This window comes from Rhizobium sp. FG113 (assembly GCF_057809895.1).
Genome location: NZ_JBMDKV010000008.1, coordinates 55,904 through 110,773, shown reverse-complemented (window position 1 = coordinate 110,773; position 54,870 = coordinate 55,904). Strand labels below are relative to the sequence as shown.

The 54,870-nt window shown below is 61.0% G+C and carries 57 protein-coding genes, 1 tRNA gene and 2 pseudogenes (2 of these 60 only partly in view); 38 read left to right on the top strand and 22 right to left on the bottom strand.

The features are described from left to right. Nucleotides 1-23, top strand: partial view of a DUF2322 family protein gene (locus tag ACODTZ_RS19415; RefSeq protein WP_489027324.1) — the 3' portion only. 307 nt of this gene lie to the left of the window's left edge; only the last 23 of its 330 coding nucleotides appear in the window; its start codon lies off the left edge, out of view; it ends in the stop codon at nucleotides 21-23. 231 nt (nucleotides 24-254) lie between these two features. On the opposite strand, the gene ACODTZ_RS19410 is transcribed toward ACODTZ_RS19415, so the two are convergent. After that, nucleotides 255-344, bottom strand: a tRNA-Ser gene (locus tag ACODTZ_RS19410). Between the two features lie 314 nt (nucleotides 345-658). On the opposite strand from ACODTZ_RS19410, the gene rplU reads away from it, so the two are divergent. From rplU to ACODTZ_RS19390, 4 genes are all read left to right on the top strand, one after another. Then, entirely contained in the window at nucleotides 659-976 is a 318-nt protein-coding gene (rplU, locus tag ACODTZ_RS19405; protein ID WP_018901071.1) for a 50S ribosomal protein L21, read from the top strand. 34 nt (nucleotides 977-1,010) lie between these two features. Next, nucleotides 1,011-1,280, top strand: coding sequence for a 50S ribosomal protein L27 (gene rpmA / locus ACODTZ_RS19400; protein ID WP_004127267.1), 270 nt, complete (start codon nucleotides 1,011-1,013; stop codon nucleotides 1,278-1,280). A gap of 129 nt (nucleotides 1,281-1,409) precedes the next feature. After that, nucleotides 1,410-2,042: a GNAT family N-acetyltransferase gene (locus ACODTZ_RS19395; RefSeq protein ID WP_209234519.1), complete on the top strand. Its 633-nt coding sequence runs from the start codon at nucleotides 1,410-1,412 to the stop codon at nucleotides 2,040-2,042. Further along, nucleotides 2,039-2,626, top strand: a complete 588-nt coding sequence (locus tag ACODTZ_RS19390) for a GNAT family N-acetyltransferase (protein ID WP_209234518.1) — start codon at nucleotides 2,039-2,041, stop codon at nucleotides 2,624-2,626. The genes ACODTZ_RS19395 and ACODTZ_RS19390 overlap by 4 nt, the downstream gene beginning before the upstream one ends. Before the next feature lie 39 nt (nucleotides 2,627-2,665). Here ACODTZ_RS19390 and ACODTZ_RS19385 read toward each other — a convergent pair whose 3' ends face one another. Then, complete coding sequence (locus ACODTZ_RS19385) at nucleotides 2,666-3,532, bottom strand: endonuclease/exonuclease/phosphatase family protein (RefSeq protein ID WP_209234596.1); 867 nt, start codon at nucleotides 3,530-3,532, stop codon at nucleotides 2,666-2,668. Between the two features lie 79 nt (nucleotides 3,533-3,611). Here ACODTZ_RS19385 and obgE point away from each other — a divergent pair, with 79 nt between their 5' ends. The 7 genes from obgE (at nucleotide 3,612) to modC (ending at nucleotide 10,863) form a co-directional block, all read left to right on the top strand. Next, entirely contained in the window at nucleotides 3,612-4,691 is a 1,080-nt protein-coding gene (gene obgE / locus ACODTZ_RS19380) for a GTPase ObgE (RefSeq protein ID WP_111562697.1), read from the top strand. After that, nucleotides 4,684-5,853, top strand: coding sequence for a glutamate 5-kinase (gene proB, locus ACODTZ_RS19375; RefSeq protein WP_489027320.1), 1,170 nt, complete (start codon nucleotides 4,684-4,686; stop codon nucleotides 5,851-5,853). Before obgE ends, proB begins: the two co-directional genes overlap by 8 nt. Then, nucleotides 5,846-7,129: a glutamate-5-semialdehyde dehydrogenase gene (locus ACODTZ_RS19370; protein WP_489027318.1), complete on the top strand. Its 1,284-nt coding sequence runs from the start codon at nucleotides 5,846-5,848 to the stop codon at nucleotides 7,127-7,129. Before proB ends, ACODTZ_RS19370 begins: the two co-directional genes overlap by 8 nt. Next, nucleotides 7,104-7,754: a nicotinate-nucleotide adenylyltransferase gene (locus ACODTZ_RS19365; protein ID WP_489027316.1), complete on the top strand. Its 651-nt coding sequence runs from the start codon at nucleotides 7,104-7,106 to the stop codon at nucleotides 7,752-7,754. The genes ACODTZ_RS19370 and ACODTZ_RS19365 overlap by 26 nt, the downstream gene beginning before the upstream one ends. Nucleotides 7,755-8,237: 483 nt before the next feature. After that, nucleotides 8,238-9,023, top strand: a complete 786-nt coding sequence (gene modA, locus ACODTZ_RS19360; RefSeq protein WP_111562693.1) for a molybdate ABC transporter substrate-binding protein — start codon at nucleotides 8,238-8,240, stop codon at nucleotides 9,021-9,023. Nucleotides 9,024-9,097: 74 nt separating this feature from the next. Next, entirely contained in the window at nucleotides 9,098-9,799 is a 702-nt protein-coding gene (modB, locus tag ACODTZ_RS19355; protein WP_047509033.1) for a molybdate ABC transporter permease subunit, read from the top strand. Beyond that, complete coding sequence (gene modC, locus ACODTZ_RS19350) at nucleotides 9,796-10,863, top strand: molybdenum ABC transporter ATP-binding protein (protein WP_489027313.1); 1,068 nt, start codon at nucleotides 9,796-9,798, stop codon at nucleotides 10,861-10,863. Before modB ends, modC begins: the two co-directional genes overlap by 4 nt. Here the strand turns inward: modC and ACODTZ_RS19345 are convergent. Then, on the bottom strand, nucleotides 10,860-11,240 hold the full coding sequence (locus tag ACODTZ_RS19345) for a winged helix-turn-helix domain-containing protein (protein WP_047509029.1): 381 nt from the start codon (nucleotides 11,238-11,240) through the stop codon (nucleotides 10,860-10,862). The genes modC and ACODTZ_RS19345 overlap by 4 nt on opposite strands. A gap of 206 nt (nucleotides 11,241-11,446) precedes the next feature. Between ACODTZ_RS19345 and rsfS the strand changes: the two genes are divergently transcribed. From rsfS to ACODTZ_RS19315, 6 genes are all read left to right on the top strand, one after another. After that, nucleotides 11,447-11,887, top strand: coding sequence for a ribosome silencing factor (rsfS, locus tag ACODTZ_RS19340; protein WP_037112036.1), 441 nt, complete (start codon nucleotides 11,447-11,449; stop codon nucleotides 11,885-11,887). Between the two features lie 131 nt (nucleotides 11,888-12,018). Then, on the top strand, nucleotides 12,019-12,501 hold the full coding sequence (gene rlmH / locus ACODTZ_RS19335) for a 23S rRNA (pseudouridine(1915)-N(3))-methyltransferase RlmH (RefSeq protein ID WP_489027310.1): 483 nt from the start codon (nucleotides 12,019-12,021) through the stop codon (nucleotides 12,499-12,501). Nucleotides 12,502-12,622: 121 nt separating this feature from the next. Next, complete coding sequence (locus ACODTZ_RS19330; RefSeq protein WP_489027308.1) at nucleotides 12,623-14,056, top strand: murein hydrolase activator EnvC family protein; 1,434 nt, start codon at nucleotides 12,623-12,625, stop codon at nucleotides 14,054-14,056. Then, nucleotides 14,046-15,368, top strand: coding sequence for a S41 family peptidase (locus ACODTZ_RS19325; RefSeq protein WP_047509025.1), 1,323 nt, complete (start codon nucleotides 14,046-14,048; stop codon nucleotides 15,366-15,368). The genes ACODTZ_RS19330 and ACODTZ_RS19325 overlap by 11 nt, the downstream gene beginning before the upstream one ends. A gap of 79 nt (nucleotides 15,369-15,447) precedes the next feature. Then, nucleotides 15,448-16,644, top strand: coding sequence for a divergent polysaccharide deacetylase family protein (locus tag ACODTZ_RS19320; protein WP_489027306.1), 1,197 nt, complete (start codon nucleotides 15,448-15,450; stop codon nucleotides 16,642-16,644). 12 nt (nucleotides 16,645-16,656) lie between these two features. Further along, a complete protein-coding gene (locus tag ACODTZ_RS19315; protein ID WP_489027304.1) occupies nucleotides 16,657-17,187 on the top strand; it encodes an RNA pyrophosphohydrolase in 531 nt (176 codons plus the stop codon). Nucleotides 17,188-17,243: 56 nt separating this feature from the next. Here ACODTZ_RS19315 and bfr read toward each other — a convergent pair whose 3' ends face one another. The 5 genes and pseudogenes from bfr to ACODTZ_RS19290 form a co-directional block, all read right to left on the bottom strand. Next, nucleotides 17,244-17,729, bottom strand: a complete 486-nt coding sequence (gene bfr / locus ACODTZ_RS19310) for a bacterioferritin (RefSeq protein WP_018901052.1) — start codon at nucleotides 17,727-17,729, stop codon at nucleotides 17,244-17,246. Continuing rightward, nucleotides 17,695-18,089, bottom strand: a pseudogene (locus tag ACODTZ_RS19305) ((2Fe-2S)-binding protein). The gene bfr and the pseudogene ACODTZ_RS19305 overlap by 35 nt, the downstream one beginning before the upstream one ends. Nucleotides 18,090-18,183: 94 nt before the next feature. Further along, nucleotides 18,184-21,633, bottom strand: a complete 3,450-nt coding sequence (locus tag ACODTZ_RS19300; RefSeq protein ID WP_489027302.1) for an error-prone DNA polymerase — start codon at nucleotides 21,631-21,633, stop codon at nucleotides 18,184-18,186. Next, entirely contained in the window at nucleotides 21,630-23,057 is a 1,428-nt protein-coding gene (locus ACODTZ_RS19295) for a Y-family DNA polymerase (RefSeq protein ID WP_489027444.1), read from the bottom strand. The genes ACODTZ_RS19300 and ACODTZ_RS19295 overlap by 4 nt, the downstream gene beginning before the upstream one ends. Before the next feature lie 40 nt (nucleotides 23,058-23,097). Beyond that, entirely contained in the window at nucleotides 23,098-24,048 is a 951-nt protein-coding gene (locus ACODTZ_RS19290) for an ImuA family protein (protein ID WP_489027300.1), read from the bottom strand. Between the two features lie 163 nt (nucleotides 24,049-24,211). On the opposite strand from ACODTZ_RS19290, the gene ACODTZ_RS19285 reads away from it, so the two are divergent. Beyond that, nucleotides 24,212-24,649: a metallopeptidase family protein gene (locus ACODTZ_RS19285; RefSeq protein ID WP_489027298.1), complete on the top strand. Its 438-nt coding sequence runs from the start codon at nucleotides 24,212-24,214 to the stop codon at nucleotides 24,647-24,649. A gap of 36 nt (nucleotides 24,650-24,685) precedes the next feature. Here the strand turns inward: ACODTZ_RS19285 and ACODTZ_RS19280 are convergent, their stop codons facing one another. Together ACODTZ_RS19280 and ACODTZ_RS19275 are read right to left on the bottom strand one after the other, a co-directional pair. Beyond that, on the bottom strand, nucleotides 24,686-24,892 hold the full coding sequence (locus ACODTZ_RS19280) for a DUF1737 domain-containing protein (protein ID WP_018901046.1): 207 nt from the start codon (nucleotides 24,890-24,892) through the stop codon (nucleotides 24,686-24,688). Between the two features lie 11 nt (nucleotides 24,893-24,903). Beyond that, nucleotides 24,904-25,827 carry an HpcH/HpaI aldolase/citrate lyase family protein gene (locus ACODTZ_RS19275; protein WP_489027296.1) on the bottom strand — a complete coding sequence of 308 codons (924 nt, stop codon included), beginning with the start codon at nucleotides 25,825-25,827 and terminating at the stop codon, nucleotides 24,904-24,906. A gap of 112 nt (nucleotides 25,828-25,939) precedes the next feature. Between ACODTZ_RS19275 and ACODTZ_RS19270 the strand changes: the two genes are divergently transcribed. The 5 genes from ACODTZ_RS19270 (at nucleotide 25,940) to ACODTZ_RS19250 (ending at nucleotide 28,241) form a co-directional block, all read left to right on the top strand. Further along, entirely contained in the window at nucleotides 25,940-26,182 is a 243-nt protein-coding gene (locus ACODTZ_RS19270; protein WP_018901044.1) for a hypothetical protein, read from the top strand. A 137-nt stretch (nucleotides 26,183-26,319) separates the two neighbouring features. Then, entirely contained in the window at nucleotides 26,320-26,748 is a 429-nt protein-coding gene (locus tag ACODTZ_RS19265; protein WP_489027294.1) for a VOC family protein, read from the top strand. A 127-nt stretch (nucleotides 26,749-26,875) separates the two neighbouring features. Then, nucleotides 26,876-27,484, top strand: coding sequence for a 3-isopropylmalate dehydratase small subunit (gene leuD / locus ACODTZ_RS19260; protein ID WP_018901042.1), 609 nt, complete (start codon nucleotides 26,876-26,878; stop codon nucleotides 27,482-27,484). 14 nt (nucleotides 27,485-27,498) lie between these two features. Next, nucleotides 27,499-27,906, top strand: coding sequence for a CopG family ribbon-helix-helix protein (locus ACODTZ_RS19255; RefSeq protein ID WP_489027292.1), 408 nt, complete (start codon nucleotides 27,499-27,501; stop codon nucleotides 27,904-27,906). After that, entirely contained in the window at nucleotides 27,906-28,241 is a 336-nt protein-coding gene (locus tag ACODTZ_RS19250) for a type II toxin-antitoxin system RelE/ParE family toxin (RefSeq protein WP_489027290.1), read from the top strand. Before ACODTZ_RS19255 ends, ACODTZ_RS19250 begins: the two co-directional genes overlap by 1 nt. Nucleotides 28,242-28,254: 13 nt before the next feature. On the opposite strand, the gene ACODTZ_RS19245 is transcribed toward ACODTZ_RS19250, so the two are convergent. Next, on the bottom strand, nucleotides 28,255-29,187 hold the full coding sequence (locus ACODTZ_RS19245) for a pyridoxal-phosphate dependent enzyme (RefSeq protein WP_489027288.1): 933 nt from the start codon (nucleotides 29,185-29,187) through the stop codon (nucleotides 28,255-28,257). Between the two features lie 170 nt (nucleotides 29,188-29,357). On the opposite strand from ACODTZ_RS19245, the gene leuB reads away from it, so the two are divergent. From leuB to ACODTZ_RS19230, 3 genes and pseudogenes are all read left to right on the top strand, one after another. Beyond that, entirely contained in the window at nucleotides 29,358-30,470 is a 1,113-nt protein-coding gene (gene leuB / locus ACODTZ_RS19240; RefSeq protein WP_112982854.1) for a 3-isopropylmalate dehydrogenase, read from the top strand. Between the two features lie 119 nt (nucleotides 30,471-30,589). Next, nucleotides 30,590-31,348, top strand: a complete 759-nt coding sequence (locus ACODTZ_RS19235) for a phosphatase PAP2 family protein (RefSeq protein WP_489027286.1) — start codon at nucleotides 30,590-30,592, stop codon at nucleotides 31,346-31,348. Between the two features lie 83 nt (nucleotides 31,349-31,431). Continuing rightward, nucleotides 31,432-32,160, top strand: a pseudogene (locus ACODTZ_RS19230) (phosphatase PAP2 family protein); the annotation flags it as partial. 52 nt (nucleotides 32,161-32,212) lie between these two features. Here the strand turns inward: ACODTZ_RS19230 and ACODTZ_RS19225 are convergent. Beyond that, nucleotides 32,213-34,099 (bottom strand): MFS transporter, encoded by a 1,887-nt coding sequence (locus ACODTZ_RS19225; protein WP_489027284.1) that lies wholly within the window; start codon nucleotides 34,097-34,099, stop codon nucleotides 32,213-32,215. 247 nt (nucleotides 34,100-34,346) lie between these two features. Beyond that, on the bottom strand, nucleotides 34,347-36,110 hold the full coding sequence (locus tag ACODTZ_RS19220) for a glucan ABC transporter ATP-binding protein/ permease (RefSeq protein ID WP_047509234.1): 1,764 nt from the start codon (nucleotides 36,108-36,110) through the stop codon (nucleotides 34,347-34,349). A gap of 328 nt (nucleotides 36,111-36,438) precedes the next feature. Here ACODTZ_RS19220 and ACODTZ_RS19215 point away from each other — a divergent pair, with 328 nt between their 5' ends. Next, the gene (locus tag ACODTZ_RS19215) at nucleotides 36,439-37,182 is read left to right on the top strand and encodes an autoinducer binding domain-containing protein (RefSeq protein ID WP_112982850.1); all 744 of its coding nucleotides are present in this window, start codon (nucleotides 36,439-36,441) and stop codon (nucleotides 37,180-37,182) included. A 119-nt stretch (nucleotides 37,183-37,301) separates the two neighbouring features. Then, nucleotides 37,302-40,766, top strand: coding sequence for a pyruvate carboxylase (gene pyc / locus ACODTZ_RS19210; protein WP_489027281.1), 3,465 nt, complete (start codon nucleotides 37,302-37,304; stop codon nucleotides 40,764-40,766). A gap of 387 nt (nucleotides 40,767-41,153) precedes the next feature. Here pyc and ACODTZ_RS19205 read toward each other — a convergent pair whose 3' ends face one another. The 3 genes from ACODTZ_RS19205 to ACODTZ_RS19195 all read right to left on the bottom strand — a co-directional run bounded on the left by ACODTZ_RS19205 (nucleotide 41,154) and on the right by ACODTZ_RS19195 (nucleotide 43,548). Next, nucleotides 41,154-41,915 (bottom strand): amino acid ABC transporter ATP-binding protein, encoded by a 762-nt coding sequence (locus ACODTZ_RS19205; RefSeq protein WP_489027279.1) that lies wholly within the window; start codon nucleotides 41,913-41,915, stop codon nucleotides 41,154-41,156. Further along, entirely contained in the window at nucleotides 41,912-42,592 is a 681-nt protein-coding gene (locus tag ACODTZ_RS19200) for an ABC transporter permease subunit (protein ID WP_113009335.1), read from the bottom strand. Before ACODTZ_RS19200 ends, ACODTZ_RS19205 begins: the two co-directional genes overlap by 4 nt. 182 nt (nucleotides 42,593-42,774) lie before the next feature. After that, nucleotides 42,775-43,548: an amino acid ABC transporter substrate-binding protein gene (locus ACODTZ_RS19195; protein ID WP_489027277.1), complete on the bottom strand. Its 774-nt coding sequence runs from the start codon at nucleotides 43,546-43,548 to the stop codon at nucleotides 42,775-42,777. Between the two features lie 240 nt (nucleotides 43,549-43,788). Between ACODTZ_RS19195 and ACODTZ_RS19190 the strand changes: the two genes are divergently transcribed. From ACODTZ_RS19190 to ispG, 3 genes are all read left to right on the top strand, one after another. After that, entirely contained in the window at nucleotides 43,789-44,571 is a 783-nt protein-coding gene (locus ACODTZ_RS19190; protein ID WP_489027275.1) for a DeoR/GlpR family DNA-binding transcription regulator, read from the top strand. A gap of 59 nt (nucleotides 44,572-44,630) precedes the next feature. Next, a complete protein-coding gene (locus ACODTZ_RS19185; protein ID WP_018901837.1) occupies nucleotides 44,631-45,824 on the top strand; it encodes an MFS transporter in 1,194 nt (397 codons plus the stop codon). 97 nt (nucleotides 45,825-45,921) lie between these two features. Beyond that, nucleotides 45,922-47,175, top strand: a complete 1,254-nt coding sequence (gene ispG, locus ACODTZ_RS19180; protein WP_489027272.1) for a flavodoxin-dependent (E)-4-hydroxy-3-methylbut-2-enyl-diphosphate synthase — start codon at nucleotides 45,922-45,924, stop codon at nucleotides 47,173-47,175. 28 nt (nucleotides 47,176-47,203) lie between these two features. Here ispG and ACODTZ_RS19175 read toward each other — a convergent pair whose 3' ends face one another. Both ACODTZ_RS19175 and ACODTZ_RS19170 read right to left on the bottom strand, forming a co-directional pair. Next, nucleotides 47,204-47,842: a LysE family translocator gene (locus tag ACODTZ_RS19175; protein WP_018901839.1), complete on the bottom strand. Its 639-nt coding sequence runs from the start codon at nucleotides 47,840-47,842 to the stop codon at nucleotides 47,204-47,206. 152 nt (nucleotides 47,843-47,994) lie between these two features. Further along, entirely contained in the window at nucleotides 47,995-48,906 is a 912-nt protein-coding gene (locus ACODTZ_RS19170; RefSeq protein ID WP_489027270.1) for a polyprenyl synthetase family protein, read from the bottom strand. Nucleotides 48,907-49,041: 135 nt separating this feature from the next. Between ACODTZ_RS19170 and mtgA the strand changes: the two genes are divergently transcribed. The 4 genes from mtgA to ACODTZ_RS19150 all read left to right on the top strand — a co-directional run bounded on the left by mtgA (nucleotide 49,042) and on the right by ACODTZ_RS19150 (nucleotide 51,438). Continuing rightward, entirely contained in the window at nucleotides 49,042-49,788 is a 747-nt protein-coding gene (mtgA, locus tag ACODTZ_RS19165) for a monofunctional biosynthetic peptidoglycan transglycosylase (RefSeq protein ID WP_489027268.1), read from the top strand. 106 nt (nucleotides 49,789-49,894) lie between these two features. Further along, a complete protein-coding gene (locus ACODTZ_RS19160) occupies nucleotides 49,895-50,542 on the top strand; it encodes a glutathione S-transferase family protein (protein WP_489027266.1) in 648 nt (215 codons plus the stop codon). A 156-nt stretch (nucleotides 50,543-50,698) separates the two neighbouring features. After that, nucleotides 50,699-50,884, top strand: a complete 186-nt coding sequence (gene rpmF / locus ACODTZ_RS19155; RefSeq protein WP_003543812.1) for a 50S ribosomal protein L32 — start codon at nucleotides 50,699-50,701, stop codon at nucleotides 50,882-50,884. A 146-nt stretch (nucleotides 50,885-51,030) separates the two neighbouring features. Further along, on the top strand, nucleotides 51,031-51,438 hold the full coding sequence (locus tag ACODTZ_RS19150; protein ID WP_047508975.1) for a hypothetical protein: 408 nt from the start codon (nucleotides 51,031-51,033) through the stop codon (nucleotides 51,436-51,438). Nucleotides 51,439-51,497: 59 nt separating this feature from the next. Here the strand turns inward: ACODTZ_RS19150 and phaR are convergent, their stop codons facing one another. Continuing rightward, nucleotides 51,498-52,076, bottom strand: a complete 579-nt coding sequence (phaR, locus tag ACODTZ_RS19145) for a polyhydroxyalkanoate synthesis repressor PhaR (RefSeq protein WP_018901844.1) — start codon at nucleotides 52,074-52,076, stop codon at nucleotides 51,498-51,500. 236 nt (nucleotides 52,077-52,312) lie between these two features. Here phaR and ACODTZ_RS19140 point away from each other — a divergent pair, with 236 nt between their 5' ends. Both ACODTZ_RS19140 and ACODTZ_RS19135 read left to right on the top strand, forming a co-directional pair. Further along, complete coding sequence (locus ACODTZ_RS19140) at nucleotides 52,313-53,494, top strand: acetyl-CoA C-acetyltransferase (RefSeq protein ID WP_209234490.1); 1,182 nt, start codon at nucleotides 52,313-52,315, stop codon at nucleotides 53,492-53,494. 69 nt (nucleotides 53,495-53,563) lie between these two features. Continuing rightward, nucleotides 53,564-54,289: a beta-ketoacyl-ACP reductase gene (locus ACODTZ_RS19135; protein WP_111562663.1), complete on the top strand. Its 726-nt coding sequence runs from the start codon at nucleotides 53,564-53,566 to the stop codon at nucleotides 54,287-54,289. A 27-nt stretch (nucleotides 54,290-54,316) separates the two neighbouring features. Here ACODTZ_RS19135 and ACODTZ_RS19130 read toward each other — a convergent pair whose 3' ends face one another. From ACODTZ_RS19130 to nagA, 3 genes are all read right to left on the bottom strand, one after another. Further along, complete coding sequence (locus tag ACODTZ_RS19130) at nucleotides 54,317-54,469, bottom strand: hypothetical protein (protein WP_197067329.1); 153 nt, start codon at nucleotides 54,467-54,469, stop codon at nucleotides 54,317-54,319. 85 nt (nucleotides 54,470-54,554) lie between these two features. Further along, nucleotides 54,555-54,701: a hypothetical protein gene (locus ACODTZ_RS19125; protein ID WP_489027262.1), complete on the bottom strand. Its 147-nt coding sequence runs from the start codon at nucleotides 54,699-54,701 to the stop codon at nucleotides 54,555-54,557. Between the two features lie 138 nt (nucleotides 54,702-54,839). Continuing rightward, nucleotides 54,840-54,870: the 3' portion of an N-acetylglucosamine-6-phosphate deacetylase gene (gene nagA / locus ACODTZ_RS19120; RefSeq protein ID WP_489027260.1), read on the bottom strand. 1,121 nt of this gene lie beyond the right edge of the window; 31 of the gene's 1,152 nt are visible here — the last part of the coding sequence; its start codon lies beyond the right edge, outside the window; it ends in the stop codon at nucleotides 54,840-54,842.

Below are 54,870 nucleotides of genomic sequence, written 5' to 3'. Positions count from 1 at the left end.
GTATTGAGTTGGTTGCTCGGTGACGAACGCCATCCAGGCTAGGCTACGAGTTTGACGACCTCGATGTGCCGATGAAGCACGCGGGGTCGACGATGTCGGCTTTGACTCGCCAGCGTCTTGTGATTTGATCTCGGAAATATCGACCTCGAACGGAGGAAGTTGCGAACAACGGACAACCTCGTTCAGCATGAGGTTGTCATCTATGTCTTCGGTGCGGATTGTTACCCATGTGTCCGGGTCGGACAAAGGGAATATGGCGGAGAGGGTGGGATTCGAACCCACGATACGGTTGCCCGTATGCCGCATTTCGAGTGCGGTGCTTTCGACCACTCAGCCACCTCTCCGCTTCGTTGGTCGGCGCTTGTTCGGCGCGGGCTGTCTCATAGCGAGAGTTTGGCGGGCTGGCAAGTCGTAATCTCAAGCCATTTCATCCTTTTGTCATCCTTTTACCTTGACAGTTTTTTTATGCTCGCGTATCTGCGCAACCCAATAGGTGTGGATAAGTCCGCGCCTTGTCCGTCCCGCGCCCGCGTGGGGCACCACCGGCAGCCAGAATTCCTGGGCAAAAGCCCTGAAATCCCTGCTTAACATCGACTGATAAAAAGACGGCCACCTGTTTGATGCGGGTCGAGCCGGAACGAACATGAAAGGATAAAAAATGTTCGCAGTCATCAAGACCGGCGGTAAGCAGTACCGTGTGGCAGCAAACGACGTGCTGACCATCGAGAAGCTTGAAGTCACCGCTGGCGAATCGATCGAATTCACCGAAGTCCTCGTAATCGGCGAAGGCGCCGATGCCGCGATCGGTGCTCCCTTCGTCAAGGGCGCGTCCGTCAAGGCCGAAGTCGTCGAGCATAACCGCGGCAAGAAGGTCATCGCCTTCAAGAAGCGCCGTCGTCAGAACTCGAAGCGCTCGCGCGGCCATCGCCAGCACCACACCGTTGTCCGTATCACGGACATCGTGGCTGCTAAGTAAGATCACGGGACTTAAGGTTTAAAGGAGAACTCCAATGGCACACAAAAAAGCTGGCGGTTCGTCGCGCAACGGTCGCGATTCTGAATCCAAGCGCCTTGGCGTGAAGAAGTTCGGCGGCGAAGCCGTCATCGCAGGCAACATTATCGTGCGTCAGCGCGGTACGCAGTGGCACCCGGGTTCCAACGTCGGCCTCGGCAAGGATCACACGATCTTTGCTCTCACCGCCGGCAATGTGAACTACCGTACGAAGGCCAACGGCCGCGTATACGTATCCGTGATGCCGAAAGCGGAAGCAGCGGAATAAGCCGGTAGCGCTTTATAGCAGCCGGTGTCTCATCGACCCGGCTGAGCGTATCAGGTTCAGTCAAGACAAAAGGGGAGATGGGGCACCACCCATCTCCCCTTTTTCTTTACCCTCAAGGAGGACTGAACCATGCAAGGCGAATTGTTACGGAGAGACCAAAGGTCTCCCGAAGAGAGGCTGCGGCCTGAGCGGTTAAGGACCGATTGCCCTGTCTTACTGTCGGAAAGGCTCGTCATGCGCGCGCCCCACGAAGTAGACATCGACGCCCTTGCCCATCTCGCCAACAACGCCAAAGTCGCCACAATGGTGTCGCGCATGCCGCACCCGTATACGGCCAATGATGCCGCCGACTTCGTGCGACGCACGAAAAATGGCGAGATTGGCAAGTGCGTCTATGCGATTACCAAAGCCGAAAACGGCGCCTTTATCGGTTGCTGCGGCGTCGAGCCGCATCTTGATGGTCGCACCGTCGAGATCGGTTACTGGCTGGGCGAGCCTTACTGGAACCAGGGCTTCATGACCGAGGCCTGTCATGCGCTCGTCGACATGGTGTTCCGCACCCGCGAAGATGTCGACCAGATCGACGCCCGTTGCCGGGTGATGAACGTCGCCTCGCGCCGCGTCATCCAGAAGTGCGGTTTCCAGTTCCAGGGATCGGGGCTTGCCGCCTCGCTGGCGCTTGGAAGCAACGTGCCGGTCGAATGGTACAGGCTCGACCGCAAGACCTGGATGTCGCTGAGAAGCTGGGGGAGCGTATTATGAGTGCGCTCAGCCTGGAAAGGCCAAGACCTCAGGTCGTCACCGCCGGCTCGCAGCCCGACATCAAGACCGAGCGGCTTTTGCTGCGGGCGCATCGGCTGAGTGACGCCGATGCAATCGCCGAATCGCTGTCCGACTTCGCGGTGACGCGGATGCTGGCGCGGGTGCCCGCACCCTATGATCGGCAGGATGCGCTCGACTGGCTGGTGCCGGTCACGGCGGGTCGGTTGCCGGACTGGCAGATGGCGATCACCAATGGCGACGACGCGCATATCGGCGTGGTGTCGATCGAGCTTCGTCATGGCCGCTGGCATCTCGGCTACTGGCTGAACCGCTACTACTGGCGGCGCGGCTATATGAGCGAGGCGGTTTCCGCCACGCTCGAGCGCTTCTCCAGGCGCATGCCCGAGACCGTCGTGCATTCCGGTGTCTTCGCCGACAATCCGGCGTCGCTCAGGCTGCAGGAAAAGCTCGGCTTCCGCATGACCGGTTGCAGCGAGGTCTTCAGCTTCGCCCGCAACACGATGGTCACGCATGTCGAGACCATGCTGAAGCCCGGTGCCTTGCAGCAGAGCAAGAGCGCCTGATGAAATTGGAGGCGCCCCACACTCGTCGGGGCGCCTTCTTCAATTGTCGATCTCGACCCAGACGGGGAAGTGATCGGACCCCATGGCCGACGTGTCGATCCGTGCGGATCTTAGCCGGCTTTCGAGGCCAGAACTGACGAAGACGTAATCGAGATGCATGCGCTTGCCATGATTTGCGGGATCCATCCAGCTGTAGCTGTCGGGCTGATAGGCGCTGAGCGCCTCGAAGGCGTCGACAGGTGTGCCGATGCGCGCCGTGCGTCCGTAATATCCGTCCTTCCGGCCCGCGAAAGCGCAGTATTCGGGCGATTCCGGGAGCATGTTGAAGTCGCCCATGACGAGGTAGTCTTCGGGCAGCGGAAGCTCCTCGATCTCGAACTCGCGGGCGCCGGTCAGCGATCCGCCCTCATGAGGGAAGGCGTTGATGCGCTCATTGAGGTGAGCGAGCTGGCGGATGCGCTCGTCGCTGGAGACGTGATCGAGGTGGACGGAGTAGACGCGCGCCGCGCCGCCGGGAAGGTCGATGACGGCCTCGGTGGCGCTGCGCTGCAGGTTGAGCTTGGTGAGCGTCCGGCTGCGCGGCAGAAGCAGCGTGCGAGTCGACAGGATCGGCCAGCGCGACAGGACCATATTGCCGAACTGCATGCGCATGCCGCGCGACGCCGGACGGCCGTCGATCTCCGCGACATGCAGGTCGCAGCCCGGTCCGTAGACCCAGAAATAGTCGGGAAACAGAGCGCCAAGGTCGGCCACCATGTCGGCATATCGGTTTCGCGCGAAGCCGCGGGTGACTTCCTGGAGCGCGATGATGTCGGCGCCGGCAAGACTGTCGGCGATTCGTTTCAGATCGTACGTGCCGTCGAGACCGAAGCCGTACTGTATGTTATAGCTCGCAAACCTAACGATAATCTTTGACCTCCGGCTGAACGGCCTATATCGATCAGGCCAAGACGGGCGTCCAATGACACCGAATGATGGAAGTAAAATGAAATTTCTCGACGAAGCAAAGGTCTATATCAAATCCGGCAGCGGCGGCGCGGGTGCCGTGTCGTTCCGGCGCGAGAAGTTCATCGAGTTCGGCGGGCCTGACGGCGGTGACGGCGGACGCGGTGGTGACGTGTGGGTGGAGACCGTCAACGGTCTCAACACGCTGATCGATTTTCGCTTCCAGCAGCACTTCAAGGCGACGATCGGCACGCATGGCATGGGTCGCAACCGCACCGGCGCCAATGGCGAGCACGTGACGCTGAAGGTGCCCGTAGGCACCCAGATTTTCGAGGAAGACCAGGAAACGCTGATCTGCGACCTGACGGAAGAGGGGCAGCGCTACTGCCTCGCCCGGGGTGGCAATGGCGGTTTCGGCAATGCGCACTTCAAGACCTCGGTCAACCAGGCGCCGGATTGGGCCAATCCTGGCCTTGAGGGCGAGGAAAAGACGATCTGGCTGCGTCTGAAGCTGATCGCCGATGCCGGTCTGGTCGGGCTGCCGAATGCCGGCAAATCGACGTTCCTCGCGGCGGTTACCCGCGCACGCCCGAAGATCGCCAATTATCCTTTCACGACGCTGCATCCCAATCTTGGCGTTGCGACGATCGATGAGCGCGAATTCATTCTTGCCGACATTCCCGGCCTGATCGAAGGCGCCCATGAGGGCGTCGGCATCGGCGACCGGTTCCTCGGCCATGTCGAGCGCACGCGCGTTCTGCTGCATCTCGTGTCCGCGCAGGAAGAGAATGTCGGCAAGGCCTACAAGACGGTCAAGCACGAACTCAGAGCCTATAGCGACGAGATCGGTGACAAGCCGGAGATCGTGGCGCTGTCGCAGATCGATGTTCTCGACAAGGCAACGCTGACGAAGAAGACCAAGGAACTGGCCAAGGCCTGCGGCAGCACGCCCTTCCAGATCTCGGCGGCAACCGGCATGGGCATGACCGAAGTGTTGCGTGCGCTGCGCGATATCATCGTCGAGGCCAATGCCGAAGCGAACATTCTTGAAAAGCCGGCCAAAGCGCTGAAGGTGCGTCATCGCGATATTATCGCCGACGAGGACGAGGCCAATGACTAGGCAGAAGGCGCTGGGTAGCTACCGGCGCATCGTTATCAAGATCGGCTCCGCGCTGCTCGTCGACCGCAAGACCGGCCTGAAGAAGAGCTGGCTGGACGCGATGTGCGCCGATATCGCGAAGTTGAAGGCCAAGGGTGTCGATGTGCTCGTTGTGTCCTCGGGCGCCATCGCGCTTGGACGCTCGGTTCTCGATCTGCCCTCGGGCGCGTTGAAGCTTGAGGAAAGCCAGGCAGCGGCGGCGGTCGGCCAGATCGCGCTGGCGCGCGATTGGTCAGAGAGCCTGTCGCGCGACAGCATCGTCGCTGGCCAGATCCTGCTGACGCTTGGCGATACGGAAGAGCGCCGCCGCTATCTCAATGCGCGCGCAACGATCAATCAGCTGCTGAAGATCGGTGCCGTTCCCATCATCAACGAGAACGATACCGTTGCCACCAGCGAAATCCGATATGGCGACAATGACCGCCTGGCGGCGCGCGTGGCGACGATGGCGGGCGCGGATCTCCTGATCCTGTTGTCGGATATTGACGGCCTCTACACCGCTCCGCCGCATCTCGACCCGGATGCGCAGTTCCTGGAGACGATCGCAGAGATCACGCCTGAGATCGAGGCGATGGCTGGTGGTGCTGCGTCCGAGCTGTCGCGTGGCGGCATGCGCACCAAGATCGATGCCGGCAAGATCGCGACGACCTCTGGCTGCGCGATGATCATCGCGTCCGGCAAGACCGACAGCCCGCTGTCGGCTATCGAAAACGGCGCGCGGTCCTCCTGGTTTGCGCCCTCGGGTACGCCCGTGACTGCACGCAAGACCTGGATTGCCGGTCAGTTGCAGCCGGCTGGCGAGCTGCATGTCGATGACGGCGCGGTGACGGCGCTGGGCGGCGGAAAGAGCCTGTTGCCCGCCGGTGTGCGTAAGGTTGTCGGTGTGTTCAGCCGTGGCGATACGGTGGCGATTGTCGGCCCGAATGGCCGGGAAATCGCGCGTGGATTGGCGGGCTATGACGCCGAGGAAGCGCGCCAGATTACCGGCCGCAAGTCCAGCGAGATCGAGGCCATTCTCGGCTATGCCGGGCGCGCGGCGATGATCCATCGCGATGATATGGTGATGACCTCGCAAATCAATTCGAAATCGGAAAGGCAGAAGAAGGACGCCGCCCATGCTTGATACAGTCGTGCAAAGCCCTGACATTGACGCGCTGATGAATGACATCGGCCGCAAGGCCAAGGCTGCCGCGCGACCGTTGGGCTTCGCCTCGACCGACGCCAAGAACGCTGCCTTGAATGCCATGGCTGATGCGATCCTGGCGGACAAGGATCGTATCCTCGCTGAAAACGCGAGGGATCTCGAGGATGCGGCGGGCTCCGACATGCTGCCCTCCTTCATTGATCGGCTGACGCTCACTGATAAGCGCGTCGCGGAGATGGCTGATGGCATTCGCGCGATCGCTGCCTTGAAGGACCCCGTCGGCGAGGTGGTCAGCGCTTGGGATCGGCCCAACGGCCTGAAGATCGAGCGCGTGCGCACGCCGCTTGGCGTGATCGGCGTGATCTTCGAAAGCCGCCCGAATGTGACCGCGGATGCTGGCGCGCTCTGCGTGAAAGCCGGTAATGCCGTCATCCTGCGTTGCGGCTCGGATTCGCGTCGATCATCGCAGGCTATCTATGAGTGCATGGTGCGCGGCCTGAAGGCTGCGGGGCTTCCAGAGCACGCTATCCAGCTCGTTCCGACCACGGATCGCGCGGCCGTCGGCGCCATGTTGCGCGGATTGGATGGGGCGATCGACGTGATCATTCCGCGCGGTGGCAAGAGCCTTGTCGCGCGTGTGCAGAATGAAGCCCGGGTGCCCGTCTTCGCGCATCTGGAAGGGCTCTGCCATATCTATGTCGATGCATCCGCCGATCTCGACATGTCCAAGGAGATCGTCGTCAACGCGAAGATGCGGCGGACGGGGATTTGCGGTGCCGTCGAGACCATTCTGGTCGACAGCGCGGTCAGCAACACGCACCTCGTTCCGCTGCTTGAGGTTCTCTCGGGTGCCGGCTGCGAGGTTCGCGGTTCCTCAAGCGTCGTGAGGGCTGCGCCGGGAACGAAGGCGGCGACCGAGGAAGACTGGTCCACGGAATATCTCGACGCGATCGTCTCGGTCGCTGTCGTCGATGGCATCGATGGTGCGATCAAGCATATCCAGACCTATTCGTCGAACCACACCGAAGCGGTGATCGCCGAAGACCCAGCTGTCGTGGAGCGCTTCTTCACCGAGGTCGATTCCGCAATCCTGCTCCACAACGCATCGACGCAGTTTGCCGATGGTGGTGAATTCGGCATGGGGGCGGAGATCGGCATCGCGACGGGCAAGATGCATGCGCGAGGCCCCGTTGGCGTCGAGCAGCTGACCTCGTTCAAATACCGCGTGCATGGCACCGGCCAAGTCCGGACCTGATGTGATCAACGACGAATTGGACCGACGCTATCTTCGCGTGCCGCATGCCGAGCGGGGCTTGGTGGTCGGTCTGTTCGGCGGCTCCTTCAATCCGCCGCACCAGGGCCATGCGCTGGTGGCGGAGATCGCCATCAAGCGGCTTGGTCTCGATCAGCTGTGGTGGATGGTCACTCCCGGCAATCCCCTAAAGGATCCGAGCCAGCTGTTGCCCTTGGCGGATCGGGTGCGGCTCAGCGAAAAGCTTGCCAAGCATCCAGCGATCAAGGTCACCGCGTTCGAAAAGAAATTCGGTACCACTTTCACCGCGGAAACGCTGGCGCGGATCAAGATCAGCAATCCGCATGTGCATTTCATCTGGATCATGGGCGCCGATAGTCTGAAGACGTTTCATCGGTGGCAGCGGTGGCAGGATATCGCCCGCATGTTCCCGATCGCGGTCATCGACCGGCCGGGTGCGACTCTTTCGTTCCTGTCTTCGAAAATGGCCAAGACCTTCGACTTCGCGCGCATTGACGAGGACGACTCACAAGCGCTCTGGAAAAAGCCGGCGCCTGCCTGGACATTTATCCACGGGCCGAGATCGCGACTGAGCTCGACGGCGATCCGCGCGCGAAACGGCGGCTAGTTCATTTCTCTCAATATAAAGCTGGAAAATGAAAAACCCGACGGGGGAGGATCCGTCGGGCTTAAAACTTGACCGGCAACTGGGAGGAGGAGTGTTGCCGATCCGTTATCGTACAGCTTGGGAGGAGGAGATCGCTGTCCGATGAGGAGGTTGTATGATGAGTATCACAGAAAGAAAAGCGAAATTGGTGCATCGCAGCAATGCATTTCTGACATGTGTTTAAGTGTCGCACCCATTGCCGTGCTCAATTTGTTGGCATTTTCCGGTAAATTCTATTGTTTTGGCGTCGCTTAGCCGTTCATTACTGGTCGGTACCAGCCACCTATGCTGCGCCGCAGCGGCGTTTCCGTCACGTTTCACGAACACGTGAAGCTATCTTCATCAAGTGTTACGCGATGCGTTGCGTTCAACTGAATATAGCGCTGGTCAATGGCTGGGTTCCGTTATATCTCTCCAAACATCTCGAAGTGTTGGGGAAACAATATGCACAATCGTCGTCAATGGGTGAAATTCGCAGCTGTCGCGGTCTCCGCGATCTGGCTTGGCGCAACCGCCGGCACAGCCGTTGCCGCTGAAAAGGTTACGGTCTTTGCCGCCGCGAGCATGAAGAATGCTCTTGATGCGGCCAATGCGGAATGGGCCAAGGAAAGCGGCAAGGAAGCCGTCGTCTCCTATGCGGCGAGCTCCGCTCTGGCAAAGCAGATCGAAGGCGGCGCGCCGGCGGATGTGTTCATTTCGGCCGACCTCGACTGGATGGATTATCTCGCCAAGAAGAACCTGATCAAGGCGGACACCCGTTCCAACCTGCTCGGCAACAGCATCGTGCTCGTTGCCGCCAAGGACAAGGTCAAGCCCGTCGATATCAAGCAGGGCTTCGATCTCGCCGGCCTGCTCGGCGACGGGAAGCTCGCCATGGGCGAAGTCAAGTCGGTACCAGCCGGCAAGTACGGCAAGGCGGCGCTTGAAAAGCTCGGTGTCTGGTCGTCGGTCGAAGGCAAGGTCGCAGGCGCTGAAAGCGTGCGCGCGGCGCTGGCGCTGGTCTCGCGCGGCGAAGCGCCGTTCGGCATCGTTTATCGGACCGACGTGAACGCGGATCCGGGCGTTGCCGTTGCCGGCACCTTCCCCGCCGACTCGCACCCGCCGATCACCTATCCGATCGCGATCCTGTCCGAGAGCAAGAATGCCGATACGGCAGCCTATCTTGACTTCCTGAAGTCGGAGAAAGCTGCGCACTTCTTCACCGAACAGGGCTTTACCATCCTGAAATAATTGCGGTTTTATACGCAACTGCCTAGCCTGAAGGCCCGCCACGGTGGGCCTTCGTTTTTTCAGGAGCGTTGCATTTGGAAGCACTTGGTCTGAGCAGTGACGAATGGACGGCGATTATGCTCAGCCTGCGGGTGTCTATCGTCGCGATGCTGGCAAGTCTGCCTTTCGGCATCGGTGTCGCGCTGCTTCTGGCGCGGGGACGCTTCTGGGGCAAATCCATTCTCAACGGCATCGTGCATTTGCCGCTTATCCTGCCGCCTGTCGTTACCGGTTTCATCCTTCTCGTGCTCTTTGGCCGGCGCGGGGTGATCGGCGCCTTTCTCGATCAATATTTCGGAATCGTCTTCTCCTTCCGGTGGACGGGGGCAGCACTGGCCTGCGCCGTGATGGCCTTTCCGCTGATGGTGCGCAGCATCCGGCTCTCAATCGAGGCGATCGACCGCAAGCTTGAAGAAGCCGCCGGCACGCTCGGCGCCAGCCCGTTCTGGGTCTTCCTGACGGTGACGCTGCCCCTCACCTTGCCCGGCATCATCGCCGGCATGATCCTGGCGTTTGCCAAGGCGATGGGCGAGTTCGGCGCGACGATCACCTTCGTTTCCAATATTCCCGGCGAGACGCAGACGCTGTCGGCCGCGATCTATTCGTTCACGCAGGTGCCGGGGGGAGACGCAGGCGCGTTGCGGCTGACCCTGGTGGCCGTGGTGATCTCCATGGCTGCATTGCTCGCATCCGAATTTCTGTCACGTCTCATCGGGCGGAGGATCGATCCGCAATGACGCTCGTTGTCCATGCAAAGCATCGGTTCGACGCGTTCTCGCTCGAGGCGGGCTTCACGTCGGAGCGCGGGATTACCGCGCTGTTCGGCCGTTCGGGCTCGGGAAAGACCTCGATGATCCGGATGATCGCAGGGCTGACGCGGCCCGACGAGGGGCAAATCAGCCTCGACGGCGAGATACTGACGGATACCGCCAAGCGCATTTTCGTCGCCAAGCATCGGCGGCGGTTCGGCTATGTGTTTCAGGAAGCACGGCTCTTCCCGCATCTGACCGTGCGCCAGAACCTGACCTACGGTCGCTGGTTCGCGCCGAAAGGGGCGCCACGGGAGAGCTTTGAGCGGGTCGTCGGCTTGCTCGATATCGAAAGGTTGCTCGGCCGCAGCCCTGAGCACCTGTCCGGCGGCGAAAAGCAGCGGGTGGCAATCGGCCGCGCGCTGTTGTCGTCGCCGCGTCTGCTTTTGATGGATGAGCCGCTTGCCGCGCTCGACGAAGCGCGCAAATCAGAGGTGATGCCGTTCCTTGAGCGTCTGCGCGACGAGATGGATATTCCGATCGTCTATGTCAGCCATTCGGTGGCCGAAGTAGCGCGGCTTGCCGATCAGGTCGTCGTCATGCAGGACGGCCGGGTGAAAGCCGTGGGCGCGGCAACCGAGGTCCTCAGCCTGCCGGCTGCATCGCTCGATCGGCGCGAGGCGGGCGCCCTATTGCAGGGGCGTGTGGAAGCCGTGGACGGGCGGCATCACCTCGCCACCGTTGCGATGGCGACCGTGCGGCTGCATGTGCCAGATGCCGGTCTTGCGCCGGGCAAGGCGGTGCGTGTCCGTATTCCCTCTCGCGATGTCATGCTCGCCACCGAACGGCCGAATGGCCTCAGCGCGCTCAACGTGCTTGAAGGCACGATACTGGCGTTGATGCCGTCCGACGATGCGACCGTAGACGTCACGGTCGATTGCGGCGGTGACGCGATCCTGTCGCGAATCACCAGCTTTTCGGCGGAGCGCATGGCGTTGCGCGAGGGCATGCCGGTGTTCGCGATTATCAAGACGGTTGCGTTGGAGCCTTAGGCTGTTGGCTCGGCGCCATCGAGCAAGCGGTTGCTCTCCAGCCAGGCGAGGTCGTCGGCCAGGGTCACCCGGATCGTTTGCTCCATCTGCCGAAAACGCGCCAGCAGTTCCTCGCCGAACTCAGTCAGCGCCGCGCCGCCACCCTTCTGGCCGCCGCGCTGCGATTCCACGACCGGATGCTTGAACATCCGGTTCATTTCGCTGACCAGCAGCCAGGCGCGCCGGTAGGACATGTCCATCGCACGGCCGCCGGCGGAGATCGAACCGGTCTCCTTGATGTGCTCCAGCAGTTCCATCTTGCCGTGCCCAAGGCGGTCTTCATGCGGGAAGCTGATGCGAAGGACCGGGACAAGCGTATTTTCTAAGGTGTTTTTCATTTGCAATCTTCGCACTGGGACGAAGCATCACTTTACTGAGGGCGACGGCAACTGTACACAGCCCCGCAGGATGCACTTGAGGCTGAGCCATCCGTTGCTGCCGCGCCAAATCCGGCATTCATGCTTTGTGATCGCGGGCGTCTTGAAACATTTATGGTTCGGTGCCTATCTTAACCATGATTTGGTTCGCCAAATCAGTGATGTGCATGCTTTGTCATTCCGAGAAAGGGAAAGCACTGACAACAGTACACGCAAAGGGAAGCACGAAAGTCGTTGTCCCGAAGAGCCCGGAACGTGGCGTTGATGCCGCTGCCCGCGCCCTGCACACCGTCCTCGTCAGCCTCGAGGACTCCAAAGCTGAAGATATCGTTTCCATCGACATTGCCGGAAAATCGGCGCTCGGCGACTTCATGGTCGTGGTATCGGGCCGCTCGAGCCGCCATGTCATGGCAATTGCCGACCACCTGCTCAGTGACCTCAAGGACGAGGGCTTCGGCTCCGCCCGGGTCGAGGGCCAGGATGCCGGCGATTGGATCCTGATCGATACCGGCGATGTTATCGTGCATGTCTTCCGTCCCGAAATTCGCGAGTTCTACAACATCGAAAAGATGTGGCAGGCTCCCGATCTGGACGAGACGCTGCACTGATACTCCAGCTGGCAGGCTGTCTGGACGCTGCGTCCGGCGCCTGATAGATGGCTGTAATTAGGCCGGCGGTGCTTTAGCCCCGGCCTGCGGCATCTTTGAGCCGCGAAAAGCCTGATAGCAGGAGCGGATACATGCGCGTTGGCCTTTTTGCCGTGGGGCGGCTCAAATCCGGCCCGGAGAAGGATCTTGCGGCGCGTTATTTCGACCGCTTTGCAAAGGCCGGTCCCGCCATCGGCCTCGAATTCTCCCGCGTCGTCGAAGTCGCCGAAAGTCGCGCCTCCAATTCCGATACGCGCAAGCGCGAGGAAGCGGGCATGCTTCAGAAGTCGCTGGCGGACGGCAGTATTCTCATTCTCCTCGACGAGCGCGGCAAGGCGCTCGACAGCGAAGGCTTCGCCACTCTTCTGGGCAATTACCGCGATCAGGGAAAGCGCGAGATGTTGATCGCGATCGGCGGCGCCGATGGACTTGATCCGGCGCTCTACGATCGGGCCGACGCAACGCTGTGCCTGGGCAAGATGACCTGGCCGCATCAGCTCGTCCGTACGCTGATCGCCGAGCAGCTCTATCGCGCCGTGACGATCCTGTCCGGCCATCCCTACCATCGCGTCTGAGCGCTCACGATCATTCACGCAGGTGTGTCTTGCGCGATCGGGCGGCAGGCCTCAATCTTTCTGGCAAAGATGGTCAAATCAGCTTAATCTTCGCGCGGTTTAAGAGGATTTACCGATCGGCATGCCGACACCTGCATCCAAGCGAAACTATGTGATCTTGTCGGTTGCCGTGGCGGGTCTTGCCGCGTCGGTTCTCGCCGTGTCCGGGCGGGTTTCGGCCCTGGCCCAGGAGCAGCCGGCCGCCGCGCAACCGGACCCGCAGGCGGCAAACGCGCCCGTTGTGGCTGCGGCACCTGATCCGGCCGTCGAACTGGAAAAGAAGCGCGACCAGACGCGCAGCGAACTGGATGCGCTGTCGAAGACAATCAATCTCTCTTCGAGCAAGGTCGCGGAACTGCAGAAGAGCATCGAGGATCTGGACAAGAGCACCAGCAGTGTTCGCCAGGCGCTTATTGATTCCGCCGCGCGGCGCAAGTCGCTGGAAAAGCAGATATTGGAGAGCGAGAAGAAGCTTGCCGATCTCGGCGTGAAGGAAGATGCGGTTCGCCAGTCGCTGCACGAGCGGCGCGGGCTGCTGGCCGAGGTGCTTGCCGCGCTGCAGCGGATGGGACGCAACCCGCCGCCGGCGCTTCTGGTGACGCCCGATGATGCTCTTGCCTCGGTGCGCAGCGCCATCCTGCTCGGTGCCGTTGTTCCCGGCATCCGCAAGGAGACGGATAAACTCGCCGCCGATCTCGGCAACTTGGCCTCTCTGCAGGCCGCAAGTGCCGCCGAGAAGACCGGCTTGACGACGACGATGACCAACAGCCTCGAGGAAGAGCGGCGCATGGATTTGCTTCTCGCCGAGAACGAGAAATTGAGCCGCAGCAATACTGCCGAGCTCAATGCCGAGCGCCAGCGCTCCGAGGAACTCGCGGGCAAGGCCACGAGCCTGGAGAGCCTTGTGGCATCGATGGAAAGCGAGATTTCATCCGTTCGCCAGGCGACTGCCGCGGCGCGTCAGGCGGAGGAAAATCGCAGGCTGCTGACGGATGAACAGCGCGCGCAGGCCAAGGCTTTGGCCGACAGCGGGGTGCCCGATAAAAACCGCATTGCGCCCGCATATCCGTTCGGAGAATTGAAGGCCAAGCTGGAGTTGCCCGTTGCCGGCGATATCCTGCGCCAGTTCGGCGATGCCGATGGAACAGGCCATGAGGCGATGGGTATGACGCTGGCGACCAACCCGGAAACGGTGGTCACCGCACCGGCGGATGGTCTGATCGTTTATGCCGGCGCGTTTCGCAGCTACGGGCAGATGATCATTCTCGATGCCGGCGACGGATATCATCTGGTTCTCTCCGGAATGGAGACCATGAACGCGCGGCAGGGCAAGTTTGTTTTCGCTGGCGAACCGCTTGCGGTGATGGGTGCGAAAAGAGTGGCCAGTGCGACTGCATTGGCGCTGGAAACAAACCGACCAACGCTTTACATTGAATTTCGAAAAGACGGAAAGCCGGTCGATTCCCGACCATGGTGGACCGCCAAAGACACCGGAAAGGCACGCAATGATTCGTAGGGCTTCTCTTGTTCTGGTTGGCGCATTGATGGGTGCGACGGCCATGAGCGTCATCTATTCCGCCGGTGTGCCCGCGGAAGCGGCGGGGGCGTCCACCTACAAGGAACTGTCCGTTTTCGGTGACGTGTTCGAGCGTGTTCGCGCCCAGTACGTGACGCCGCCGGCCGAGGACAAGCTGATCGAAAATGCCATCAATGGCATGCTGTCGTCGCTTGATCCGCATTCGAGCTACATGAACGCCAAGGACGCGGCGGACATGCAGACCCAGACCAAGGGCGAGTTCGGCGGTCTCGGAATCGAGGTCACGATGGAAGACGAGCTGGTCAAGGTCATCACGCCGATCGATGATACGCCGGCCGCCAAGGCAGGTGTTCTCGCGGGTGACTATATCTCCGAGATCGACGGGCAGTCCGTCCGTGGCCTGAAGCTTGAAGACGCTGTCGAGAAGATGCGCGGTGCCATCAACACCCCGATCAAGCTGACGCTGATCCGCAAGGGCGCCGACAAGCCGATCGAACTGACGATCGTTCGCGATGTCGTGGCCGTGCAGGCGGTCAAGTCGCGCGTCGAGGATGATGTCGGGTATCTCCGCATCATCTCGTTCACCGAGAAGACCTACCCGGACATGGAAAAGGCGATCGAGAAGATCAAGAAGACCGTTCCGGCCGACAAGCTCAAGGGCTACGTGCTCGACCTGCGCCTCAACCCGGGCGGTCTGCTCGACCAGGCGATCCAGGTATCGGATGCGCTTCTGCAGCGCGGCGAGGTGGTTTCCACGCGTGGCCGCAATCCAGACGAAACCCGCCGCTTCAATGCCGGTCCGGGCGATCTGACGGATGGCAAGCCTGTGATCGTGCTGATCAACGGCGGCTCGGCTTCGGCATCGGAAATCGTCGCTGGCGCCCTGCAGGATCTGCGTCGCGCCACGGTTCTTGGCACGCGCTCCTTCGGCAAGGGATCGGTTCAGACGATCATCCCGCTCGGCGAGAACGGCGCGCTTCGCCTGACGACGGCGCTCTACTACACACCGTCGGGCCGCTCGATCCAGGGCACCGGCATCACGCCTGACATCAAGGTTGAAGAGCCGCTGCCGGATGATCTGAAGGGCAAAATGGTGACCGAGGGCGAATCCGCCCTGCGCGGCCACATCAAGGGCCAGAGCGAGACGGACGAAGGCTCGGGCTCCGTCGCCTACGTGCCGCCGGATCCGAAGGATGACGTGCAGCTCAACTACGCGCTCGACCTTCTGCGCGGCAAGAAGACGGATCCGTCTTTCCCGCCGAACCCTGAAAAGGCCGTCAGCGCCAAGTAACGATCAGATGAGGCGTCAGGCCGGATGAGGATCCGGCCTGACGCCTTTTTGCTGTCCTGTCGATGGAAGCAGCCGAAGAATGAATACCGATCTGCACGCGCCCCTTGGACAGAACCGCAAGCCGGGTGGCAAGCGCCCTGGCGTCTTGCGCACGGGGCGGGTGGTTGCCGGGCTTTGCCTCGTGCTGATCGGCGGCTTTTCGGTCTATACCGCCTTTCGCGGCGATGGCCTGAAGCGCGAGACGCCGCCCGCCAAGGAGCAGGCCTCCGCCGTTCCCATCGATACCGTCCAACAGACCGCCACGCCCGATGCGACGCCTCTCAACGGCATGCCGCGTAGCGAGCCGAATTCCGGCGCCAATGTCGAGCGGATGACGACGGGCGATGGCTCGGTGGTGACCAAGTACAGCCCGAGGACCCGCGACGGAAACGGCCCGGTTCTGATCGATGCTATGCAGGTGGGGCAGGATCCGCGAATGGCCGCGTTGCCGAACGATGCTCTGCTTGAGGCGTCGCCGTTCGGGCGGCTGCCGATCGTTGGCCCTGATGGTCGCCGGCCGATGGATCAGTATGCACGGCCGTGGTCCGGCGCGCATGGAACGCGGATCGCGATCGTCGTAAGCGGCCTTGGCCTCAGCCAGACGGGCACGCAGCGGGCGATCCAACAGCTGCCCGAGGAGGTGACACTTGCCTTTGCCGCCAGCGGCAACAGCCTGCAGCGCTGGATGCAGGAGGCGCGCCGCTCCGGCCACGAGATCTTGATCCAGGTGCCGTTCGAGCCATTCGATTACCCGGCGAATGATCCCGGGCCTGATACGCTGCTGACGTCGAAGAGCGTGGCCAAGAATATCGAGAGCCTGCACCGGGCGATGGGCGAAATCACTAACTACACCGGCGTTTTGAACTATCAGGGCGGCCGTTTCCTCTCTGATGCGAATGCCCTGGAGCCTGTCATGCGCGATATCGGCAAGCGCGGGCTGCTCTTTCTCGACGACGGCACCTCGGCGCAGTCGAAGACGGCCGCGATCGCCAAGGGCACCGAGACGCCCTACGCCTTTGCGGACGTGCAGCTCGACAACCAGGTCGATTTCAACGCGATCACCAACAAGCTGGATGAACTCGAGCGCGTGGCCAAGCGCAACGGCCAGGCGATCGGCGTCGCCTCGGCATTTGACGAGAGCATCGATGCCATTTCAAAGTGGACGGAAGAAGCGGCGATGCGCGGCATCGAGATCGTCGGGATCGCCGCGCTAACCAACGATCCGAAGAAACCCTAGCAGAGATAATCCATGAGCCAATCGACCGTTAAAGCCGAAGATCTACCCTATCGCCCTTGCGTGGGCGTGATGATCCTCAACCGGGCCGGGCTCGTCTGGGCCGGCCGCCGAATCCCGGCGGAGAATTCGGAATATGACGGGTCGCCGCAGCTATGGCAGATGCCGCAGGGTGGCATCGACAAGGGCGAGGACCCGCTGACGGCGGCCTACCGCGAGCTTTATGAAGAGACGGGGATGAAGACGGTGACGCTGCTTGCCGAGGCGAAAGACTGGATCAACTATGATCTGCCGCCGCAGCTGATCGGCATCGGGCTGAAGGGAAAATTTCGCGGACAGACGCAGCGCTGGTTCGCCTTCCGCTTCGATGGCGATGAGAGCGAGATCGCCATCAACCCGCCGCCGGGCGGGCATTCCGCGGAATTCGACGCCTGGGACTGGAAGCCGATGGCGCAGCTGCCGGAGCTGATCGTATCCTTCAAGCGCGGCGTCTACGAACAGGTGGTCGGCGAGTTCAGCCATCTCGCCGGATTGCCGGCTGCCTGATTGATGGTGCCTGATTTGGATGCCGGCCGCCTGGGCGACCGGCTCCTGTGACTTGATTATTCAGCTTGGTCGGCCGAGTCGGCGTTCAGCTGGCCATACTTGGCTTCGCCGATCTTGCCGAGCAGCTCAAGCTGCGTCTCGAGGAAGTCGATGTGGCCTTCCTCGTCCATGAGGAGCTCTTCGAAGAGCTTCATGGAAACGTAGTCGCCGGCCTCATGACAGATATCGCGGGATTTCTTGTAGGCGGTGCGGGCGTCATATTCGCCGGCGAGATCCGCTTCCAGAACTTCCTTGACGTTCTGGCCGATGCGCAGGGGCGCAAGCGTCTGCAGATTGGGATGGCCTTCTAGGAAAATGATGCGCGCAACGAGCTTGTCGGCGTGCTGCATTTCTTCGATCGATTCAGCGCGCTCTTTCTTGGCAAGCTTGGTGTAGCCCCAATCCTCGAGCAAACGATAGTGAACCCAGTACTGATTGACAGCACCAAGCTCCAAAAAGAGGGCCTCGTTAAGCCGCTCGATGACTTTTTTGTCGCCTTTCAATGTCCGCTCTCCTGTTTTCTTCATGGAAGTTTCTGAGGCGGGACATGAAATCAAATATTTCGGCATCCGTCGAGTGGCGACGGGCGTGATAGTCCTCGGTCGTCTGAATGATGATGTCGACCACATTCGGGAAACAGCCGCAGCAACGGCCGCGTTTCTCCATGGCATGGTAGACTTTCGCAGGGACAATAAGCTGCCAACAGTCCTCATCGAGAAGGCTGTTGATAACCTCCCGGATTTCAGTGTCGGTTATGTAATTGCAGCTGCAGACAAGCACGTCTTCATTCCAAACATGACAATGACTATCGTCTTTTTGCTAAAGAAGACGCTCGTTGTCAAGAAAGATTCATATTCAGGCACTCCCGCTTCGCCCACCTTCCGGCTCGCTTACGATCCAATTAAAGCGGACGGCTCTCCGCTTGCGACGATGTCCGATCGGACTCGATATTGAAAATCAATGAAAATTACGTCCCTTCGGCATGACTGAGGCCGTGGCTTCATCCCGCCCTCGATTGTCCCGCGTGGTTATTCTTTTTTCCATTACCGCCTTCTCCAATGTCTCATTGAGCTTCTTCTGCCGGGGATCGGCGGTCGGCCGGCGCGCTTCGTCCGAGCGGTCGCAGACTCCGAAGCGATTGGCCTCCTTCTGGAGCAGCCCCAGAGCGTGCGTCATGTCCTCGATGTGATCGACAACCGTATGGATCACCCCGCTCTGGCTCTGCAGCTTGCCGCGGATCTTGACGAGCCGGGCGCCCATGACGATGGCGCGGTATTTCTCGAAGGTCTTCGGCCAGACGATGGCATTGGCCACGCCTGTTTCATCCTCCAGCGTCATGAAGATGACGCCCTTGGCCGAGCCCGGGCGCTGGCGCACCAATACCAGGCCGGCGATCGTTACCCAACGGCCGTTCGGCACCTTGAGCAGGTCGACGCTGCGGGTGATGCCGATCCCACGCAGTTCGTCGCGCAGGAAGGACAGAGGGTGCGCCTTGAGAGATAGCGACAGATATCGGTAGTCCTCGACCACCTGCTCGCCCGGCAGCATTTCAGGCAGTTTGGCCTCAGGCTCGACCTGCAGATCGAGATGGGATGTCTGATCGAAAAGCGGCAAACGTTCGGCCGCGCTCTTCACATCGAGCGCGCGGACGGCCCATAGCGCTTCACGCCGGGACAGGCCGATGCTGTTGAAGGCATCCGCATCCGCCAGCCGCTCGATATCGGATTTGTCGAGGCCCGAGCGCAGCCAGAGATCACGGATGGAGGTATAGCCGTATCCCCGATGCGCCATCAGTTTCTCCCGTATGGCATCCTCGGATAATCCCTTTACCTGGCGAAAGCCGAGGCGGACGGCGTGGTTGGCCTTGATGACATCAGTCATTTCGCGATGGCGAAAGTCGATCCGACGGCCATCGAAGCGTCCGCCTTCCAGGAGGCAGTCCCAATCCGAGCTGTTGATGTCGACGGGCCGGATCTCCACGCCGTGTTCCCTGGCGTCGCGGACCAGCTGCGCAGGCGCGTAAAAGCCCATCGGCTGCGAGTTCAGCATGGCCGCACAGAAGACATCGGGGTAATAGGCCTTCACCCAGGAGGAGGCGTATACGAGCAGCGCGAAGGAGGCCGCGTGGCTTTCCGGAAAGCCGTATTCGCCAAAACCCTTGATCTGATTGAAGCATTGCTGTGCGAACTCTTTCGAATAGATCTCCTTGGACATCATGCCGTCGATGAAGCGCTTTTCGAAATTGCCGATCGTGCCGGTTCGCTTGAAGGTCGCCATCGCCCGGCGCAACTGATCGGCTTCCGCCGGCTTGAAGCCGGCCGCGGTAATAGCGATCTGCATGGCCTGTTCCTGAAAGAGTGGAACACCAAGTGTCCGCTCAAGAACACCTTCCAGTTCCGGGCTCGGATAGTCGATCGGGATACCTTGCCGTCGTTGCTCTCGTCGCTTCAGATATGGGTGGACCATGTCGCCCTGGATCGGGCCGGGCCGGACGATCGCCACCTCGATCACCAGATCGTAGAACTCTCTTGGGCGCAGGCGTGGCAGCATGCTCATCTGCGCCCGGCTTTCGATCTGGAATACGCCGAGCGTATCGGCCCGGCAGATCATGTCATAGACGGGCTCTTCGTCTTCGTGTTTGGCATTGCCGAGATCCGCGAGGGTCTTCTTCTCGTCATAATGCAGCAGAAGAAGGTCGAAGGCCTTGCGCAGGCAGGTCAGCATGCCGAGTGCCAGAACGTCGACCTTCAATATCTTCAAATTGTCGAGATCGTCCTTGTCCCACTCGATCATGTAACGGTCCGGCATGGCCGTGTTCATGATGGGCACGACTTCATCGAGCCGATCGCGAGTGATGACGAAACCACCGACATGCTGGGTGAGGTGGCGGGGAAAGCTCAGAAGCTCTGAGGCATATTTCAGCACGTTGTTGGTCACGACGTTTCCGGTATCAAGACCAGCAGCCTTGGCCTCGCGTTCCGAAAGCTTGTCGTCAGACCAGCCCCAGACCAGACTGCCAATCGCCGATTGGACGTCTTCCGACAGGCCAAACGCCTTTGCGACCTCCCGCCCTGCGGAACGCGTGCGGTAGCTGGTCACGGCCGCCGTAAGCCCGGCATGCTCCTTTCCGTATCGCTGGTATATGTGCTGGATCACCTCTTCACGCCGGTCGTGCTCGAAATCGACATCGATGTCGGGAGGCTCGTCGCGGTCCGTGGACATGAAGCGGTCGAAGAGAAGCTTATTCTTCTCCGGATTAACCTCGGTGATTTCCAGGCAGTAGCAGATGACCGAGTTGGCAGCCGAGCCTCGGCCCTGGCAAAGAACATGTAGCTTGTATCGGGCATGCATGATGATCCTGTGGACCGTCAGGAAATAAGGCGCGTATTGTTTTTCCTTGATTAGTTCCAGTTCATAGCGGATCTGCGCTCTGGTTTTCTCCTTCATCTCCTCTGGAAAACGTCTGGCGGCTCCGGCCCAGGTCAGGCGTTCAAGTGTCTCGTAAGGGGTTTCACCCTCGTCGTTTTCATCCGGGTAATTGTGCTGCAGGTCATCGAGGCAAAAACTCAGCCCGGCGAAGAACCTTTGTGTGTTGATGACCGCGTCCGGATGATCCCTGAAGAGACGCTTCATTTCACGTTCGTCCTTCAGATGGCGTTCTGCATTCGGCGCCAACAGGAAGCCTGCCTTATAGATCGGAACGTGTTCACGTATCGAGGTGACGACGTCCGACAAGGGGCGGCGAGCCGCTTCGTGAAATAGCGGCTGGTTGGTGGCGATGAGAGGCACACGGTTGCGGGCGGCCAGCATGGAAAGAACGGAAAAAACGCGCCTATCGCGGCCGTCATAAGCGGGCGTCAGTGCCATGTGGAACTTACCCTGGAAACGCTCCCGCAGGCGTTGGAGGCAGGCTTCGAAAGCGGGGTGACGACCAATATCGTCGGCGATTGATGGGGTGGGAACAAGCGCCAGCATCATCCGGTCTCCCCATTCGACAAGATCGGCCTCCTGCAAGAGGCAACTGCCCTTTTCCGCGCGCAGATTACCGGCGCTCAGCAGGCGACAAAGATGGGCCCAGCCTTTTCGGTCTTGTGGATAGGCCAGAATGTCCGGGGTCTCATCCGAGAAAACGAGACGAGCACCCGGCTGAAAGCGAATAGGGTCGAGAACGGTTTCTGGCTTCTCGTCCCCCTGCAGCCGTCCCTGCTGTTTTCGCTCGTATTTTTCTTTGATCGCCTTGGCTTGGGCATGCGCCCTGACGACGCCGGCCACAGAGTTGGTGTCGGCAATGCCGAGACCGCCCAGCTTCAGGAGCGTGCCCTGCAGCACCATCTCCTCAGGCTTGGATGCACCTTCCAGAAAGGAGAAATTCGTCTTGGCGCCAATCTCGAAAAAACCGGCGTTCATGCGAGCATTCCATGCATGTACCAGCTCTGCTTTTCATCGTAGCCGTAAAGGCCTTCGCGATAGATCCAAAACCGATAGCCCTGATCGTCCTCGATGCGAAAATAATCGCGCGAGGGTTTATCCTTGTCATCGGTCTTGTCTTTCATCCACCATTCTTCGGCAATCCGTTCAGGCCCCTCGCTTTTGACGACGCGGTGGCGCATGCGGCGCCATTGAAAGCTGGCGGGTGCGCCGTCGGGAACCTCTACGGCGAAAGCATCCATGGGTTCCGGCCGTTGCAAGAGACGGACCGGTCTTTCGCTGCGCGCTGGTGGTGTAATGATTTGCTCAATTCGGGATGCCGATAAAGCGTCGATCGCGGGGACGAGAATAACCGCCCTTTCTGGTATATGGCTTTCGCGTAACTGAAAGGTTTGCAGGCAATCGACACCGAGCCTTGCCGAAACGCGATCAACGAAGATGGCCAGCGATGCGTCCGTTTGACGGTGCCCCTCGAAATCGCTCTGGGCCGTATCGAAATTTTCGTGGCGCAGGACATTGAGGCGCAGGATCTCAAATCCGTAGCCGGCATCGAGATCGTCATGGACGGCCTGCAGGCGTTCGGTGAAGAGGACGGCGATGCGCCTTGGTTCACGCAGCGGCCTTGTCGTGCCGGCCGCGATGCGGAAGACCTTGCCATCGACACGGAACAGGACGAGTTCGAAAACGCGACCGCCGACGCCGCGTGCCTCCAGTGACGGTTTCAGCGCATGGGCGATCTGGTCGGTGACGGCCAGAATCTCCTCTTCCGCGGCGACCGGCTCCATCAAGCGGCGCTCGGCCGAGAGGCTGGCGACGGGCAGGCGCGGAGATATCGGCTCCTCATCCGTTCCAAGCACCTGGTCAAGCCGCAACAGCACGCTTGCGCCGAAACGACGGGTCAACGGCGCCCGCGGGGTTTCCATCAGGTCGCCGATGTATTTCAGGCCCATCTTGGTGAGCGCTGCGATCGTGTCGTCCGAGAGGCGAAGTGCGGCGACCGGTAGGGGAGCAACGACCCGTTCCGTCTCATCCGCGTGGATCACGCCTCCCTGGCCGAAGCGGCTGACCGCCCATGACAGGCCAGGGGAGGAGGTGATCGAGCCCCGGACGTCGATGCCCATTTGAAAGAGCCTGGACAGGATATCCTTGAGCAGCGCCTTTTCGCCGCCGAAGAGGTGGGCACAGCCGGTGATATCGAGAAACAGGCCATCCCTGCCGTCGAGCGCCACCAGAGGCGTATAGCGGTCACACCAATCGGCGATGCCCTCGAGAAAGCGCAGGTCGGCGGCCGGGTCTTCTTCGATCACCTCGATCGTCGGGTGGATGGCGCGGGCTTCGGCGACACCCATGCTCTTTTTCAGATTGATCGCCTCGGCTGCCTCGTCCAGCGCCGTCAGCCGCATGGTGTTGGCGTGGCGGCCGGAACAGACGATCGGCGGCGTCTCAGGACGATTGCGCAAACGCCAGGCGAGACCCCACTTCTTCCTGGATATGCGATCGGTCGGCAAATGCGGAAAATGCAGCGCCAGAATGCGCTGAGCGTTCGCCTGAAAAGCGAGTGTCGGCTGATGGGCGGACAGGGAAAAACCGGCGGTCATGGGGGTTCCACTCCAGAAGAATGGAGAAGGGAGCCGGGTTTCGGCTCTTCTCCAGGGTGATGCGAAAGATCGGATTGCCGATGCTGCCGCCCAGCATCGAACCATCAGGCAAGGGCCGCGCCGCAGATGGCGCGGGTTCGGCAAGAAAGCGGAAGATGGCGCTGCTGGCCTCTTCCTCCGCTGCCTGCCGCAACAGGAAAAGCGGGCGGCGAGACGCCTTTGCCCGCAAGTTGAGACGGCGGCTTTCCGTCAGGCCGAAGGGCCTGGGATTGCCGCGAACTTCGAGAATGGTGGCCGGAAAGACGCCGCTTTCGACGGCGGTTTCCGCCAGCCACAACGCATCCTCAAGCTTTTTCGGCGCGGCGTGCAGGAAGAGCCGCGGCTTCAGGCCGAAATCGCTGAGGCCGACGGCATAGGGCCGTCCCGCCTCCATCGTCGCCACCGTGTCGGCGATCCAGAGGATCGGCAGGTGCGCGTTCGCCCCCTCCTCTTGCCCATGCTGGAGCATGGCCGCGATCGCCAGAACGAAGCCGCTGCTTGCGCCGGCATTGCGCAGCAGCGTCGTGCGGATTTCGGTCAGGCCATCGAGCGGCAGACCGCCGTCGAGCGCCTCATCCAGAGCGGGGATGCCAAGCGGCAGGCGCAGGGCGTCTTCGCTATTGGGCTTGTCGAGAACTGTGTCGGCCAAAGCCTGGTTTTCCGCCGCCGCCAATGCGGGCACCGGTTTTCCTTCAAGCTTTGCAATGGTTTCGCGGAGCGCAAAAAGCCGCTCGCGCGCCACGGCCGACTGTGCCACGACGTCACTCCATCTATCGGATGTTCCTATTATGTTCTTATGGATTCCAGAGCTCGGCCGAAGAGTCAACAGCCGTTTGATGTGAATTTATTCCTGCCCTTGATTCCGCTCTCGAAAATCAGCGGCAAAGGCTCTATATGGGCGGCAAAGGAAAGGAGCTTTTATGGCTCGCATAGACCAGAGCGGCAATTGGCAGGATCGCCACGCTCCGACAATCAGCACGTTCGAGTCCCTGGCGATGGAGGCTTACAGCCACCTGCCGGAAGAATTCCGTGCGCTGACCACCAATCTCACGATCGAGATCGAAGACTTCCCTGACGACGAGGTGTTCGAGGACATGGCGCTGGAAACGCCGTTCGATCTGCTCGGCCTGTTCGAGGGGCGCGGGATTTCCGAACGCTTCACCATGGAAACGGGCGAACTTCCCAATCGCATCCGCCTCTACAGGCGGCCGATCCTCGATTACTGGGCCGAGAACGACGAAACGCTAGGCGATATCATCACCCACGTGCTGATCCATGAGATCGGCCACCATTTCGGTCTCAGCGACGACGACATGGAGCGGATCGAAGCGAGCGCGGAAGAGGCGGCCGAGCGCTAGGCGCTGGGCTCTTCAGGCGCCCTCCGACAGCAAATCTTACTGCTCGGAGAGCTTCATGTCGGGATGGTAGTCCTTGCCTTCGACATGCTTGACGATCGCCTGGGCGCACATCACCTGGCCGGTCTGCGAGTTGAAGGTCATGGCCGGCGAGCCGTTCAGCGACCAACCCTTGTTGAGGGCATCGGTTACGCGGTGGCAGAAGGCGGCGTCGTCCTGGCCGGTCAGAAGGCGGTAGAGCTTCATCACATCGTCTTTCAGTTTGCCGTCTGGCGTTTTGCCTTCTGGCGTTCTGCAATCAGGCGGGCTTTATGAACCAGAGTTTCCGCCTGGACAAGATGCAGCCGCTCGATCATGCGGCCGCCGACATTGATGACGTTGAGGCCATCCGTGGCGGGGTCGGCGAAGGCTTTCATGATCACTTCCGCTTCGGCGATGGCGGATGCGTCCGGGCCGAAATGCCGGTTGGCGAGCTCGATCTGCGCGGGGTGGATCAGCATCTTGCCATCGAAGCCCATGGCGCGTGCCTCGGCGCATTCGGTGTCGAAGCCATCGATATCCTTGAAATCGTTGAAGACGCTGTCGATGGCGCAGAGGCCGTAAGCGCGCACGGCCAGGATCACCTGCATCAGCCAGGGCACGAGATACTGCCGGCCGGGCTGTGGCAGAACGCCGGTTTCCTTTCTGAGGTCGTTGAGGCCGACGACGAAGCAATCGAGCCTTGAGCCCGCCGTTCGCCCGGCCTCGGCGATCGCCGCGGCATTGAGGATGCCGCGCGGTGTCTCGATCATCGCCCAGATCCGCACTTCATCAGGCGCATCGGCATCCGCAAGAAGATCACTGACCGACATGACGTCCTGCGGTTCGTTGACCTTGGGCAGCAGAACGGCATCCGGCTCCAGCGCGCTCACAAGCTCCATGTCGGCGCGGCCCCAGTTGGTGTCGAGGCCGTTGATGCGGATGATGCGTTCCTTACCCTCCAGCGGTTTACCCTGGAAGAAAGCGGCCAGGTTTTCGCGCGCTTCGGCCTTCTTCTCGGGCGCCACGGAATCCTCAAGGTCGAAGATCACTGCATCGCAATCAAGCTGATGGGTCTTTTCAATCGCACGTGGGTTGATCGCGGGAACGCTCAGCACCGAGCGGCGCAGATTCATCGAACGGGTGAGGGGAGACTGGCTCATCACGAATGTGTGTCAAGCTTTGTGACCGATGGCAAGACAACAAAAAGCCATGCTTATCTTGCAGAAGACAAGACGAAGGACCACATTCCTTTCCTAGAAAGGTTTCAAACCCATGCAGAATATTCGTTCCGTCTTCCTTTTGCTTGCAGGCATCACCGCATTTGCAGCATTGGCGCTCCTCACTTTTTCGGTGACGCTCGCCGTTGGCGCCATTCTGACGGTGCTGATGGTCGGCCGCGCGCTCTCGCTGAAGATGAAGGCGGCTCCGGTCTGTGCAAGGGCGAAGTCCAAGACGCGCGATGGTCAACCCATGCGCATCTGGAACGACGGTCGCGGCACGATCATCGATCTCTGATCGCCTCTTTCTGATCGCTTCTGGCGTCCCGAATTTATTTCATTCGGTCTGTCGGCTGGCGTTTTGCTCGCGCGTCCTAGATGCGGCAAGGCTTGTGGCTGCACAAGCATCACGCCCAGGCATCAATGGAGGACTGCATGGAAAGCGAAACGCAAACCGGCCAGATGGCCATGCCGCCGGTCAAGAACGGGCTGCTCCCCTACATCACTGTCGACGGCGCGCTGAAGGCGGCGGAATTCTACAGCAAAGCTTTCGGCGCCGAGCAGGCATTCGTCGTTCCGCCCGATGAAAATGGACGCACGATGCATGTGCATCTCTATATCAACGGCAGCTCGCTGATGCTGAGCGATGCCTATTCCGAGCACGGCCATCCCTTTCGGCCACATCAGGGTTTCTCGCTGCAGCTCGTGGTCGACGATATCGATTTCTGGTGGGATCGGGCAGTCAAGGCCGGCGTCGAGGCCGTCATGCCCGTCGAGCGCATGTTCTGGGGCGATCGCTATGGTCAGCTGCGCGATCCCTTTGGCGTCTCCTGGGCGATGAACGAGCCCGCCAAGGCCGGCTAGATCAGTCGCGCCCGGCCGAACGATTCTTCGGGGCGCTGGCCGGGGCTGCAGATTCCCCTTCATTTTGCCGGGAAACTGGACTAAACGCTGATCAACACACTATCTCTGCCAAACTGGAGGCCATGCCATGGAAAAATTCACCAAGCTGACGGGCGTTGCCGCCCCTCTGCCGGTTGTCAACATCGACACCGACATGATCATCCCGAAGGATTACCTGAAGACGATCAAGCGCACTGGCCTCGGCAAAGGTCTCTTCGCGGAAGCCCGCTACAATGAAGACGGCACGCCGAACGAGGATTTCGTCCTCAACAAGCCGGCCTACCAGAACGCCAAGATCCTCGTCGCCGGCGATAATTTCGGCTGCGGCTCCTCGCGCGAGCACGCGCCGTGGGCACTGCTCGATTTCGGTATCCGCTGCGTGATCTCCACCAGCTTCGCCGACATCTTCTACAACAACTGTTTCAAGAACGGCATTCTGCCGATCAAGGTCAGCCCGGAAAATCTGGAAAAGCTGCTGGACGACGCCTCGCGCGGCTCCAACGCCATCCTGACGGTCGACCTGGAGAACATGGAAATCACCGGCCCCGACGGCGGCTCCATCAAGTTCGATCTCGATGCCTTCAAGCGTCACTGCATGCTGAACGGCCTCGACGATATCGGCCTGACGATGGAAAAGGGCAAGGAAATCGACCAGTTCGAAAAGGCCAACGCCGCTTCCCATCCCTGGGCCGCCTAAGCGCTTCGACAAGATTGCATGATCAAGCCGGCGGGTTCTCTCCCGCCGGCTTTTTCTTTGGCTGCACGGTGGCGTTGTTGCCGTGCTTTGAAACGGTCATGCGTTGGGTTACACTGCATCCCAGTGAATTGCGGGATGAGTTTGCCATGCCGAACCAAGATAGATCACAGGTGTCTTTACGGCTGCCAACCGAGCTCGTTACGGCATTCGATGATATTGCAGAAGTGCTGGATCGTGATCGCAGTTGGATCATGCGCAAGGCGCTTGAGCAGTATCTCGCCAACGAGGGAAACGACATTCTGCGTGACGCAGAGGGGCTCGCCGAGCTTGATCGTGGCGAGAGCGTCGATCTGGATGATGTGCTTCAGAAAGCCCGGGCAATTGTTGATGCCGCGGAGCGTCGGCATAGACGGGCCGGCTGATGCCGCCCGTACGCCTCTCTAAAAGCGCCGAGCGTTGGTTTTTGAAGAGGGTCGTAGACCTGGCGACAGTTAATCCGGCCGCAGCGAGACGTTTGATCGATCGACTTGAAACCCTGAAGCATCTGCTGTCGTCTTTTCCCGCGATGACAGAGAAGGGTATCATTGAAGGAACGCGGAAGGTGAGCATGCCACCGCTGATCCTTACAATACGTGAGCGAGGCGGCTTTATCGAAATCTCCGCGATCCGCGACGGTCGGCAGAAGGATGCACTGGCGCCTGCCGAATTGCTGGACACCGAGGATCCGAAGGATAACGATGAAGACAGCGACGCCTGATCGGCCCGGCCGCTCAGAGCAGCCGTTCTCTCCACATCTTGAGCTTTTCCAGCGACACGCCGATGCCGCCGCAGACCTCGATCAGCGGGTTTTTGAAGCGGGCGAGGAGGTCGGGGTGGGTGTCGGTGACCGCAAGGGCGGCGCCGCAGGCGGGTTCGACGAGGATGCGATAGGCGTCGGCGAATTTCAGGCAGGCGGCGACGGCTTCGGCGTCAGTCACCGTCACGCTCTCGATCGGATGATGCTTGGGAAGGTCGAAGACATGCTGGGCGACCTGGCGGGCGCCGAGCGAGGTGGCGATCGAGGTGATGGCGGGCAGGGTAATGCGTTCGCTGGCGGCCAGGCTGGCGTTAAAGGATGCGGCCCCCTCGGTTTCGACGGCGATAACGGGCACATTATCGAGGCCGTTGCGCTTCAGGCCGGCGACGATGCCGGCAAGCAGTCCACCGCCGCCGACACTGGCGACCACGCAGTCGAATTCGACGCCCTTGGAAACGACTTCGTCGATCAGTGTGCCGTGACCTTCCCAGAGCAGCGGGTGGTCGAACGGGTGCACATAGGCGGCCTTGCACTCTGCGGCGAGATTGACCGCATGGGCATTGGCCTCGTCGAAGACAGAACCATGGACGAGAACGGCGGCGCCGGTGGCTGCGATCGAGTGGCGTACTTCCTCCGAGGTGGTTTCCGGCACGACGATGGTGACGGGTACGCCGAGCGCGCGGCCGGCATAGGCCGCGGCGATGCCGGCATTGCCGCCGGAGGCGCAGAAGATTTCTTTCGCGCCGTTTTCCACCTCATGCTGGCACAATCTGCCGACGCCGCGCAGCTTGAAGCTTCCTGCCGGCTGCAGCGCGTCCAGCTTCAGCCAGAGCGGCCGGTTTGCGGCGCTATAGTCGGCGGCGGTGCGAAAGAGCGGGGTGTCGAGATGGAGCGGTGCGGCGGGCATGGGCGTTTTCCAGATCATGGTCACGATGCCCTTCTTGTTGCCCAGGCAAATTACGGGGTCAACTGATCGTTCAACTCTGGCGTCAACCGTACCGAAACGGCCTCTTGGTCGCTTGAAATGCCTTCTGTCGAGGGATAATAAGCCGCAACTTGTTTTTCCCGGAGGTTTCCATGACGACGCGCAATCTTTTCCTGCTGCCGGGTGACGGCATCGGTCCCGAGGCTATGGGTGAGGTCCGCAAGATCATTGCCTTCATGAACGAAGAGATGTCGGCTGGTTTCACCACCGATGAAGGTCTGGTCGGCGGTTGTGCTTACGACGCGCATGGCGCGGCGATCTCCGAAGCCGACATGCAGAAGGCGCTTTCGGCGGATGCGGTTCTCTTCGGCGCCGTCGGCGGCCCGAAGTGGGATGACGTTCCCTATGAGGTGCGTCCCGAAGCCGGCCTGCTGCGCCTGCGCAAGGATCTTGAACTGTTCGCCAACCTGCGTCCCGCCATCTGCTACCCGGCGCTCGCTGCCGCTTCCTCGCTGAAGCCGGAACTGGTCGAAGGCCTCGATATCCTGATCATCCGCGAACTGACTGGTGGCGTCTATTTCGGCGAGCCGAAGACCATCACGGATCTCGGCAATGGCCAGAAGCGCGCCATCGATACGCAGGTCTACGACACCTACGAGATCGAGCGCATCTCGGCCGTGGCCTTCGAAATGGCCCGTACGCGCCAGAACCGCGTCTGCTCCATGGAAAAGCGCAACGTCATGAAGTCGGGCGTGTTGTGGAACCAGGTCGTGACCGCGACCCACAAGGACAAGTATTCGGACGTCAAGCTCGAGCACATGCTGGCGGATGCCGGCGGCATGCAGCTGGTGCGTGCGCCGAAGCAGTTCGACGTCATCGTCACCGACAACCTGTTCGGAGACATGCTATCCGACGTTGCCGCCATGCTGACGGGCTCGCTCGGTATGCTGCCGTCGGCTTCGCTTGGCGCGCCTGATGGCAAGACCGGCAAGCGCAAGGCGCTCTACGAGCCGGTGCATGGTTCGGCGCCTGACATCGCCGGCAAGGGCATTGCCAACCCGATCGCGATGATCGCCTCCTTCGCCATGTGCCTGCGCTACTCCTTCGCCATGGTCAAGGAAGCCGACAATCTCGAGAAGGCGATCGCCAACGTGCTCGACCAGGGCATCCGCACCGCCGATATCATGGCCGATGGCGCCAAGAAGGTCGGCACGGTCGAGATGGGCGAAGCGATCCTCGCCGAGTTCAAGGCGCTTTCTGCCTGATATTTCACGTGAAACATCTTTCAGACCCTTCGCATCTCACGATGCGGAGGGTCTTTGCATTGAAGGTGCCTATCGCCGCCCCTATCTCCCTCCTGCATTGAGAAAAGAGCGGGAGTAGAATGAGCGAGAGCGATCGAAGGCCGGGTTTCTGGAGCTATCTGAAGAAGCGCTACCAGGCGCGCCGTACGATCCATCGCCGGGTTCCCTGGAAGGGGTTTGCCTTTTCCGCGATCAATGCCATTGCCATCGCCTTCTTTGTGTTTGATCGCCCGCTCGGTATTGCGGCCAAGGAACTGGCGCAGCCGCTGGTCACTCTTGCCGGCGATATTACCGATATCGGCAGGCTTGCATGGATTCTCGCCGGGCTTACAACCATTGTTGCGACCGCTTATCTGGTCCGACGGCGCTTGTGGAAAGTGCGCGAGCGGTTCCGGATGATCTATTTCGGGCAGATGACTGCCTATGTAGCGCTATCCGTCCTGTTCACCGCCATCATCGCCAACTCCCTGAAGTTTGCGATCGGGCGCGCGCGACCGCTGATCTATGATCAGGAGGGTATCTTCAGTTTCGCGCCGTTCAACATGGATTTCCTGCACCAGAGCTTTCCATCCGGGCATTCGGCGAATATCGGGGCGCTGTTCATGGCGCTGGCGCTGCTCTTTCCTCGTTTTCGCCTTGGCTTCGTGGCCATTGGTCTCTGGCTGGGCGCCACTCGTATCATCATCGGCGTCCATTATCCCAGTGACGTTACGGCGGGGCTTGCGCTTGGTGCGTGGATCGCCTTTGCCACGTCCATCCTGTTCGCGCGTTTCGGTCTGGTGTTCTCGATCGGGCGCGATGGCGGGTGGCCGATACCGCGGCTCAGCCGCTTGTTGTAAGCGCCTACGTAAAAATTCTGTAGTCTGCTTCTGCTAGGTCTCGGTCGTTGATCGACAACCCCTGACTAGGACCGCCGACAGACATGAAATCCTTTCTCTCTTCGCTTGAGAAACGCAGGCTCCGCTGTCGTCACGGCATGCCGCATCTGCGTTGGCAATCCTGTCTGTTCGTCACGGTCAACGCCGTGATCCTCTCGCTTTTGTTATTCGATGGTCCTGTTGGCGGCGATCACGTGCCGCCAACCATTCGCAGGGTCGGCCTGATGTTGACCGATTTCGGCAAGTCCGACTGGATCATCATCGTCAGCGCCTTCCTTCTGTTCCAGGGCTGGGCATCGTCGCGCACCGCCACCAGCGTCCGCCATCGCCTGCAGGCGCTCAGGGTCAGCTGGATCGGCTGTTATCTCCTGACCTCGATCGCGCTGTCGGGACTGGTTGCAAATCTCCTGAAAAGGCTGATCGGGCGGGCCCGGCCGGAACATTTCCAGGACTACGGCATCTTCTCGTTTTCGTCCTTCTCCGGTCATTCCTTCGAAAGCTTCCCATCAGGCCACGCAACGACGATCGGCGCCTTCTTCGCCGCCTTTGCGCTGCTCTTCCCGCGCTATCGCATTGCTTTCGTGGCTTGTGCGCTGTGGTTCGGCATGACGCGGGTCATGGTGAGTGCGCATTATCCGAGCGACGTGATCGCCGGCCTGGCGCTCGGAGGGTGGTTTTCGCTGATGATTGCCATCGTCTATGCGCGTCACAATCTTCTGTTTCGCCCAGGCGTTGGCGGCTGGCCGCAGCCCAAGCGGCTGTTTCCGGCAATAGAAAACCCGGCGCCTTTGGAGCGCCGGGCGTGGTCTGTCTTTTCGGGAAAGATCAATCCATTGCGTGGATATCGCGGTTCTTGCTTTCCGGCAGGAAAATCAGGCCGATCACAAGCGTGATCGCGGCGAAGATGATCGGATACCAGAGGCCGAAGTAGATGTCGCCGGTGGCCGCACTCATCGCGAAGGCCGTTGCCGGCAGCAGCCCCCCGAACCAGCCGTTGCCGATGTGATAGGGCAGCGACATGCCGGTGTAGCGGATGCGGGTCGGGAAGAGCTCGACCAGCAATGCCGCTATCGGGCCATAGACCATCGTCACATAGAGAACCAGCACGAACAGGATGGCAATCGTGCCGATCCAGTTGACACGTGCAGGATCGGCCGCCATGGCGAAGGTGCCGCCGCCGGCAATATTGTAGACCGCCATGTCGGTGACGCCATTGGCTTCATCCGCCGTCAGCAGCTTTGCTGCCACCAGCTTGTCGGCCGGCATCGTTTCCTTGGTGCCGGAGCGGACTGCATCGGCGTTCAGCGCGAGCTCGGGATTGGCGGCGATGAAGGCATCGAGCTTCGCGTCCGGCACCTTGATGGCGCCGCGGTTCAGCGGGTAGCCACCGTCGTGGAGCGCGATGTTGACGCTTTTCTCGAAGGCCGCCGTCAGGCCCTTGGCCTTGTCGCCGGCAGCGACCGCATCGAAGCTGGTGATGGTTTCATCGCCGATCTTGACCGTCGCCGGCTGGCCGGCAGGACCTGGGACGACATCATAAGGCACCGAGTTCTTGGTCAGGAAGGCTGTCGCCACGTCGCAGGAGCTGGTGAACTTCGATGTGCCGGTCGGGTTGAACTGGAACTTGCAGTCCGTCGGATCGGCTGTGACCGTTGCGCGAACCGAGGCCTGGGCTTCGGCAAGCGCCGGGTTGGCGGTCCAGGTCAGGGCCTTGAAAAGCGGATTGTAGGTGACTGCCGCAATCAGCAGGCCGGCCATGATGATCGGCTTGCGGCCGATCCTGTCCGACAGGCCGCCGAAGATGACGAAGAAAGGTGTGGCAAGGATGAGGGCGACGGCGACCATGATGTTGGCTGCCTGCAGGTCGACCTTCAGAACGTTCTGCAGGAAGAACAGCGAGTAGAACTGTCCACCGTACCAGACGACCGCCTGGCCCATGGTGGCGCCGAGCAGGGCGATGAGGGCGATCTTGGCGTTTTTCCACTGACCGAATGCTTCCGTCAGCGGCGCCTTGGAGCCCTTGCCTTCCGCCTTCATTTTCTGGAAGGCGGGGGATTCGTTCATCCGCACGCGGATCCAGACAGAGACGCCGAGAAGGACAACCGAGACCAGGAAAGGAATGCGCCAGCCCCAGGCGGCGAAGGCTTCCTTGCCCATGATGAACTGGACGCCGACGATGACGATCAGCGACAGGAAAAGGCCGAGCGTTGCCGTTGTCTGGATCCATGACGTGAAATAGCCGCGGCGGCCGTTCGGCGCGTGCTCGGCCACATAGGTGGCTGCCCCGCCATACTCACCTCCGAGCGCCAGGCCCTGCAGCAGGCGAAGCGCGATCAGGATGATCGGTGCGGCGATGCCGATGGTGGCTGCTCCGGGGAGGATACCGACCAGGAAGGTCGAAAGACCCATGATCAGGATCGTCACCAGGAAGGTGTATTTACGGCCGACGAGATCGCCGAGGCGGCCGAAGACCAGTGCGCCGAACGGGCGAACCAGGAAGCCGGCGGCAAAGGCCAGCAGCGTGAAGATGTTGCGGGTGGCTTCCGGATACTGGGTGAAGTAGGTCGCGCCGATATAGGTGGCCAGCGAACCGTAGAGATAGAAGTCGTACCACTCGAAAACGGTGCCGAGCGAGGAGGCGAAGATGACCTTCTTCTCCTCCGATGTCATCGGTCCGGCTTTCGCGCCCCCGACGCTTGCGACATTTGCCATGTTCTGTCCTCCACAGAATGATGTGAAATGCGGCGCGCGACCATACTCTCCTCAAAGCATACCCCTGGTCGCGGTTCGCCCGAGGAAAGTGTGCCAGAAAACACCACGCTTACGGAGAGCGGCTTTGGGATTATGACTTTAGTCTAAGGCGCTGCAGTCAGGCTTTGCTGTTGCAGCCCACGTCCGAGCACGAGAAAAGCCGGATGGCGGACCATCCGGCTTCTATCGTTTTCGTGAAGTGCCTGACTTAGGCGGCTTCGGTCGTGTGTGCCTTGCGGACTTCCTCGTCCGTCAGGATACCGCTGGCGCGGAGCAGTGCGGCGAAGCGGCCGTTGCTCTGGCTGAGCTCGTCGAAGCTGCCTTCTTCGACGACGCGACCGTTGTCGAGGAAGAGAACCTTGTCGGCTTCGCGAACCGTCGACAGACGGTGGGCGATGATGAAGGTGGTGCGGTTCTGACGAAGATTGTCGATCGCAGCCTTCACGCGGTTTTCAGTTTCGACGTCGAGCGCGCTCGTCGCCTCGTCCAGCACCAGGATCGGCGCATCCTTGAGGATGGCGCGGGCGATGGCCACACGCTGGCGCTCGCCACCCGAAAGCCTGTTGCCGCGTTCGCCGACATGGGTGTCGTACTGGTCTTCGCGGGTCTCGATGAAGTCTGCTGCAGCGGCAGCTTCTGCCGCGCGGCGCATGTCTTCATCCGAAGCGTTCTCCCGACCGAGGCGAATGTTGTCGCTAATCGAGCGGTTGAGCAGACCAGCGTCCTGGAACACCGTGGCGATATAGCGACGCAGCGACTTGCGGGTGATCTTCGTCGTATCGTGGCCATCGACGAGGATCTGGCCGCTGTCGGGGTCGTAGACGCGCTGCAGCAGGTTGATCATCGTGGTCTTGCCCGAGCCGGTCGGACCGACGATCGCAACTGTCTGGCCAGCCTTGGCGGTGAAGGACACGTTGTGCAGGCCCTGTGCCGTGTTGCCGAAGCGGAACGACACGTTGCGGAACTCGACTTCGCCCTTCACGTCGGTGATGTCGGCGTTGCCGGCAGGCTCTTCGCGATCACGGACCGAGTCTTCGAGAGCATAGAAGTCCTCGAGCTTGGAACGGGCCTCGAAGATCTGCGAGGCGAACTGGCGCATCTGGTCGAGACGCGAGATCAGAAGGTTGGCAAAGCCGATGAAGGCGATGACGTCACCGATGCGCAACTCGCCGGCCTGGACCATGACAGTACCGATGACGAGAATGATCATCATGGCGATGGTCGAAGCCATACGGTTCATCGCGCCTGCCAGTGCCCACCAGTCGAGAACCGGGTACTGGGCCTGCAGCAGGCGTTCGGTAAAGGACCGCAGCGCCTTGGTTTCGGCTTCGATACGGTTGTAGCTGTGCAGCACCGAGACGTTGCTGATCGAGTCGCTGACATGCGAGAAAACCGTGTGGTAGTGGTTTTCGACCGAAGCCTGGCCATCCTTCGTGCGGCTCATGACGAGACGGCCGATCAGCCAGTAGGCGATACCAAGCACGACAAGCACGCCGGACAGACGGACGTCCATGGAGATTGCCGTCGGAATGAGGATGGCGATGGCGACAGCGGTCGCAAGGTGATTGCGCATGAATTCGAGCCAGAGGCCGAACAGCGTCTCACAGGCGCGCAACAGCGTATGCAAGGCATTGGACGTGCCACGCTGATGATGCCAGGAGAGCGGCATGGAGATAATGCGGCCGAAAGCTTCCGTCAGAAGCGTTGCGCGACGGCCATGCGCCAGCCGGTCAGCCTCGCGGGCGACCAGGACGAAGGCGATCGTGTTGAAGACGGCAAACCCGGCCCACATGAACAAGATCGGCTTGACCTCGCCTTTGCCGGAAATTGCATCTATAATGCGGCCGAAAAGGATCGGCTCGGCGATGGTGATCGCTGCGAGCACGATGTTCGCGATAACGACCAGGGATACGCGGAACTTGTAGGCGCCAAGATAGCGCAAAGCTCTTGCATAGACCTTGAAAAGCGACACGGCGAATTCCTCTTTGTGCATCTGCGAAATAGCGGATGTTGCGATGCTACAAAAACCTATCTGAACTGGCGATTAACAAGGCATTCATTGTTGGAATTTCGCCGCCGTGCGATGGCTCGCTTTCATGAGCAGATGTCAGATGTGGTAAAATTTCTTAGGGAAATAAAAAGGCCCGACATTTAACCCTTGCGTTGTCGCGTCAAACTGGCACAACCATAAACGATATTCTGAACTCTAATTTTAATTGCATCGATAACCGTTCGCTATCGGGGCAGGTCCTGTCGCAGCGGCTTCACTTAAAAGCCTGGGATGGGATGGGGGCATTTTAGTGAATATTCATTCATTAATTCAATTACTTGTCGTTCTTGAAGAGTGCCGGAAACCGGAAGCGGTGGTCGATGAGCTTAAGCGCGTCATCCTGTCTTATGGCTTCGAGTTTCATGGATTACTCCGGTATCCGAAGCATAGCGAGGATCTGACTGCGGCCGTGCTTGCCGGCGAGTGGCCCGAGGGTTGGCCGCAGATTTATGTCGGCAAGAAATACATGCTGAACGATCCGACGATCCGTTATCTCGCCTTCGCGCAACAGCCGTTCCGCTGGAAAGATGGCTTGGCTGCGTTCCGAAAGGATCCGCATTATCGGCGGATGGAACAGGTGATGTCCGCTGCCTCAGGCTATGGCCTGAAGGACGGCTACATGTTTCCGATCCATGGGCGAAGCGGTGTGCTCGGCTATCTGCGCGTCGGCGGCAAGCCTGTCGATCTGTCGCCGCTTGAGATCACGCTGTTTGATGCGATCGCCAAGCGGGCCTTCTGGCGCATTCTTGAACTGCGTGGGGAAGACGGTTCGGTGTCGGACGATCTGTCGGGCGCCGATACGCGGCTCACGCGCCGCGAAATGGAAATCCTGCAATATCTCGGGGAAGGATTGACGTCGGTCGAGATCGGCAAGCTGTTGCAGATATCCAACCATACCGTCGACTGGTATATGAACGGTCTGCAGGACAAGCTGAAGGCAAAGAACCGCCAGCATGCCGTGGCTGTTGCTTTCCGCCATGGGCTCATCAGTTAGCTAGTTTAGAGAAATTCGATCTGGTGTCGTCGTGGGAAATTGAACTTTCCGTGACAGCGGGTTAAGACTCCTTTCGCGGGTGCAGCATTGCCCGCTTAGATGCCGTGAGGAGACCGCATTTGCCCATTTCCAAGATCCTTGTCGCCAACCGTTCCGAAATTGCCATCCGCGTGTTTCGCGCTGCCAACGAACTCGGGATAAAAACGGTCGCGATATGGGCTGAGGAAGACAAACTGGCGCTGCATCGCTTCAAGGCGGACGAGAGTTACCAGGTCGGCCGCGGCCCGCATCTTGCGCGCGACCTCGGCCCGATCGAGAGCTATCTGTCGATCGACGAAGTCATCCGTGTCGCCAAGCTCGCCGGAGCGGATGCGATCCATCCGGGCTACGGCCTGTTGTCCGAGAGCCCCGAATTCGTCGATGCCTGTAACAAGGCCGGCATCATCTTCATCGGCCCGACCGGCGATACGATGCGCCAGCTCGGCAACAAGGTGGCGGCCCGCAATCTCGCGATCTCGGTCGGCGTTCCCGTCGTTCCGGCCACCGATCCGCTGCCTGACGATATGGCTGAAGTGGCTCGCATGGCCGACGAGATCGGCTATCCCGTCATGCTCAAGGCCTCGTGGGGCGGTGGCGGTCGCGGCATGCGCGCCATTCGCGATCCGAAGGATCTTGCCCGCGAGGTGACCGAAGCCAAGCGCGAGGCGATGGCCGCCTTCGGCAAGGACGAGGTGTATCTCGAAAAGCTCGTCGAGCGCGCCCGCCACGTCGAAAGCCAGATCCTTGGCGATACGCACGGCAATGTCGTGCATCTCTTCGAGCGCGACTGCTCGATCCAGCGCCGTAACCAGAAGGTCGTCGAGCGCGCGCCAGCCCCTTATTTGAGTGAAGCGCAGCGCCAGGAACTGGCCGCCTATTCGCTGAAGATCGCGGGTGCCACGGGCTATGTCGGCGCCGGCACCGTCGAATATCTGATGGATGCCGATACCGGCAAATTCTACTTCATCGAAGTCAATCCGCGCATCCAGGTCGAGCACACGGTCACCGAAGTCGTCACCGGCATCGATATCGTCAAGGCGCAGATCCATATTCTCGACGGCTTCGCGATCGGCACCCCGGAATCGGGCGTGCCCGCACAGGCCGATATCAAGCTCAACGGCCATGCCCTGCAGTGCCGCATCACCACCGAGGATCCGGAGCACAACTTCATTCCGGATTACGGCCGCATCACCGCATACCGTTCGGCATCCGGCTTCGGCATTCGTCTCGATGGCGGCACGTCCTATTCGGGCGCCATCATCACCCGCTATTACGATCCGCTCTTGGTCAAGGTCACGGCCTGGGCGCCGAGCCCGTCGGAAGCGATTTCGCGCATGGACCGCGCGCTACGCGAATTCCGTATCCGTGGCGTCGCCACCAACCTGACCTTCCTGGAAGCGATCATCACGCATCCGAAGTTCAAGGATAACAGCTACACCACCCGCTTCATCGACACGACGCCGGAGCTGTTCCAGCAGGTCAAGCGCCAGGACCGCGCGACGAAGCTCTTGACCTATCTGGCCGACGTCACCGTCAATGGTCACCCGGAAGCCAAGGACCGGCCGCGCCCGACGGCGGATGCCGCCGAACCCGTCGTGCCCTACACCAACGGCACGACGATCAAGGACGGCACCAAGCAGTTGCTCGACACGCTGGGTCCGAAGAAATTCGGCGAATGGATGCGCAACGAAAAGCGCGTGCTGATGACCGACACGACGATGCGTGATGGCCATCAGTCGCTGCTCGCGACCCGCATGCGGACCTACGACATCGCCCGCATCGCCGGCACCTATGCGCATGCGCTGCCGAACCTGCTCTCGCTGGAATGCTGGGGCGGCGCCACTTTCGACGTCTCCATGCGCTTCCTGACGGAAGATCCGTGGGAGCGCCTGTCTCAGGTGCGCGAAGCGGCACCGAACCTGCTGCTGCAGATGCTGCTGCGCGGCGCCAACGGCGTCGGTTACAAGAACTACCCCGATAACGTCGTCAAATACTTCGTCCGCCAGGCCGCTGCCGGCGGTATCGATCTCTTCCGCGTCTTCGACTGCTTGAACTGGGTCGAGAACATGCGCGTGTCGATGGATGCGGTCGCGGAAGAGAACAAGCTCTGCGAAGCGGCGATCTGCTATACCGGCGACATCCTGAACTCGGCGCGTCCGAAGTACGATCTGAAGTACTACACCGATCTCGCCGTCCAGCTGGAAAAGGCCGGCGCGCATATCATCGCGCTGAAGGACATGGCGGGCCTCTTGAAGCCTGCCGCCGCCAAGGTGCTGTTCAAGGCGTTGCGCGAGGCAACCAGCCTGCCGATCCACTTCCATACGCACGACACGTCGGGCATTGCGGCGGCAACCGTTCTCGCGGCTGTGGATGCCGGCGTCGATGCCGTCGATGCGGCCATGGATGCGCTGTCGGGCAACACCTCGCAGCCGTGCCTCGGCTCGATCGTCGAAGCGCTGCGCGGCTCGGAGCGTGATCCGGGTCTCGATCCGGAATGGATCCGCCGCATCTCCTTCTACTGGGAAGCGGTGCGCCACCAATACGCGGCCTTCGAAAGCGATCTCAAGGGACCGGCATCGGAAGTCTACCTGCACGAAATGCCGGGTGGTCAGTTCACCAATCTCAAGGAACAGGCGCGTTCGCTCGGCCTCGAGACCCGCTGGCACCAGGTGGCACAAGCCTACGCCGACGCCAACCAGATGTTCGGCGATATCGTCAAGGTAACGCCGTCCTCCAAGGTCGTCGGCGACATGGCTCTGATGATGGTCTCCCAGGATCTGAGCGTCGCCGACGTCGTCAGCGCCGACAAGGAAGTGTCCTTCCCCGAATCGGTCGTCTCGATGCTGAAGGGTGATCTCGGACAGCCGCCGTCTGGCTGGCCGGCAGCACTGCAGAAGAAGGCGCTGAAGGGCGACGCCCCCTATACGGTGCGTCCGGGCTCACTGCTTGAAGACGCCGATCTCGATGCCGAGCGCAAGACGATCGAAACCAAGCTGGAGCGCGAGGTCAACGACTTCGAGTTTGCCTCCTACCTGATGTATCCGAAGGTCTTCACCGACTTCGCGCTGGCATCCGACACCTACGGCCCGGTCTCGGTTCTGCCGACGCCAGCCTATTTCTACGGTCTTGGCGACGGCGAGGAGCTGTTTGCCGATATCGAGAAGGGCAAGACGCTTGTCATCGTCAACCAGGCGATGAGCGGCACCGACAGCCAGGGCATGGTCACGGTGTTCTTCGAGCTCAACGGCCAGCCGCGCCGCATCAAGGTTCCGGATCGCGCCCATGGTGCCACTGGAGCTGCTGCCCGCCGCAAGGCGGAGCCTGGCAATGCCGCCCATGTCGGCGCGCCGATGCCTGGTGTCATCTCCCGCGCCTTCGTCTCGGCCGGCCAGACGGTCAGCGCTGGCGACGTGCTGGTGTCGATCGAAGCCATGAAGATGGAAACGGCGATCCACGCCGAGAAAGACGGAACGATCGCCGAAGTTCTCGTCAAGGCCGGGGACCAGATCGACGCCAAGGACCTGCTGGTCACTTATGCGGGGTAAGTGATGCTGGCGGGCGTCGTGTCATGCGGCGCCCGGTCGAGCTATCCGCTGTGTGGCGTTCTTGGCGGCGTACCGTGTCGTTTCAATAGGTTACGGACGCGGCCACTTACTCTGCCGTCATCCTCGGGCTCGTCCCGAGGATCTGCCAACGGTCCAACTTGCTTGACGTGCATGGACACTGGGCGCGTGTTTTAGTCGACTCAATGGCGCGTGTTGATCCGTCGCGAATGGCAGGACCGTTGAACTCCAGGAGGCGTGCTTAGATCCTCGGGACGAGCCCGAGGATGACGTCGAGCGGGTTTTTGAATCGGCGTTTCAATGAGTTACGGCTGCGGTTATCCGCTACGCCGTAATCCTGACTTTGTCCCATGATCTCGCAAGCATCCCTCAAATATCGTAGGTATGCGCGGCGTTGATCGTCGAGATGAAGCGCTTGGTGCGTTCGCGCTCCGGCGCGGTGAAGATGTTTCTCGCGCTGCCGGTCTCGACCACGCTGCCCGCTTCCAGGAAGACGACGTCCTTGGCGATCTTCGAGGCGAGCCTCAGGTCGTGAGTCGCCATGACCATGGTCGTGCCCTCGCTGGCGAGGCGGCCGAGGACGTCGACGACTTCGGCGGAGAGTTCCGGGTCGAGCGCGGATGTCGGCTCGTCGCAGAGAAGGACGCGGGGAGAGGGAGCGAGCGCCCGGGCGATCGCCACGCGCTGCTGCTGGCCGCCTGAAAGTGTCGAGGGCCAGGCATCGGCCTTGTGGGCCATGCCGACCTTGGTCAGGAGCTCCATGGCGCGGTTGCGGGCCTTTTCCTTCGGCCATTTGAGCACGGTCACCAGGCTTTCCATGACGTTTTCGATCGCCGTCTGGTGGGGGAAGAGCTGGAAGTTCTGGAACACCATGCCGGTCTGCCGGCGGATTTTCTGGATCGCCTGCCAGCTGGTCTTCTGGCCGGGCTTGAAGGTCAGGGTTTCCTCGCCGAGGCGGATCGTGCCCGCCGTCGGGATTTCCAGAAGGTTGATGCAGCGCAGGAGCGTGCTCTTGCCGCCACCCGAGGGGCCGACGAGTGCCGTGACGCTGCCTTCTGGAATGCGGATGCTGATATCCTTCAGGATGACGGCGTCGCCGAAGCGTTTTTCGATGTTCGAGAGCTCGATCATGCGTTTGCCTCCAGCATGCCGCCATAGCGGGCGAAGCGGCGTTCCAGCCTGACCTGCAGGGCGGAAAGAACCGAGCTCAGGGCGAGATAGATAAGGGCCGCCTCGATATAGAGGATCAGCGGCTCATAGGTGGTGGCGACGATGCGCTGGGCGGCCTGGAAGAGCTCCGGCACGGTGATGGCGGCTGCGAGCGACGTATCCTTGACCAGCGAGATGAAGGTGTTCGACAGCGGCGGCACGGCAACGCGACCGGCCTGCGGCAGGATCGTCCGGCTCATCGCCTGGCGCCAGCTCATGCCGATCGAATAGGCGGCCTCCCACTGGCCCTTGGGGACCGAGGAGATGACGGCGCGGATGATCTCGGAGCTGTAGGCGCCGATGTTGAGCGTGAAGCCGATGAGGGCGGCCGGGAAGGCGTCGAGCAGGATGCCGATGCTGGGCAGACCGTAGAAGATGACGAAGAGCTGCACCAGAAGCGGCGTGCCACGGATCACCCAGACGTAGAAGCGGGCGATCGCGACGAAGGGAGCGGCGCCGAAGAGCCGGGCGATCGCGGTGATCAGGCCGAGCACGAGCCCGAAGGTGAAGGACAGCAATGTCAGCGGAATGGTGAAGACCAGCCCAGCCCACAACAGGGGCACGAGCGAATCCGCCATCAATTGAAGCCAGTGCGGCACGGGCGTTCCCTTTCGCGGGGGTTATCGGTTCGACGTGGAATACCCCTCACCAACCCCTCCCCACAAGGGGGAGGGGCTAAGAGGCGGCACCGTGCGTGGAAAGTTAGTCTGAAAGCGCCCAATAAAAAGCCCCTCCGCCTTGCGGGGAGGGGTTGGGAGGAGATCTGCGCTATGGCTCAGACTTACTTCGAGACGTCCTGGCCGAAATACTTGTCGGAGATCGTCTTGTAGGTGCCGTCGGCCTTGATATCGACGAGGGCCTTGTTGATCGCTTCCAGCAGTTCGGGTTCGCCCTTGCGGATGATGATGCCGGAGTGGTCGGCGTTTTCTTCCTGTGCGGCGATCTTTACCGGGGCGTCCGGCTTGTGCTTCTTGAAGTCGAGGAAGGACAGGCTGTCGTTGATGGTGGCGTCGGCGCGCTTGGTGAGAACCAGCTGGATCGACTGGTCGAAGCCGTCGGTGCCGACGAGTTCGGCGCCGGACTGCTCGGCCAGCTTGCCAAAGTTGCTGGTCAGCGACTGGGCCGACTTCTTGCCCTTGAGATCGGCGAAGGTCTTGATGCTGTCGTCGCCGTCGCGAACGATGAGCACGGCCTTTGAGGCGATGTAGGGCTCGGAGAAGTCATACTTCTGCTTGCGCGCGTCGGTGATGCCGACCTGGTTGATGACGGTATCGTAGCGCTTGGCGTCGATGCCGGCGATCAGGCCGTCCCACTTGCCTTCGACGAACTCGGCCTTGACGCCGAGCTTGGCGGCGACGGCTTCGCCGATCTCGACGTCGAAGCCGACAAGCTTGCCGTTGGCATCATGGAAGGTGAATGGGGCGTAGGTGCCTTCGGTGCCGATCTTCAGCACGCCCGCCTGCTTGATGGCGGCGAGGTTTTCGCCGGCCAGTGCCGGCATCAGAGCGGCGGCCTGGATCAGGGCTGCGGTGGCGAGGGTCTTCAGGAGGTTCATGTGTCTGTCCAATTCACCAGTGTGTTCGATGGCTGGAAAATCGCAGAAAAGCCGATGCCGCGATGCGTCAAAAACTGCGAATAAAATCGGCAACTGCGAATATTTTTCTCATTTATCACGGTTTTGGTGTTCAGTGTTTCACAATGTGAAGCGATGATTTATCAGTTGCTGCTTGTTTGCACGTTTGTATCGGTTTATGCATGATTCAATCGATTTGAGATTGGTCAGGCTAAATCCGGCATGAACACGAACGAACTTCTGCTGCAGGAGCGCAAGAGCGTCATTTCGCGCAAGCTGCAGACGCATGGGCGCGTGCTGGCCGCCGAGCTCGCGGCGGAATTCGGCGTCTCCGAGGATACGGTGCGCCGCGACCTGCGCGAGATGGCGGCGGCGGGGCTCTGCGAGCGGGTCTATGGCGGCGCGCTGCCGGTTTCGCCTGCCGGCGGCAGCCTCAATCACCGCGCCGGTATTGCGCGCGACCGCAAGCAGGCGCTGGCAGCGGCGGCCGTTTCGCAGATCGCAGCCGATATGACCGTGTTTTTCGATGCCGGCAGCACGAACCTGGCGATCGCCATGGCATTGCCGATGGATCTGCCGCTGACGGCGGTGACCAATGCGCCTTCGATTGCCGCGGCGCTGATCGACAAGCCGCTCGTCAACGTCATCCTGATCGGCGGATTGATCGACCGGCAGGTGGGCGGCGCGCTGGGGGCGAAGGCGATGCGCGACATGGAGCCATTGTCGCCGGATCTCTGCATTCTCGGCGCCTGCGGTGTCGATATCGCGGCCGGCGTCACCGTCTTCGGTTTCGAGGATGCGGAGTTCAAGCGCTTCGTCGCGACCAAAAGCCGGCAGGTGCTTGTCGCCGTGACCTCCGACAAGTTCGGCACGGCCGCGCCGCATGGCGTGCTCTCGGTCGCCGATTGCGGCTGCCTGGTGGTCGAGCGCGATGCCGATCCTCAGATGCTGGCGCGCTATCGCGATCTTGGCTGCAAGACGCTGGTTGCCGGCGAAACCGAATAGATATCGTTCAATGACGCGCCGGACGAGGAGTGCCGGCGCCAGTGCATATGGGAAGAGAGATGGATAATCACGTCAACACAGCGCTTCCGGTCAGAAGCGGCTACGTCACCAAGAACAGGACGGCGGTGTCGCTGCTGTTCCTGATCAACGGCTTCACCGTTGGTTCCTGGGCGCCGAAGATCCCCGAATTCGCCGAGCGGCTGGAGCTCAGCAAATTCCACCTCGGGCTGATGATCTTGGTGCTCGGCATCGGCTCGCTGACGCTGATGCCGATTGCCGGCGCGCAGATCGCCCGGCATGGATCGCGGGTCGTGTCGCTCGCTATGGCCGTCTGCCTGCTGCCCGGCCTTTTGGCGCTGACGCTGGCGCCCAATATCGTGACGGCGGCAATCGCGATCTTCCTGTTCGGCGGCTTCATGGGTGCCATGGACGTTGCCATGAACGCCAATGCGGTTGCCGTCGAGCAATCGATGCGGCGGGCGATCATGTCGTCCTGCCATGCCTTCTGGAGCCTGGGCGGATTGATCGGCGCTGGTCTCGGCGGGCTTTTGATCGCGCATTTCGGCGTGTTCGCGCATGCCGTCGTCGCCACGGCTCTCGCCGCCATCACGCTTGCCATTGCGTGGAACATGATCCTTGCCGACCAGCCGCATCCCGACACGAAGAAAGAGAAGACGCGGCTGCCGATGGTGCCGCTGCCGTGGCTGCTCGGTCTCGTCGCGCTGTTTTCGATGATGCCTGAGGGGGCGGTGCTCGATTGGGGCGCGCTTTATCTACGCGAGGAACTCGGTGCTTCGGTTGCGCTCTCGGGCTTCGGCTTCGCGGCCTTCTCGCTGACGATGGCGGCGATGCGGTTTGCCGGCGACCTCGTTCGTGATCGCCTTGGCGGCGTCATGACGCTCAGGATCTGCACCCTGTTCGCCATCGCGGGCATGCTTCTCGCAGGTTTCGCGCCGAATGCCGAGATCGCCATCCTTGGCTTTGCCTTCTGCGGTATCGGCATCTCCAACATGGTGCCGATCGCTTTCTCGGCGGCGGGCAATATTCCGCATCTGAAGGCGGGTATCGGTATCTCGGTCGTTACCACCATGGGCTATTCCGGCATGCTGGTGGCGCCGTCGGCGATCGGCTTCGTGGCCGAGCATGTCGGCTTCTCCGTCGTGTTCATGGCGCTGCCGGTGCTGCTCCTCGTGGTACTGGCGCTTTCCAGTCTGGCGCGCTACGCGGACGGGATCTCTGGTGGCGGTCACTGACAGACGTCAAACAAAGTGATGGATGCCGCGGGTTGACAAGCGGGCGGTCATGATCCACCTGAAAGGCACGAAATTTAAGGGTTCAAGAGCTCTATCCATGTCTTCAGCTACGGATTTTGATCCGAAACCACGCCGCGCATCCGTCGCCGTCGATGTCGGCGGCGTCATCGTCGGAGGCGGCGCGCCTGTCGTCGTCCAGTCGATGACCAATACGGATACGGCCGATATCGACGCGACCGTCGCTCAGGTGGCCGCGCTCTACAAGGCCGGCTCCGAACTCGTCCGCATCACTGTCGATCGCGATGAAAGCGCTGCCGCCGTGCCGCGCATCCGCGACCGGCTGCTGCGCCTCGGCATGGACGTGCCGCTGGTCGGCGACTTCCATTATATCGGCCACAAGCTGCTTGCCGATCATCCCGATTGCGCCGAGGCGCTGGCGAAGTACCGGATCAATCCCGGGAATGTCGGCTTCAAGGACAAGAAGGACAAGCAGTTCGGCGACATCATCGAGATGGCGATCCGCTATGACAAGCCCGTGCGCATCGGCGTCAACTGGGGTTCGCTCGACCAGGAACTGCTGACCGCGCTGATGGACGAGAACTCGGCCGCCGGTTCGCCGCTTTCGGCGCGCCAGGTCACCCGCGAGGCGATCGTGCAGTCGGCGCTGATCTCGGCCAATCTCGCCGAAGAGATCGGCCTGCCACGCAACCGCATCATTCTGTCGGCCAAGGTCAGCCAGGTGCAGGACCTGATCGCCGTCTATTCCATGCTGTCGGAGCGTTCCGACCACGCGCTGCATCTCGGCCTCACCGAAGCCGGCATGGGCACCAAGGGCATCGTCGCTTCGTCGGCTGCCATGGGTTACGTGCTGCAGCACGGGATCGGCGATACGATCCGCGTGTCGCTGACGCCGGAGCCGAATGGCGACCGCACGCGCGAAGTGCAGGTGGCGCAGGAAATCCTGCAGGTCATGGGCTTTCGCCAGTTCATTCCCGTCGTCGCGGCTTGTCCCGGCTGCGGGCGTACGACGTCGACGGTTTTCCAGGAGCTCGCGCAGAACATCCAGAACGACCTGCGCAAGAACATGCCTGTGTGGCGCGACAAGTATCCGGGTGTCGAGGCGCTCAACGTCGCGGTCATGGGCTGCATCGTCAACGGCCCGGGTGAGAGCAAGCATGCCGATATCGGCATTTCGCTGCCGGGAACCGGCGAAAGCCCGTCGGCACCCGTCTATATCGACGGGCAGAAGGCGATGACGCTGCGCGGCCCGAATATCGCGTCGGATTTCGAGGCGCTGGTCGCCGATTACATCGAAAAGCGTTTCGGCCAGAACAGGACGGCGGCGGAGTAATCCGCGCCGTCGCTTTCCTTACCCAAAATCAGATCCGGCTGGTGAGCAGCTTCAGCCCTGCGAAGCAGTAGAAGGCTGCCATGGCGCCTTCGATCCAGCGGCGCAGGCTTGAATAGATCTTCAGCGCCTGCGGTGTCGAGAAGAGCACGGCATAGCCCATGAAGACGATGAAGCCCGTCGTCAGGCAGATGCCGACGATCAGCCCGGCGACCGATGCCGGCGCGCCCTGCGGCATGCCGAGCGCGATGATCGCCAGCCATGCGAAGATCGCCTTCGGATTTGTGACGTGAATGCCGTAGCCGCGAAGGAGCAACGCGCGCGTCGACATGTTCTTCGGCGTGGTGGCCTGCTGGATATCCGGGTTGGCGCGCACGGCCTTGAAAGCCTTGTAGGCGAGATAGAGCAGATAGAGACCACCGAATATCTTCAGGATCTCGAGCGCCACCGCGTAGGTGTTGAGGATGGTGGCAAGCCCGAGTGCTGCCGCGCACGCCCAGGTGAAGGAGCCGGCGAAAATGCCGAGCGAGATCGTCATGCCGGCCTTGCGGCCATGCACCATGGATGTCGAGACAATTGCCATGATGGCCGGGCCGGGGCTGATGACGGCGACGATATAGGCGATATAGGCAGGCAGGATTTGCGGAAGGTAGCTCAGGGTCTCGTGCATGGCGCTTCTCTTGGAAACGGCCGCGCATCGTTGCGGCCTTGCGCCAAGTTTTAGGCGCGCCACGTGTCGCTCGGCAAGAGAGCAGGGCCTGAGCGGGCGCCGGAATCTTGTCTCGGTGACGCTTTTTCAGCAATTGCTGATGCTTGTCCGCCTCAGCTCTTGCGCTCGGCGATGAAACGGGCGGCTTCGACGAGAACCGTGGTGCGCTCGCCATAGGGGGCCAGCAGCGCTTCGGCTTCGGTCACGTGGGCTGAGAGCGTCGCTTCGGCCCAGGCCATACCGTGCAGGCCCACCAGCGTGCCCTTGCCGCGGCCGGCGTCCTTGCCCGTTGCCTTGCCCATGGTGGCACTATCGGCGGTCAGGTCGAGGATGTCGTCGGCCAGCTGGAAGGCGAGGCCGATGCGTTCGCCGAACCGGCGCAACGTCGCGCGGTCCTCAGCCGGGCTGCCGGCAACGATGGCGCCCGCCTCGCAGGCAAAGCGGATGAGCGCGCCCGTCTTCATCGCCTGCAGCATGATGATGCCCTGTTCGTCCGGCGCCTGCTTCTCTGCGGCCAGATCGAGCGCCTGTCCGCCGGCCATGCCGCCGAGGCCGGAAGCCCGCGACAGCGCCAGGATCAGCGCGACCTTGCTCGCCTCGTCGATACCTGATGTCGAGGCGATGATGTCGAAGGCATAGGTGAGCAGGCTGTCGCCGGCAAGAATGGCGGTGGCCTCGTCATAGGCGATGTGCACCGTCGGCTTGCCACGGCGCAGGTCGTCATCGTCCATCGCGGGAAGGTCGTCGTGGACGAGCGAGTAACAGTGAACGCATTCGAGTGCCGCGCCGATCCGCAAGGCGGTGTCGCGATTGCCGCCGAGCATTGTTGCCGTCTCGACAACCAGAAACGGGCGCAGCCGCTTGCCGCCGTTCAGCACTGCGTAGTGCATGGCCGAGCGCAGGTTTTCCGGGCGGGCGATCTCGTCGTCCAAGACCGCTTGAGAAAGCAGCGCGTCGAGCACGCCTTCGATCTCACGGGCGTTGGCTGAGAGCCGGCTTTCAAATGTCTTCAGATGCGCGTTCATGCGGCGTTGTTTGGCACGGTCGGGCTTGGGCTTGCAACGGAATTGTCGACAGATCGACCAAGATTTCCTTTGTGTCTGGCCATGCCAGTTTGCAGGCGGTATGGAGAAGAGGGGAACGAGACTGGGTCAGGGGAATTGGACATCACGCCGGAGACAGACGACAGCATGGCCATGCCGATCCATCGGCGCGCTCTCGTTTGGCTGAAGGGTCGTTCGCTTATGATGCGTATTGTTATGGCGATCGCCGCGCTGTTTGTTCTGCCCTATGTGCTGATCTTCCTTTACGTGCTGCCCTTCATCCATCCGGTCTCGACCTTGATGCTGCGCGATCTGGTGCTGTTGCGCGGCTATGACCGGCAATGGGTGTCGATCGACCAGATCTCGCCGGCTCTGGTGCAATCGGTAATGATGTCGGAAGACGGGCAATTCTGTTTCCACGGCGGCGTCGACTGGGGCGAGATGCGGATGCTGGTCACCGACACGCTGCGCGGTGAAGCGACGCGCGGCGGCAGCACCATTCCGATGCAGACGGCGAAGAACCTGTTCCTGTGGAACAGCCGCTCCTTCGTGCGCAAGGCGATGGAATTGCCGCTGGCGGTCACCGCCGATTTCGTCTGGTCGAAGCGGCGGCTGATGGAGATCTATCTCAACATCGCCGAATGGGGACCGGGCATCTACGGCATCGAGGCGGCGGCGCGCTATCATTTCAAGGTGCCGGCGTCGAAGCTCACCAGCCGGCAGGCGGCGCTGCTTGCCGTGTCGCTGCCCAATCCGATCGACCGCAATGCCGGCAAGCCGGGCCGTGGCCTGCGCAGTCTCGCCGGCGTCATCGAGCGCCGGGCGCGCAATTCCGGCGAATACATCAGATGCATTTATGACTGACATCAGAAGATGTCGCTGGTGACCCCAGATATCATCTGGCATGCGTGGTCGCACGTATGAAGGATGATGTGCGGCTCGGCCGCGCTTGCTTGCAAGGGAGAGATCTTTGGACCGGCTGACGCTCTATATCGGCAACAAGAACTATTCCTCCTGGTCGTTCCGCCCCTGGATCGCGCTGACGGCGGCCGGCATCCCGTTCGAGGAGGTTCTGGTTCCCTTCGATAACGCGGCCGGCAATCCGCATTTCCGGGCGTTTTCGCCGACCGGGCAGGTGCCGGTGCTGCAGCATGGGGCTACTCGTGTCTGGCAGTCGCTCGCCATCATCGAATATGTCGCCGAGCTTTTTCCCGAAGCCGGCCTATGGCCCAAGGCGCGCGACAAGCGGGCCGTGGCGCGCGCGGTGTCGATGGAGATGCTCTCTGGCTTCAGGGCGCTGCGCAACGCCTGTCCGATGAACATGCGCCGCCCGAAGGGCCGGATTGCGCTCGCCGACGGCGTCATGGCCGATGTGGCGCGCATCGAGACGATCTGGCGGGATCTGCGCGCTCATTCCGGCGGTCCCTTCCTGTTTGGTGAATTCTCCGGCGCCGATGCGATGTTCGCGCCCGTCGTCAATCGCTTCGAGATTTACGATCTTGTGGCGTCGGGCGATACGTTGAGCTATATGGCGGCGATGAAGGCCCTTCCGGCCTGGAAGGCCTGGGAGGATGCGGCGCGCGCGGAGCCCTGGATCGTCGAGGAAGACGAGGTCTGAACAGAGATTCAGTTGAATCTCAAAAAATAAAGCTGGGGACTGGTCAAGCCCCTCCAAGGCATGTATAAGCGCGCAAAATTTCCGAAATCGCGATATGTCGTTTCGGCCGCCAGTCTGGCCGTTGGATGTGTTCGCCTGTGAAGTGGAGTAAGAAAAATGGCTGTACCTAAGAGAAAAACAAGCCCGTCCAAGCGCGGTATGCGCCGCTCTGCTGACGCGCTGAAGGCCCCGACCTACGTTGAAGACAAGAACTCCGGCGAACTGCGTCGCCCGCACCATATCGATCTGAAGACCGGTATGTACCGCGGCCGTCAGGTTCTGACGCCGAAGGAAAGCGCATAATTTCATTATGCGTTCTGCTTCAGCAGAATTCGCAAGGCCGGCCGTGTGCCGGCCTTTTGCGTTTTGGCAATAATATATCGCATGATCACTTGAAGTGACGCGGTGATTTACGGCACTATTCTTCCACCGAGGGAGAATACCGCCACATGTTCACTGCAATTCCGCTGATGGTCGTGCCTTTCATTCTCTATAATCTTGCGATGGTCGGGTTCATGGGTAGCGGCGGACTTCCCGCGCTTCACAATGACCTCATCGTACTGTCGATGATCTCAGGCGCGATCTGGAGCATGTCGCTCGGCGACCTGTTCATCGTCGTGGCGCTCGTCGTTCTGTTCTTCGAGATCTTGCGCGCAACGCGCAACGCGCGCGGCAGCCTGGCCAACCACATGCTGTCCATGCTTGTTTTCATCGCGTTTCTGGTGGAGTTCCTTCTCGTTCCCGATGCGGCGACGCAGGTGTTCTTCATTCTTCTGACGATCGCATTGATCGATGTCGTCGGCGGCTTCGCGGTATCGATCCGCAGTGCCGGGCGGGATGTCTCTATCGGGCTTTGAGTTTCGGCATCTCCCCGAGCTCTTGGCTTGAGGAGATGCGAAGCGATCGGGGTCTGGTATCAGAGACTGTCGAGCTTGCTCTGAAGCGCGCGCAGCTGTTCCTTGAGTTCGTCGATGTCCTTGGCTTCGGCCTTGCGGCTTTCCTTGGCGGCAGTCGCCGGCGCCTTGAAGGGCGAGAACATCTGCATGGCTTGCTGGAACATCTCGGTGTTGCGGCGAACCTGATCCTCGACCATCTGCATGGGCAGCTGCAGGTTCTTCGTCAACGGCGTCTCACCGAAGGCGCGCGTTACCTGCTCGCGCATCTGCGTCTGCTGCTCGGTAAAGGCGCGCATGGAGTGTTCCAGGAAGCTCGGAACCACCATCTGCATCTGGTCACCGTAATAGGTGATCAGCTGGCGTAGGAAGGAAATGGGTAGCAGCGTGTTGCCGGTCTTCGATTCCTGCTCGAAGATGATCTGCGTCAACACGGAATGCGTGATGTCGTCGCCGCTCTTGGCGTCCTGTACGGTGAAGTCCTCTCCCTTCTTCACCATCTCCGCCAGGTCTTCCAGCGTTACGTAGGTGCTGGTGCCGGTGTTATACAGTCGGCGATTGGCGTATTTCTTGATCGCTACCTGGCCCTCATTCTTCGCCATATGAATCTCCCAAAGCCCGTCTTATTGTCATTGAAATTCCTCCACTTGGGAGTGTAGACGCAAAATCGGGCCGGTGACAATCTCTTTGTGCGATGCGGCAAGCCCCTTTTAGTGCAAGACAATTCACGCAGCGTAAGTTCTTTCGAAAATTCGCATGTGCTCTCTTGTCGTTTGACTTGGCGATGAAGCTTTGTCAGTTTCAACCTATATGTGGTGGAGCAAACGAGGAGACCTTCATGTCCAGTCCGTCTATCGTCATCGCCAGCGCCGGCCGTACGGCCGTCGGCTCGTTCAACGGCGCTTTCGCCACCGTCGCCGCCCATGAATTGGGTGCCGCGGCCGTCAAGGGCGCGCTCGATAGGGCAGGCGTCGATGCCTCCGAAGTGGACGAAGTGATCCTCGGGCAGGTGCTGCCGGCGGGCGAGGGGCAGAACCCGGCGCGCCAGGCGGCGATGAAGGCCGGCGTTCCCAAGGAAGCGACCGCCTGGGGCATCAACCAGCTCTGCGGTTCCGGCCTGCGCGCGGTCGCACTCGGCATGCAGCAGATCGCGCTCGGCGATGCGAAGATCATCGTCGCCGGCGGCCAGGAATCCATGTCGATGGCGCCGCATGCAGCGCACCTGCGCGCCGGCACCAAGATGGGCGACATGAAGATGGTCGACACCATGATCAAGGATGGCCTCACCGACGCCTTCTACGGCTACCACATGGGCGTGACTGCCGAAAACATCGCGCGCCAGTGGCAGCTGACACGCGAGGAGCAGGACATGTTCGCGGTCGCCTCGCAGAACAAGGCCGAGGCTGCGCAGAAGGCCGGGCGCTTTAGCGACGAGATCATTCCCTTCGTCATCCAGGGGCGCAAGGGTGACGTCACCGTCGATGCGGACGAATATATCCGCCATGGTGCCACCATGGAGGCGATGGCGAAGCTTCGCCCGGCGTTCGACAAGGAAGGCACGGTCACGGCCGCCAACGCCTCGGGTCTGAATGACGGTGCGGCGGCTGCCGTGCTGATGACAGAACAGGAAGCATCGCGTCGCGGTATCCAGCCGCTGGCGCGCATCGTCTCCTGGGCGACCGCCGGCGTCGATCCGCAGATCATGGGCACCGGACCGATCCCGGCTTCGCGCAAGGCGCTGGAAAAGGCCGGCTGGTCTATCAACGATCTCGACCTCGTCGAGGCCAACGAGGCCTTCGCCGCGCAGGCCTGTGCGGTCAACAAGGACCTCGGCTGGAACCCAGAAATCGTCAACGTCAATGGCGGGGCGATTGCCATCGGCCATCCGATCGGCGCGTCCGGCGCGCGCGTGCTCAACACGCTTCTGTTCGAAATGAAGCGCCGCGGCGCCAAGAAGGGACTTGCGACATTGTGCATCGGCGGCGGAATGGGCGTCGCCATGTGCTTCGAAGCATTCTAATAGCCTGCTTTATATCGTGTCGTGGTTGAGCTCCGGGGATAGCGGAGCCTTACATATGGGGAGCGGAACATGAGCAGAGTCGCTGTTGTCACCGGCGGTACGCGCGGTATTGGCGCCGCCATTTCACTGGCCTTGAAGAGTGCGGGCTATCGGGTCGCCGCCAACTATGCCGGCAATGACGAGGCAGCCCAGGCGTTTCACGCGGAAACCGGCATTCCCGTTTTCAAGTGGGACGTGTCGAGCTACGAGGCCTGTTCGGAAGGCCTGGCGCGGATCGAGGCCGAGATCGGCCCGATCGAGGTGCTCATCAACAATGCCGGCATCACGCGCGATGCGATGTTCCACAAGATGACGCCGCAGCAATGGCACGAGGTGATCAACACCAATCTCACCGGCCTCTTCAACATGACGCATCAGGTCTGGGCCGGCATGCGCGAGCGCAGCTTCGGGCGTATCGTCAATATCTCGTCGATCAATGGTCAGAAGGGCCAGATGGGCCAGGCCAACTATTCGGCGGCAAAGGCCGGCGATCTCGGCTTCACCAAGGCGCTTGCCCAGGAAGGGGCGGCGAAAAACATCACCGTCAACGCCATCTGCCCCGGCTATATCGGCACGGAGATGGTGCTGGCTATCCCGGAGAAGGTGCTCAACGAGCGAATCATTCCGCAGATCCCGGTGGGGCGTCTCGGGACGCCCGATGAGGTCGCGCGCTGCGTTGTGTTCCTGGTTTCGGATGATGCCGGCTTTATCACCGGCTCGACGCTCAGCGCCAATGGCGGGCAGTTGTTCGTCTAAAGCGGGCTCTGCCTTGCCCAGATATGCTTAGCGGATCGAGGCGGTATGTTCGGTATCGCTGACGGTCGTCTGGTGCGACTGCTTATGCGGGGTCTTGCTCGTGTCGTATGGGTTGAGCGAGGCCGCATAAGTGGCGAGCGCAATCGTCAAGATTGCCGCAGCGCCGATGATCTTCGTCATTGTCTTTCCCTCCCAAGCCGGTCGAGGCATTCCTGATCCCGACCGGTGTCGATATTGGGGCGAATTCGAGGAATTATTCGGTCATTCAACCGTTGGGATGGTGCCGGTCTTGGACCTTCACAGGCACGCGGACGCGCACTTGGTTTTCAGTGCGGAGCGCCATTGCTGCCGTTGCCAGAAATGCCACCGCGATCAGGATGGCGGTTGCCGAATTCAGGATGATCTGGGCCATGATTTTGTCCTCTCACAGGGCGGCGCATCTGATGTGCCGCCGTTTCGTGAGGGGAATATGAGCCTGCCCGCCGTTGCCGGATAGACCAGGCTTTGGCGACCGATTGTCAACACCAAATTGACAATCGGCATTTCGCGGTCACGTAGGCTCGCCGCTGATCCAGGTCTGG

Bases quoted from the DNA above. Each gene is read 5' to 3' on its own strand.
- rplU (WP_018901071.1), top strand. From the start codon at position 659: ATGTTCGCAGTCATCAAGACCGGCGGTAAGCAGTACCGTGTGGCAGCA.
- rpmA (WP_004127267.1), top strand. From the start codon at position 1,011: ATGGCACACAAAAAAGCTGGCGGTTCGTCGCGCAACGGTCGCGATTCT.
- ACODTZ_RS19395 (WP_209234519.1), top strand. From the start codon at position 1,410: ATGCAAGGCGAATTGTTACGGAGAGACCAAAGGTCTCCCGAAGAGAGG.
- ACODTZ_RS19390 (WP_209234518.1), top strand. From the start codon at position 2,039: ATGAGTGCGCTCAGCCTGGAAAGGCCAAGACCTCAGGTCGTCACCGCC.
- obgE (WP_111562697.1), top strand. From the start codon at position 3,612: ATGAAATTTCTCGACGAAGCAAAGGTCTATATCAAATCCGGCAGCGGC.
- proB (WP_489027320.1), top strand. From the start codon at position 4,684: ATGACTAGGCAGAAGGCGCTGGGTAGCTACCGGCGCATCGTTATCAAG.
- ACODTZ_RS19370 (WP_489027318.1), top strand. From the start codon at position 5,846: ATGCTTGATACAGTCGTGCAAAGCCCTGACATTGACGCGCTGATGAAT.
- ACODTZ_RS19365 (WP_489027316.1), top strand. From the start codon at position 7,104: ATGGCACCGGCCAAGTCCGGACCTGATGTGATCAACGACGAATTGGAC.
- modA (WP_111562693.1), top strand. From the start codon at position 8,238: ATGCACAATCGTCGTCAATGGGTGAAATTCGCAGCTGTCGCGGTCTCC.
- modC (WP_489027313.1), top strand. From the start codon at position 9,796: ATGACGCTCGTTGTCCATGCAAAGCATCGGTTCGACGCGTTCTCGCTC.
- ACODTZ_RS19345 (WP_047509029.1), bottom strand. From the start codon at position 11,240: ATGAAAAACACCTTAGAAAATACGCTTGTCCCGGTCCTTCGCATCAGC.
- rsfS (WP_037112036.1), top strand. From the start codon at position 11,447: ATGCTTTGTCATTCCGAGAAAGGGAAAGCACTGACAACAGTACACGCA.
- rlmH (WP_489027310.1), top strand. From the start codon at position 12,019: ATGCGCGTTGGCCTTTTTGCCGTGGGGCGGCTCAAATCCGGCCCGGAG.
- ACODTZ_RS19330 (WP_489027308.1), top strand. From the start codon at position 12,623: ATGCCGACACCTGCATCCAAGCGAAACTATGTGATCTTGTCGGTTGCC.
- ACODTZ_RS19325 (WP_047509025.1), top strand. From the start codon at position 14,046: ATGATTCGTAGGGCTTCTCTTGTTCTGGTTGGCGCATTGATGGGTGCG.
- ACODTZ_RS19320 (WP_489027306.1), top strand. From the start codon at position 15,448: ATGAATACCGATCTGCACGCGCCCCTTGGACAGAACCGCAAGCCGGGT.
- ACODTZ_RS19315 (WP_489027304.1), top strand. From the start codon at position 16,657: ATGAGCCAATCGACCGTTAAAGCCGAAGATCTACCCTATCGCCCTTGC.
- ACODTZ_RS19300 (WP_489027302.1), bottom strand. From the start codon at position 21,633: ATGAACGCCGGTTTTTTCGAGATTGGCGCCAAGACGAATTTCTCCTTT.
- ACODTZ_RS19295 (WP_489027444.1), bottom strand. From the start codon at position 23,057: ATGCGGCTGACGGCGCTGGACGAGGCAGCCGAGGCGATCAATCTGAAA.
- ACODTZ_RS19285 (WP_489027298.1), top strand. From the start codon at position 24,212: ATGGCTCGCATAGACCAGAGCGGCAATTGGCAGGATCGCCACGCTCCG.
- ACODTZ_RS19280 (WP_018901046.1), bottom strand. From the start codon at position 24,892: ATGAAGCTCTACCGCCTTCTGACCGGCCAGGACGACGCCGCCTTCTGC.
- ACODTZ_RS19275 (WP_489027296.1), bottom strand. From the start codon at position 25,827: ATGAGCCAGTCTCCCCTCACCCGTTCGATGAATCTGCGCCGCTCGGTG.
- ACODTZ_RS19270 (WP_018901044.1), top strand. From the start codon at position 25,940: ATGCAGAATATTCGTTCCGTCTTCCTTTTGCTTGCAGGCATCACCGCA.
- ACODTZ_RS19265 (WP_489027294.1), top strand. From the start codon at position 26,320: ATGGAAAGCGAAACGCAAACCGGCCAGATGGCCATGCCGCCGGTCAAG.
- leuD (WP_018901042.1), top strand. From the start codon at position 26,876: ATGGAAAAATTCACCAAGCTGACGGGCGTTGCCGCCCCTCTGCCGGTT.
- ACODTZ_RS19250 (WP_489027290.1), top strand. From the start codon at position 27,906: ATGCCGCCCGTACGCCTCTCTAAAAGCGCCGAGCGTTGGTTTTTGAAG.
- ACODTZ_RS19245 (WP_489027288.1), bottom strand. From the start codon at position 29,187: ATGCCCGCCGCACCGCTCCATCTCGACACCCCGCTCTTTCGCACCGCC.
- leuB (WP_112982854.1), top strand. From the start codon at position 29,358: ATGACGACGCGCAATCTTTTCCTGCTGCCGGGTGACGGCATCGGTCCC.
- ACODTZ_RS19235 (WP_489027286.1), top strand. From the start codon at position 30,590: ATGAGCGAGAGCGATCGAAGGCCGGGTTTCTGGAGCTATCTGAAGAAG.
- ACODTZ_RS19225 (WP_489027284.1), bottom strand. From the start codon at position 34,099: ATGGCAAATGTCGCAAGCGTCGGGGGCGCGAAAGCCGGACCGATGACA.
- ACODTZ_RS19205 (WP_489027279.1), bottom strand. From the start codon at position 41,915: ATGATCGAGCTCTCGAACATCGAAAAACGCTTCGGCGACGCCGTCATC.
- ACODTZ_RS19195 (WP_489027277.1), bottom strand. From the start codon at position 43,548: ATGAACCTCCTGAAGACCCTCGCCACCGCAGCCCTGATCCAGGCCGCC.
- ACODTZ_RS19190 (WP_489027275.1), top strand. From the start codon at position 43,789: ATGAACACGAACGAACTTCTGCTGCAGGAGCGCAAGAGCGTCATTTCG.
- ACODTZ_RS19185 (WP_018901837.1), top strand. From the start codon at position 44,631: ATGGATAATCACGTCAACACAGCGCTTCCGGTCAGAAGCGGCTACGTC.
- ispG (WP_489027272.1), top strand. From the start codon at position 45,922: ATGTCTTCAGCTACGGATTTTGATCCGAAACCACGCCGCGCATCCGTC.
- ACODTZ_RS19175 (WP_018901839.1), bottom strand. From the start codon at position 47,842: ATGCACGAGACCCTGAGCTACCTTCCGCAAATCCTGCCTGCCTATATC.
- ACODTZ_RS19170 (WP_489027270.1), bottom strand. From the start codon at position 48,906: ATGAACGCGCATCTGAAGACATTTGAAAGCCGGCTCTCAGCCAACGCC.
- rpmF (WP_003543812.1), top strand. From the start codon at position 50,699: ATGGCTGTACCTAAGAGAAAAACAAGCCCGTCCAAGCGCGGTATGCGC.
- ACODTZ_RS19150 (WP_047508975.1), top strand. From the start codon at position 51,031: ATGTTCACTGCAATTCCGCTGATGGTCGTGCCTTTCATTCTCTATAAT.
- phaR (WP_018901844.1), bottom strand. From the start codon at position 52,076: ATGGCGAAGAATGAGGGCCAGGTAGCGATCAAGAAATACGCCAATCGC.
- ACODTZ_RS19140 (WP_209234490.1), top strand. From the start codon at position 52,313: ATGTCCAGTCCGTCTATCGTCATCGCCAGCGCCGGCCGTACGGCCGTC.
- ACODTZ_RS19135 (WP_111562663.1), top strand. From the start codon at position 53,564: ATGAGCAGAGTCGCTGTTGTCACCGGCGGTACGCGCGGTATTGGCGCC.
- ACODTZ_RS19130 (WP_197067329.1), bottom strand. From the start codon at position 54,469: ATGACGAAGATCATCGGCGCTGCGGCAATCTTGACGATTGCGCTCGCC.
- ACODTZ_RS19125 (WP_489027262.1), bottom strand. From the start codon at position 54,701: ATGGCCCAGATCATCCTGAATTCGGCAACCGCCATCCTGATCGCGGTG.